Below are 57671 nucleotides of genomic sequence, written 5' to 3'. Positions count from 1 at the left end.
TGGAATTACTTTCTTCTATTCTGGGAGAATTTATGGGAGTCGGAGTTCTTGCTGTTATTATTCTGTTTCAGCAAGAAATCAGAAAATTCCTTCTGATCATAGGCCGAAGCACGGCATTTAATCGGGAATCTTTTCTGGAATTACTGGGAATAAAAAACAAAAAGGAAGTATTCAGCCTGAATGTTTCTGCAGTAGTTGAAGCAGCTAAAACACTAGGTGGCTCTAATACAGGAGCGCTAATTGTTTTTTCAAGAAATTCTGAACTTAAATTCTATGCTGAATCAGGTGATATGATGGATGCTATCATATCCAAGAGGATCCTGCTGTCTATTTTCAACAAATTTAGTCCTTTGCACGATGGTGCTGTAATAATTTACAATGGAAGAGTAAAAGCAGCAAGGTGTATTTTGCCTGTCACTGAGCAAACCCTTCCAGCTCAATTTGGATTGCGGCACCGGGCAGCAATTGGAATGAGTGAAAATACCGATACTCTTGTTTTGATAATCTCAGAAGAAACAGGTCAGTTATCACTCGCACGAGGTGGTAAAATTGATCATAACCTTTCACCACAGGAAATAAGAAAGAGAATCAATGAATATTACCACACAGTTGAACCTTCACTTGATCAGGTAATAACAAAACAAGCCGAAGAGGATAAAAAGAAGAAAAAGAAGAAAAAAACAAAGGAATCATTAGAAGAAACATCATAAAAAAAGCCTTCGCAAAAACGAAGGCTTTTATATTTTAAATTAGTTTATTATTTAATCACTTCCAGATCCTTACCAATCTTAATGAAGGCATTAATTGCTTTGTCCAAATGTTCTTTTTCATGAACAGCAGAAACTTGTACTCTTATCCTCGCCTGTCCTTTTGGCACAACAGGATAATAAAACCCTATCACATAAATACCTTCATCCAGAAGTCTTTCTGCCATTTTTTGAGCTAATGGCGCATCATATAACATTATTGGCACAATTGGATGCTCTCCAGGTTTAATATCAAACCCTGCCTCAGTCATCTTTTCCCTGAAATATTTAGTATTATCTTCCAGCTTATCTCTTAACTCTGTTGTTTCGGTAAGCAGATCAAATACAGCTATTGAAGCACCAACAATTGCAGGAGCCAAAGTATTACTGAATAAATAAGGTCTTGACTTTTGACGAAGCATTTCAATTATTTCCTTTCGACCGGAAGTAAATCCTCCTAAAGCACCACCTAATGCTTTACCAAGAGTTCCCGTTATAATATCTACACGCCCCATGCAATCAGTATATTCATGAACTCCACGACCCGTTTTACCCATGAATCCTGTCGAGTGGCATTCATCGGACATTACCATTGCATCGTATTTTTCTGCCAGATCACAGATCTTGTCAAGCTGAGCAATAGTTCCATCCATTGAAAAGACCCCATCGGTCACAATGATCTTATGTCTGGCCCCCTGTTCAACTGCAGATTTAAGCTGCTTTTCCAGATCATCCATGTCATTGTGCTGGTATCTAAAGCGCATTGCTTTACACAATCTGACACCATCAATTATTGAGGCATGATTTAATGCATCAGAGATGATAGCATCTTCCTTACCGAGAATTGGTTCAAAGACACCACCATTTGCATCAAAAGCTGCAGCATATAAGATTGTATCTTCAGTTCCTAGAAATTCAGAGATCTTTCTTTCCAGTTCTTTATGAATATCTTGTGTTCCGCAAATAAATCTTACAGATGACATTCCGTATCCATGACTATCAAGTGTATTATGGGCTGCTTCAAGAATTCTAGGATGCGATGACAATCCCAGGTAATTATTTGCGCAAAAATTAATAACTTCTTTCCCCTGGTCTGTTTTTATTTCCGCACCCTGGGGTGTTGTTATAACTCTTTCAGTTTTATACAAGCCTGAGTCTTTCAACTCCTGAATTTGTTGCTGTAATTCTTCTTTCAATGAATCAAACATCGTTATCGTCTTTATTTGGTCTTTTAATTTTGGGTTTCTTCATTATCGGTCTTGGCATTTTTTTGCTTTTGACCTTTCCTTCATCAGTTTTTATATCTCCAGCCTGATCACCACTTTTTTCAGTTTTCTTTTTCATTACAGGCTTAACCATTTTAGCTTTTTTAGGATTTACTTTCTCAGTAGTATCTTTTTCCTTCTCGTCTGCTTCATTCCTTTCCGCAACTTTCTTTGGCTTTATAACCGGCCTGGGCTTTTGAGTCGCTTTAGGCTGAGTAGGTTGTTCTGTGCCATCTTTCTGCTTAGACTTCATTACAGGCCTAGGTCTGACAGCTTTTGGCTTAACAGCTTTCACATCTGTTGTATCAACCGATTCATCAGATTTCTTCACTTTAGGTTTAATGATAGCTTTTTTACCAACAACTTTAGCTGCCTTTGAAGGTTTTGCCACAGGCTTTTTAGGCTTTTCCGGTTTTGGAATTTCTCCCTCATATGGATGAGCCCGCCTGATCTTATTTATAATAAAAAGTTTTTGTCTGACAAAGCTGTTTGGATGGACATACCCATAAAGGATCTCCCATGAATGAAATAAACTGGGGTCAGCTTTTTTCAAACTTTCAGGGTCTATTCGCTTTGTTTTAAGGAATGAACTGAAATCCATATCACAAATATAACCGACTAAATTCAAAAGCGTAACAAGATTGCTTTTTATCTGACACCAGATACTTCTACATTCTTTAAAACATTATTGGCAACCATTTAGTCTAATAAGTTGTATTAGTTTTAAAACAATTTTTTTATGCTTGAAACAAAAGTAATTGCTCCGTTTTTTAAGGAAACTGACGTTTTTGACAGGGAAATAAATATTGATGACTACAAAGGGAAAAAAACGCTGATCGCTTTTTTCAGACATGCTGGATGCCCATTTTGCAATCTCAGAGTTCATACATTAACAAAGTTGCATGAAGAAATTAATGATTCGGATTTTAAAATGATCTTTTTCTTCGAATCGAAAAGAAGTGTTATTGAAAGGAGTACTTTTCACCAGGGCGTTTCACCTATTCCAATTATTTCCGATCCTGAAAAGATCATTTATGGAAAATACGGTTTGGAGCCTTCAGGAAAAAATTCTGCCATCAGTCATATTACATCATTTGTTCAGACGGCATTTAAAGCGAAGATTAAAAATTTACCTATGGGCATGCCCACTGCAGGGGAATCTTTAAGCACAATGCCTGCTGAATTTCTCGTTGATAAAAACCTGACATTGCAGCATGTGCATTATTCTCAAAGATTGAATGATAGAATGAAACTGGATCATATACGAGATTTTATTTCAGGTAAATCTTAAAATGCGAATAGTGATTTTGCTTAATTGAGAAAAAGGAGAATTTCCCTTCATTATTTCAAGAGTCAAAAATTTAATAACAAGCAATATTTCAGTCATTGAATACAAAATCTTTAACATGAAGTTTTTTTAGCGACTCATTATTAATAATTTCGCAAAAAAAATTGCTTCAATGACTAAGATTTTGGTAATCGGATCCCTGGGACAACTTGGCACAGAACTAGTAATGGGATTGCAGGAAGAATACGGTAGAGATAATGTTATTGCATCTGATCTGAAACCGTCCTCTGAAGTGGATGGAGATTTTATCTATGAACAATTGGACGTGATGGACAAGGAAAGATTGATCAGTCTGGTTGAAAAATACAGAGTCAATCACATATATCATCTTGCTGCCATCTTAAGTGCCAAAGGTGAGAAAGATCCTCAATGGGCATGGGACTTGAATATGGGGAGCCTTTTTAATGTCCTTGATCTAGCCAAAAACATTGATCATGTTAACAGAATTTACTGGCCAAGCTCTATCGCAGTCTTTGGACCCGATACTCCTAAAGTAAACACCCCACAACTTACCGTTACCAATCCGACAACAGTCTATGGTATCAGTAAACTGGCTGGTGAACAGTGGTGTCAATATTATTTTGAGAAATATGGTGTGGATGTGAGAAGCATTAGATACCCTGGACTGATTGGTTATAAATCATTGCCCGGAGGTGGTACTACAGATTATGCAGTTGACATTTATTATAAAGCTCTGGCTGAGGAAAAATTCGAGTGTTTTCTCGATAAAGACAGTGCCTTACCTATGATGTATATGCCAGACGCTGTCAGGGCGACAATCGAACTTATGAAAGTGGAACCTTCAAGAGTGAAAGTCAGAAGCAGCTATAACCTTTCAGCAATTTCATTCACTCCTGAAAAAATATTTGAAAGCATTAAAAAGTTTAAACCGGATTTTGAAATTGAATACAAGCCCGATTTCAGACAGGAAATTGCTGAGAGCTGGCCAGACAGCATTGATGATTCTTGCGCAAGAAATGACTGGGGATGGAAACCTGAATATGATTTAGATGGAATGACAGAAGATATCCTGAAAAATCTGGAAATTTTACTCGATTCAAAAAAATAATCAGAACCTTATTAACAAACTAATCGTATATATAAGTACTTAAACAGTGCAAATAGTTGGTATTAGCCCTGACGAAGCATAGCTTGTCAGGGTTTCTTTTTTAAATGTGATTTAGTTTATTAAAAATAAAAAAAGGCACCCTTTTAAGGATGCCCCATTTTGCTTTAAAATTTTGATATTATAAATTATTTGGTCATCGCCATCAGCAAATCATGCTGAGTTATTATATGAACTTCATCATTATTATCTCTCACTAAAATGGCTTTATGTTCCTCATCAATTAAAGAAGAAAGAACATCCAAAGTATTATTAGCTGAAACAAACTGGAATGGATCATCCATAATCTCCGAAACTGGCTCTCCTTTTATATCAGGATTATCAATTAATTTTCGAAGAACTTTCGAGTCTGTCAGAGAACCTACAAATTCATCTCCATCAGTAACAGGAATTTGAGAAATCCCCTTTTCATTTAACAGGCTGACTGCATCAATAACTTTAGTATTTTTATCAAGAGTCACCAATTTGCCATTCGTTTCCTGCTTGCTTATAATATCTTCAGCTGTGGCATAACTTCGGGCTTCGATAAAACCATGATCTTTCATCCAGTCATCATTGTAAACCTTTCCGAGATAACGAGTACCATGGTCAGGTAATATCACGACCATCACATCATCCTCTTCAAGGTTATCTTTTGCCCAATCCAAAGCACCCTTCACTGCTGCACCACAAGACCAGCCAACAAATAACCCTTCCTCCCGGGCTAATCTCCTGGTCATTATTGCAGCATCTTTATCAGTTACTTTTACAAAGTGATCGATAAGACTGAAATCTACATTCTTAGGCAAAATATCTTCGCCGATACCTTCTGTCAGATAAGGATAAATCTCTTTTTCATCAAACTCACCTGTTTCTTTATATTTTTTAAAAACAGAACCATAGCTATCGATACCAACAGTTACTATATCGGAATTCTGTTCTTTCAAATATTTTGCTGTTCCACACATAGAACCTCCGGTTCCTACGCCTGCCGCATAGTGTGTGATTTTTCCATCTGTATCTCTCCAGATTTCAGGACCTGTAGTTTCATAATGGGCAACCGCATTTGATAAATTATCATACTGATTAGGGAAAAATGAATTTGGAATATCTTCATTCATTTTTCTTGCTACCGAGTAATATGATCTAGGATCATCCGGACCAACATTGGTAGGACAAACAATCACCTCAGCACCCATTGCCCTTAAAATATCTATCTTCTCTTTAGATTGTTTATCGGCCAGAGTAAAAATACATTTATAGCCTTTTGCAATTGCTCCCAGGGCTAATCCCATTCCTGTATTCCCTGATGTACATTCGATGATCGTTCCTCCGGGCTTTAAACGTCCGTCTTTTTCGGCATCTTCAATCATCTTTAATGCCATTCTATCCTTCATCGAATTACCAGGATTAAAGTACTCAACCTTAACAGCCACAGTACCTTTAACTCCTTCAGCAACTTTATTAAGTTTAATTAGCGGGGTATCCCCTATCGTGTCTATAATTGAATTGTAAATCATTGTCTTATGGATATTTGCGCAAAATTATATAATCCTGCAACAACCAGCACATTGATTGAAGCTTTTTACTAATTATACGTAAACCAGGTAATTTTTATCGTTAATATTAACTCTAATCCATCTCCGATAGCACTTCAGGAACAAATTCCTCCATTAAAGAAATCAACTTTTCCACATGTTTCTCATTCACATTAGTCTGACCGATTACCACACGTATCGCAAATTTATTTTTCAACCTGGTATGCGTCAGAAAAAATTGGCCAGAGTTGTTAATTTTTTGCATCAATAACCTGGAAGCATTATCAGCCTGCTCATCACTCCATCCTAATTTGATCACCCTGAAACAGATCAGGTTTGCAACTACAGGAGCTAATATTTCATAATGACCAACTCGGGCAATATAATTTTTAAACTTATCAGCCATTTTAATATGCCCTGAAATCATCTTCTTTATTCCAGCAAGACCAAAGCTTCTCAATACAAACCAAAGCTTTAATGCCCTGAACCTTCTCCCCAATTGAATTCCCCAGTCTCTGTAATTTTTAACCTGTTTATCAATATCTGTCTTAAGATATTCAGGCATAACAGAAAAAGTCTTTTGAAGTAATTCTGTATCCTTGACGAAATATGCAGAGCAATCAAAATTGACCATCATCCATTTGTGAGGATTAAAAACAAAACTATCTGCATTCTCAATCCCATCTATTAAATAGCGATACTCTTCTAATATCAGGGCTGTCCCTAAATAAGCTGCATCAACGTGGTGCCAGATATCGTAATCTTTAGCCAATTTCCCGATTGCATCTATGGGGTCACAAGCAGTCGAGCTAGTCGTGCCAAGAGCCGATACAATGCACAAAGGTTTATATCCAGACCTGAGATCTTCTTCGATGGCCTGCCTTAAAGCTTCAGGATCCATCGAAAAATCATCATTCACTGGCACCCTGACTAAATTATCCTCTCCTAGACCCGCTATTCTAACAGCTTTATCAATACTACTATGAACCTGGTCTGATGAATATACTCTGAATTTTTCCCTTCCTGTAAAACCACTTTTACTAACTCCAAAATGAGAGAATTTCTCTCTAGCTGTCAAAATCGCAACTAAGGTAGCTGTTGAAGCAGTATCCTGAATCACTCCAGTAAAAGAATCAGGTAAACCTATTGCTTTTCGTAACCATTCCATCATGCGGTCTTCTAATTCTTCAGCCGCCGGAGAGGTAAGCCAAATCATACATTGTGCGCCCATTCCCGCAGTAACCATTTCAGCTAAAATGGACGGAAAACTATTGTTTGCAGGAAAATACGCCATAAATCCTGGATGCTGCCAATGAGTCATGCCAGGAAGGATGTTTTCTTTAAAATCATTAAATATCTGATCAAAAGATTCAGGTTCTTCTGGATAATCGGAAGGAATTTTATCTTTTATTAACCCGGGAGTGATATCCGGTTTTACAGGCAGAGATTCTAAATCTTTGAAATAGTCAGCTATCCAATCGACCATTTCATATCCTCTTTTCCTAAATTCTTCAGGATCGTGCATGTTCGTATTATCTTAATTGAAAAGTTAATTTAATCATTAAACATTTAAGTGATAAGCAATACTGCAAAGAGAAAAAAATAATTAGAATAACTAATTTTAATATTAGAAAAATACCATTATATTAGTGTAATTGCATTTAAAATACTAATCCCAGATATGCCGTCAAATCAACAGAACCCAAAAATAAAAGCCTCCTCCTTGAGTGAAAGTTTTAGTGACGGAGACTTATACAGAGAAATAAACAAATCACAATATGATAATGCATTGCTTTTGGGTTTACCCGCGATGCTTCTTCATTACCCAAACATTCTAATGAATAAGGAAGTTGAGAATATTTTCGATAGTGGGACTGTTGAAAACTATAATCAATTTTGTGACTTTTTAGAAGACATTGACAGTATTGGATTTAGAAATCTCTATGGTGGAGAAATAGACGACAGCGACGAGATGACTGCATATGATTATAGCTGCTCTATAATGTATACTCTTTGGGCATATGATAATAAAATTATTGATGGAAGAGAAAATAAAATCCTTTCCTGTGATTATGGTTATAAGCTTAGGAAAAAATATAACGCCACTGAAAAATTTATAGAGGATTTTTGTCTGATCGCATTGATATCGGGCTATAGTAAAGAAACAGTCTCATCTCTTAAAAATAAATTATTGAACCCTACTAATGGAATGTTGAAAGATTTCAATTTGAAAAGAATAAAATTTACGCAAATACTATCTTAACAGATTATATATCCCACATTTAAAAGCTTTATCTATAATTAAATGTAAAAGCCGATGCTTCACATCGGCTTTTACATTTAATTGTTTTAGTATTATTTTAGTATCCCATCGGGCACTGGCATAACCTTACTATCCTTAAATGTAGATAAAATTACCATTGACTGAAGATTATCCACAACTTTAATTGCGGAGACCCTTTCCAGCATTAATTGTTGGTAAGCAGCTATATCCCCAGTGATAATCTTAAGAATAAAATCACCAGAACCTGTAATATGGTGACATTCGATTACTTCATCAATCTTGTTTATTTCTTCAATGAATATCTCTATGATATCCTTGTTATGCCCTGTCAAACTTACTAATACGAAAGTATTAACTCCCAACCCAATTTTAGAAGGATTGAGTTGAGCATGATAGGAATGAATAACCCCTGACTGTTCAAGTTTTTTAACACGCTCTAATGTAGGGGCTGGAGATAATCCTATTTCTTTAGATAATTGACTATTAGTAATCTTGGCATTTGCCTGAAGAATTTCGAGGATTTTTCGATCAATCTTGTCTAGCTTAACTGGAATACTCATTTAACTCTCTATTTATTACCAAATATTTGGCAAATATATAAATAATAAGGGAAGCAAACGAATTTATTTTTACTGAATTAATAAATAATAAAATAAAATTAGGCAAGCAAAAAGATGAGCAAGAACACCAACACCCTCAATAATCAGCATATCAACAAATTACTGTTTAATAAACTTTATGCTATTGGAGGTTCCCCTAAACCTGACATTAACAGGATATACACCCGGAGATAAATCGTCAGCCTTAAAAGGAATATTATTTAGCCCTTTATTTAACATGAATTCTTGTTCTAATAACTTACTTCCCTTCGAATCAAAAACTATAATGTGTGCTATGCCAGCCTCTGGAGAAGTTAACTGTAAATAAGAATCTGATTGAGAGGGATTCTTTGTAAAACCAATCTCACCTAACCCTTTATTAAAGGTTATGCAATTAGTATTATCATAGATATAGACATCTCTCTCTATTTCATCAAAACTTAATTCAGCACAAATATTCGTTATGGTTGATAGTTCAAAATCAAATGGGACTTTATAGTGAATGGTCCTATCAAATGGCATTCTTTTTTCTAAAGGGTAAGTAAAAACCTCCCCATTTGATAATTCTACCTTAACGCCAAGCTCATTTGCTGGAATATTACCATTATTTGTGATTTCGATTTCAAGAAATTTACCCACATCTTCTGTAATTAAATCAAGAGAATTGATTTTCAAATCAACCACCGGATTAACAGCTTTAATATTTAAAACAGAAGATGAAGAGCAGCTATCCTTTGAGAAACCAGTTAATTCTACTGTATAATCACCTCTGAACTCATACAAATAAGTTGGTTCAAATTTATTTGATAAAACTTTATTATCACCTTCCAGATCCCATAGAAAAGTTTCAGCAAATTTACTTTCATTGGTAAAATCAACCAGAAACGGAACACCTCCCTCAGTATTATTAACTGTAAAGCTAACTTCAGGAAGTTTATTAATATCAATTTCTTTTGATAGGGTATCAGTACAGCCATTAGTTGCGGTGACAACATGCTTCAAAGAATGAATTCCATCCCTGGAAAAAACCCAGGAGGCCTTCTCTCCTGACAAGGTTATATTATCATTGATAATCCATTCATACCCTACTGTATTACTGGTATTTGAATTAAATAATGTTTGCTCCCCTTCGCATGGATTTTCTACGCTAAATTGTGCAGTTGGAGATTGTTTTATTGAAAATACCCTAACTGTATCTTCAGAACAAAGGTTTTCAGCTATCACATTTAGTTTTACAGAATATTCACCAGTATTGGCAAAATATTTCTGAACATTCTTTCTTAGATACTCATTCCCATCAATAGTCCACAACCAATTCTTAATAGCTTGAGAGTTGTTTTGCTCATCATATAAAAAGCTCACATAATTATCTGAACATGCATTTTCGATAATAAAATCTACGGAGGGAGATTGATTAATTGTAATAGATTTAACTATACTCGATTCACAACCAAATTCAGACCTAACTTTTAATCTCACATCATAATTTCCTGCTGTTTCAAATTCTATTTCAGGATTTTGCAGGCTTGATTTTTCCTGACCATTGACAAACCATTGCCAGGAATTCAGTTGATCTCCGGTAATAGTAGACATATTCCTGAATTTAACAGGCATATTATCACATGCCAGAGAAGTTGAAAAATCAGGATTGGGAATATCGTAAATTTTTAAGGTATCAATTTTAGAGCTCTGGCAATTGCTATCATTTATCAGTGTCAAGGTCACCGGATAAGATCCGTTTTCTTCGTAAAATATTTCCGGACTAACAGCTGTAGATTGTGTTCCATTACCAAAATCCCATTGTCTGCTGATAATATTTGAACCTGTTGAGAGATCATTAAAAGAAACAAACGAATTTTCACAGGCTTCTTTAAAAGAAAAATCCGGGTTCGGCCCCGCTTTAACTTCAATTTGCTTTGAAATAGAATCGTAACATCCGGGAATATTTGTCTGTAATGAAATTGAATATGTTCCCGGCAAGTCTAGTCTCTCAGCGTAATCGATATTATTTGATACCAGACTTTCATTCAGGTACCAAGAATATGTGGCATAATCTTGAGCACCTTTTAAATCAGATTGATTTTCAAAATACAAATCAGTATTAGAGCAAACTACACTTTGTTCATTTGAAAAATCAGCTACCGGTTCCTGAAAAATCGAAATTGTGTCGAAAGCAATATTTCCACACCCAGTATTAGAATCTGTTACCTGGAGCATTACTGGATACGATCCATCAGAAACATACTGATGAGAAACCGTTTGTCCGGTAGCAGAGTTCCCGTCGCCAAATTGCCAGTACCAGGAATTGACAGATCCTTCAGAGGAAGCCGAAAGCTGTAATTCAGAATTCTCACAATAAACAGAATCGGTATCTAATGTAACTATTGGAGCCTTAGTATCGACCACTGTCACCTCTTTTGTCAGAGAAGATTTATTACCTAATGAATCAGTTACAGTTAATGTTACCGGATACGTACCGGGTTGGTTATATGATATTACTGGGTTTCTTTCAGTAGTTGAAGAAGGAGATTGAAAGCATTGGTTTTGGAATTGAAAGGAGTAGAAACCACGCGAGTACTGTACATTATCATTAGAAAACCCCATTAAATTCTCATTGATTCTTTCAATATCAAAAGAAAAAACATTTTCAGAAATCCGACCCAGATTTTTATAATCCAAAATTGCAGCTCCTATATTGGACCCAAAATCAAATCGATGAAAATCACCTCTAAATGATTGAATAAAGGCGTAATATTTCCCTTTGTTTTCTACTAACTTTACCTGAGCAGGATCTGTAATCCCATAATTATTAAGTTCGTAAGCGTTTTGGAAAGAAAGCTCATTACCCAGATCTATTAGTTTAATACTTGATTCATTCCTACTAGAAACAATTGCGAAATAATTATCACAATCTTTTATAAGATCAAGACCATTTATTTTAGAGATTCCATCAACCAGAAATGATGAAATAATCGGAATATTTGAAGTGCTACTCCCAAAATTAAGAATATATATCTTAGGTTCTCTATAGGAAGATATCAAGCCAATATAATTACCATTTATATTTTTAAAAACTACTTCCTCAGTATTAACTTCAAGACCTTGCAAATTAAGAGTGTCTACTTTAACATATGAAAGATTAGATAAGTCTTCTCCAAGGTGAATTAAAAAAGGGTATTTATTATTGAGATTAGCCATTAGCACTTTCCATTTACCATTATCCTTAACGGCTTCAAAATCCATTGGATAGGAAAATGTTCCAGCAGGAGCCTGTAATGATTGAATATTTGAGATTCCGGTTAATTCACTATTTATATCAGAAATCTGAAAAAGATCATCCCTTTTTGTTCGTCTTATTGTTAACGCACGAGGTGTATCATCATTTATAATATCAACATAAGGTGCATTTCTATACGCATAACTGCTAGACATATTAACTATTTCACCAGGGGCACTATCCAGAGGATTGGAACAAAAGTTCCAATTATTAAAAGTATTTTGTGAAAGGGATGGAGCTAATATTATATTACTTCCGGAACAGATTTCATCAGGCAAAGCAAAATCCACATCCTGACACTGAGCTAAAATTTTCACTAAACCCAACGAATAAATTATTCCCAATATCAATATTTTACTTACAGCATTCATATTTCAAACAATGACGGAGCATTTTTTAAGGATCTATAGTTAATACCTTTCGCTCTAATCATTGATCTATCTAATTTCTTTAATTCAATTACTTTTTTTATATCTACTTTCTCTAAATCTTGAAAAACAATTCCTAAATCGTTTTCTTCAATAACGAGAGAATCATCTGAAATCCCTTCTGGAATTATTACAGGAAGACCACAACTAAGATATTCCCCTGTTTTTATAGGTGAAGAATATCTTCTAGAAGGTATAGGTCTAATTCCACAAAAGGCTATATCTGAAGCTGATAAATAATCCGGAACATTATCCTTTTTCACAAATCCAGTATGCATTCTGTTATCTGGAATCCTAAATTCATTTCTTAAATTATTTATTGAGGATTCTGATTCATTAGTCATCAACAATAGATAAAAATTTTCATCCATTAAAAGACATCTACTAAAGAATTTAAATATTTCCTCTTTCATATACATACCTCCAAGCTTGCCCAGGTAAACGATAACAATATCATTTTCGACAATTCCTAATTTTTCACGGATGATCTCCCTTGCCTTACTATTAAAATTATAAAAATCAGTATCAATGCACGAGGGTATAACTTGTATAGGGGTTTTAATATAATGACGAAGAATTTCCTTATAATTCTCAGTTCCGGTTATCAGTTTATCCGCTCCCTTCCCTACAACCTTCTCCATCCGTTTATTCAGTTTATATTCCCAGCTTTTTTTTGACCAGACACCTGCGTCGAGCATATAATCAGCATGGGGTTCAAAAGTATGGATTACATGTTTTGTAAATGATAATTTCGATATGTAGTGACCAACAATACAACCAGGGAAGCCTTCACTGTATACTATCGAACAATTATATTTATAAATGAGGTATAAAGAATATAAGAGCCCAATTGTAAAATCATAAATCTTTTTAAATAACTTAAACCTCCCACTATGCCATGCTTTAGCTTTCCAGGTAATATTATTTTGAGATAAAAACTTTTCAATTTCTATCTTTTCATTATTCTTGATTTCCCATTCTTTTTGCTCCCAGGTGAGAAGAATGAAATTATAATTATCGGATTCTTTTAATAAGTAAGGCAGTACTGCACTTTGAAAGACAGGATCTTTATAACTATAGTAAGCAAAAACAAAAATAGTTTTTAGGGGATTCATTTAATCACTACAGAAAAAGCATTTAAAAGCTGTAATTTACGCAAATAAGCTAAAAACATTGCTCTACGATATCGGTAATTATAGATTTTAAGATCTTCAGGGGAAACTTCCGGCCAATTTTTAATCTCATTATAAACAAAACGATAACCATGCTCAAGCCCCTCTAAATTTGACATGGCAGACTTTGGAGAAGTTCGGTAAAAGAATATTTTTTCATCCGTAAAATCGTATAACCCTCCATTTTTTGATAATTCCATAAAAAATAATAAATCTTCGCTATGTGTGAGTTCCGAATTAAACTCATATGTATGATTAGGATCTCGTTTTATCAACCAGGTTTGCCCAAAAAAACAACTGCCAGTTAACTGAACCAATTCTTTAAATGGATTCCCTCTAAAACTAGGATTAAATTGATCTATTTCATTTAAGTTCAAATCCGTCTTAATCCCTACTCCATCAACAAAAGCCAGATCAGGATTCTCTTTAAAGATCTTCAACCGAGACGCAAGGCTGTTTGGTGTAAATACATCATCCGCATCTAAAAAACAAAAATAATCACCAGACATTACCTTTAAACCAACATTTCTTGCAGAGGCAACACCTCTATTACTTTGTTCAAAATATTTAATTCTTGGATCAATAAAAGACAAAGCAATTTCTTTAGACCTATCTGTAGATCCATCATTAACAAGAATAAGCTCCCAATTATCATATTCCTGATTAAGGACTGATTGAATTGATTCTAAAAGAAATTTTTCTGAGTTATAAAAAGGGGTGATTATTGAAACAAGCATTATTTCAAATTCCAGAATTTAATAAGATCTTGACCAACTAATTTTGATAAATCATCAACATCTTTATATAATAATGGCTTAATTTTAGATAAAGTTTCTTCAGATATAATTTCAGATTTATAATCAGTCCTATAAAGAAGCAAATCATTTAAAAACGACTTATTTATAAAATCCCTTAACTCATCCGGAAAAGTTTTTTTATAAAATTTTTTAATGACTTCGGGAAAAAACCGTCGAACATCTACCTTCCTCGAATCTAAGGAAGATTCATTAGATTTAAAATTAAACATTAATTCATCCTTTAATTCTGACACACCAAGAAAACGAAAAATACTATTTAAAGTATCTAACCTATTATTTACTAAATCTTCAAATAAAACAATTTCAATTTGATCTTGGGGAAAATACTCAAGGTATTTCGAAATCTGAAAAAAATACATGCTAGTCATTAAGTAATGATTATTTTCTTCAAGTAAAAAATTGTTTAGCCCATTTCTTGGTTCTTTCCCATGCTTCTGTTGTTCTCTATAATGAGATAAAATCCTTTTAATCGGGTTTCTTACTAAATAAACAATCTTTACTTTTGGTATTTCTCTCTTTAATAACTGGGGTATATTTTGATATTTTGATAAATGAAGTTTTGTGTAGTTTTGGGGTGTTACTCCAACAATTTTTTTATCAGAAATAAAGTGTGAATAATCATAAGGTTTTTCATCGAGAAAGTGAATTTCCTTAGGTGAAGAAGTAAAAACTTCTGGGTGAAAACCTAAATAATTATGTAAACTGGTCGTCCCCGCCTTCATAGCGCCTACTATCAAAAAATCCGGCTTTCGCATTTTTACTTTAATTTTTGTTTATATAACTTTCAACCTCCAAAATCTTTTGACTATAAGAGTTATTTAATGCAAACCGCCTTCTTTCCTCACTTAATTCATTAGAATTATAATAATCCAGATTAGCAATTAAATTATCAAATGAGCTGATAAACTCTTCATCTTTCCTGCTCATAAGAATCAAATCAGAATTGGAAATATTTTCATATTCATTCATCCATTTCGAAAACACGATTTTTCCACTACCCAAATATTGCATTACTTTATGTGGATTGGATACTTGATTGAAAAAGTTATGATTATCATAACACAGCAATAAAATATCTACCCCCAAAAAATAGGAATTAAGTTCTTCAGGAGGAATCAAACCTAAAAAATGAAAATTGCTGTTACTTAGAATCCTGTTATGCATATTTATAGTATCCCATTTACCAGCTACCAAAAATTCAATTTCCGGATATTTTTCTACCAATTCATTAAATAAACTCCAATGAATATAAGGGATATCTAGATTTCCTACATATAAACATCTGATTTTCGAATCATTTTCAAAGACATGCTCATTTTCATTATCTGAATAAGCATATCCGTGATTTATTTTAAATGAATTTTGGTTAAATTCTAATTGTTTCCTAAGAATTGCCTCACTTGTAGAGAAGCAAACATGAGCTGTTTTAGAAGCTTTCCCAAAATTAAAATCCATATTCAGATCTACAATATGAGATATCTTAAGAAGATAATCTGGAAGACTATCAAAATCAAAAAATACTGAATTATCAAAGGACCATATCACATCAAACTTAACTCCACAAAGTTTTTCTAATTTCGCATATACAGTCTTTATATTTTTTTTAATTAAAGGTTTTGGGAAATACTTAAGGCCCCTTAAGAAACCTGTATAATTAACTTCATACAAACTATCAAATCGAGTAATTACCTTTTCATTTTTATTACCAGGTGGATTTAAGAAGAATACTTTATTTTTCCTTTTTGAAAGCTCGATTGCATAGTGATGTTTAGAAACAAATAAGTGAGACCATGGTTCAGGGGATATAAGTAAAATATTTTTATTGTATAAATGCATTATAACTTCACTAACCTTGATATTTTAAAAGCAAAAAAATAAATTTCTAAAATTTAAATTATTCCTCTCACAACATTTTATAACTGAACCTGATCCACCCCTTATATAAATTCTTTAATTAGTACAGGAAATCTTAGTATAGCATAACCTAGTATTATTGCCTTCACAATCTTTCTGAAAAAACCTTTCAAATAAAAATAGTATATAAAACTTTCAGAATACCGTATCAAAACTACTTTCTTAACTCGGAACGATACGAATTTACTATTCTTTAGGACTGTTCTAAAAAGTATTTTATTAAATCTTGCCTTTCTAATGAATTTCGTTTTATCATCACCTGCAATTATTCTATTGTTATCATGAACATATCTAATGGCTACAATTCTATCAAACTGCCCATTTTTAAATTTATGCTTTATTGCCAATTTAATAATAAATTCAGAATCCTGTGAAACCCTTAGTGATTCATTAAAAAGCGTCTCAGAATTAATAACCTCTTTTTTTATTGTTAATCCATTAAGATGAATCCACCCTTTTCCACCTAAAATTAGCGACTCTAAAACTTTTGAAGTATCACTTTCTAGCAACATAGTATTCCCACTGTTTAACGCAGGATTATTCGCAGCTTTTATTCTTTCCAGATGTTTAATTTTAGCCGTAGAATTTTGATAATCAGCCCCAACTGCTTCAAAAACAACTTTCACTTCTTTAGTTTGAAATATTTTCTGTGTATCAAAAAATCTCTCAGGTAAATAATAGTCATCTGCATCTAAGAAAGCTATATATTCATTTGTTGCATTTAATAGCCCTAAATTTCGACTAGCTCCTGCACCTTTATTAACTCCATCTTTATGACGAAATAACTTTATTTTATCGTATTTACTCGCCAGCATTTGACATATAACCAGAGAGTCATCTGTAGAATCATCTTCTACCAAAATAATCTCATCTACTTCTGGTTGAATTAAAACTGACTCAACAGCTCTAGTTAAATATAAACTAGCATTAAATACAGGGATAATAACAGAGACTTTCAAAACAACAATTCAATTCTTCCTTTCTTAATGTGAAATATTTATCGCATTACTAATGATAATATATCTTTATACGTATTCTTTTTAGATTCAACTGAAAATTTATCCTTCACAATTATTTCTCCATTTTCACCTACTTCAGTTCTCAGAAACCCATCTTCAATTAATTTAGAAATTTTCTCTACCCATTCATCTTCATCTCCAGCTAAGAATCCATTCACTCCATCTTCAATAATATCTGCATTGACACCAACCGGAGACATAATTGTTGGAATACCAAGGGCCATATATTGAAGTCCCTTCAAAGCACACTTTCCTTTGGTCCATTCGTCATCCGGTAAAGGCATGATTCCAATATCTATTTTTGATAACTCTTCAACTTCTGTTTCTTTTACCCACGGTTCTCCTTTTACTCCCAGCCTCTCATTTGAAAAAGTGGGATCTCCGATTACTTTAAACTCAACCTTATCACCGTACTTTTCTTTGATTCTAACCAATGCTGGGATAATTGTTTCAAAATGTATAATCGTTGAAAAGGAACCACTCCATCCAATACATACTTTACCTGTCTCCTTTTTCATAATTCTTTGATATTCCTGAGTGTCTATGGTTGTTGGAATGATCTTAACTTTAGAATTAAATTGACGAGCGTAATTGGCAAGATAATTATTACCCGCAATCACCAGATCTGCTGCTTTTATGATATCCTTTGTTTTATTCGGGTTTTTGAGAAAATAAAACATCTTATTGGCACTTTTAATATCACCAGCCTGATGTTTCCAGATCGCATCATCAAAATCAAAGATCAATTTTGATCTTTTCGAAAAGCGTCTTTCAAAAAATGATGTACCCAGCATTATTGCCTCTCGCTGAACAAAAACAATATCATACCTGGTAAAGTATGCAAGCCTGATTAACTTCAAAATTGATTTTAATACAATCCTGGCTTTACCTAAGACCGCTCCATCAGAGTAAAATATTTTATCATCTTTTTGATTCAACAAATACTCTTGTTTACAATCAAATCCTTCTCCTTTTAAAAAATCTAAATATTGTTCAAATCTAAACCTTTGAGAAGGTGAACGATCAGGCCTGTGAATTCCAATAAAAAGAACTTTTGGCTTTCCCATAAATCAATCCTCTAACCACACTTTGGGAAGGTTTTCTAATATTTCTATATTCTCAAATTTTGGAGTTTTTCTCACCCCATTCATTTTAACCCATTCTGCCATGTTTGTAAGTCCGGTTTCGAGGTCAGTTATTGTGTCCGGTGTGATTCCAAAAACCTTTCGGGCTTTAGAGTGATCAGCATAGGCATGAATAACCTCATTTCTGGCTTCTAGATTCCTTACCTCACCTTCAATTCCCATAACTTTCATTACGGTTTCAGCTAATTCTTTTACGCTATAATCAGTATCACCTCCGATATTGAATACCTCATTATATGCTTCGGGAATATTTACACTTTTAGCAATATATGGAGCAACGTCATCAATGTAGCTGAAAGCCCTTGTTTGACTTCCATCACCAAATACCGTCAGTGGATTGCCTTTCATTAACTGGTTCATGAATATTCCGATTACATTTCTATAACGGTCTCCTATATTCTGTAACGAACCATAGACATTATGTGGCCTGAATACTATATAGTCAAGACCAAACATTTCATGTGCTGATTTGAGATCCAATTCGATTGCATACTTAGCAACACCATAAGGATCTTCAGGCATAGGAGTAGCTGTTTCGATCATTGGAACCACCTGAGTGCCATATACAGCAATAGATGAGGTGAATACAAAGCACTTGATCTTATGTTTCACGGAAGCATTTATTAGGTTAATGCTCCCCATTAAATTATTATTATAATTGAATTTTCTAATGAAATGGCTTAATCCTTCCGCTGCATAAGCTGCCAAATGATACACATAATCAAAATTATGTTTCTCGAATAGATCATTTATTAGATTATCATCACATATTGATCCTTCAATGAATAGCGCTTTTTTATTTACATTTTCGATAAATCCACCACTAAGATCATCAAGGACCACTACCTCATGCCCCAATTGTAATAAACTATCTACAACATGTGCACCGATAAACCCAGCACCACCAGTTACTAATGATTTAGCCATTAAAAAATTTGTTTTTGTATTTTTCTAAAAAAACAAATTTAAGTGTTGTGTACCAATCTCCCGTAATATTTCGACAGATAAATAAAACATAACTATAAATTCTTGATAAATTTCTTTTTTAACTGAAAGATAATTGCTTCTCAAACTTCCTTTCTTCCTGGTAATACCAGATTATTAACAATCCCAGCACATAAAATGGAAGCAAAGGAATACGATATCTTGACAGGGTACCAAAATTGAAGGTAGATATCCCTGTAGCGAAAGCAAAAGCGAATGAAAAGGCCAGACAAAATATCACCTCGGGTCGTTTTAAATTAATAATCATCTCCCTAATACCAGCTCTGGTAAATATATAAAGTGTGAAAAGTAACATTCCCAGACTCTCTATCATTGAAAGAACCATTAAAGGATTTCTTACCTCCCAAGGATATGGTCGAAATAAAGCAACATTTATAGCCTGTGGTGCTAATTTAATCATACTTTGCCATGTCCCATCCAGTTCCCCCAATTCATAAGTTGACCCAGCCCCTTTCCCTGTCCAATAGGCAATATCATAAGCTTGCACCTGGACTGTCTCTGCAATATTATCCAAACTATATTTTCTATTTTGCTCTCCTACTATACGCATCGCATAAAATGTGCCCACAATTAATATTACACCTAAAAAAGGGAGTGCTAATGCCTTAAGAATTGGATCCTTAATTACTGAAATGTTTTTAGTAGTCCACCATAGCAATAAGCATGGCACGGCAATCAAAAATATATAGATCTTTACATAAAACAAGGTATATGCTGATAATCCAGCTAACAAAATCAACCATATACTCCGTTTTCCTTGAATAAAGAATTCAATAAAGAAATAGACAAGCCAGCTAAGAGCAGCTAAAGTAATCGTATCTTTTAATATCCCAGACCCCCAAAACACGATTGATGGAATAAATAAAACTGCATAGGCAATATAGCGACGTATGGCAGGAAATAAACGCGAAAAGGCTCTATACATCATCCAATGACTTAAAAAAGCCACAAAAGCAAAGCAAAAAGCAGTTCCAACATAACTACCAAAGGTAATTGTATCAAATAATGCAGCTGTTCTCACAACAAAATAGGATGCAGGATCATTGAACGTCCAGATATTTCTCGCATATTCGAAAGATTTAGCCATATACTCACCTGGATGAGCCATCAATTGCCACCAGATTTCCAGATCATCGAAAAGTGATGACCAGATTATTCGGCTACCATGCCTATGAAAGGTAAGTGTATCACCTCCTCCGTAATAAAAATCATATAGTAACCCTAGTGCCAGGGCTCCAAATAGTCTGAGTAAAAGTGCAGGAAAAAAGTATTTTCGATCTTCTTTTTGGGTCACAGAAGGCCTGATCATCCATGCAATTGCAATGATTATGATCAAAAACAACGGACCGATCAAAAGATCTTTAAATTGCATTAGCTAACTTTTTTGACTGGCGCTCCAATATATACACCAGACTCTGTGATATTTTTGTGCACATAACTTGAGGCCCCAACGACTGTATCTTTAATAATCTCTACACATTGGGCAGTTCTTGCTCCACTTCCCAAAAAAGAACCATCCCCTAAAATTGCCTCTCCATTTAAAAATGCTCCAGTAGATATATGACAATGAGAACCTGTGAAAGCATCATGTTCAACTACTGAATTTGTATTGATTATATTGTTAATCCCTATTTTTGCTGCAGCATTAACTATAGCCCCGTGCATGATAACAGACCCCTCACCTACTGTAGCGTGCTTGCTCACATGTGCAATCGGAGAAATTATTACAGGTAGATTTGCCCCAAATCTTTTTAATTCTTTGTAAAACTTAATTCTGATTTTAGCGGAATGAATCTGCCCGATTGTAATCAAAAAATTATCATACTTTCTGGCTAAATCCGGTATATCTGTATCTTTTGCTGATATTTTGTAATCTAAAATTTGATTACCTAACTTTTCTTCTACATCAAGTATTTCGGCAATCTCATACTTTCCCTGGCTCTCAATCACATCAATGACAGAACGGCAATGCCCTCCCCCACCGATCAAAACAATTTTTTCCATATGGGAAATTAAAAAATTCCTAAAAATTTACCTTCTTTTTTCTCTTTTCTTCTTTCCTTCAGATATTTTCTTGCAGCTTTATTAGCCGGGTGTTTTCGATCAGAATTATCTTTAATTGCTTCAACATATTCTTCAGCAACCTCATGATCACCTTCTTCATCAGCTATTCGAAGTAAGTTTAACAGACTATACAAATGGTAACCAGACTCCTCCATTTCTCCAACTTCTCCAAAATCTATCGCCCTGCGATAATAATATTTAGCTTTTTCATTTTCTCTTTTTGCCTTATAATGCTCACCTAGAAAAAAAGCTGCATATTTCCCGGCCCATGGACCATAACCAAATTCATTGGCATCAATCCTGGTCATGATCGTATCACAAACGGGTACCATTTGTGTCCAGCGTCCGGAATTATATAGAAGTCTGGCATAATACATCATGAAAACTGAATTCTGTGGATATGTATCCATTAAAAGCTTTGCAACCAAAAGAGCCTCACTCTTATTTTTCTTTTCTGAATTAAGGATTTTTACCAGAAAGTGCTGTGCTTCAGTCCTTGTATAAAAGGCATTATTAGCTACTTCCCTAAGCTGCTTAATACCCAGTTCTTTATCTCCCTTTTTAAAAAATAATAAAATGGGTTTTAGCGCTGGATAATTATCTGGTATCCACACTGAATAATAATTATAGAGTGCATGACCAAATAGGAATTCAGGACTGAGATTCGTGTATTCTTCAGAGTCTTCAAGATATTTCAATGCTTTTTTACCTGCAGAAGCAGCCCTTATCCATTCTTCTCTTTCACTTAGAAGCCTGCCTTTAAATCCATAAGCAGCCGCCAAAAAGAATGATGCCTCGATCTTGTTAGGTGGCTTTTTATAAAGAAATTCTGCTAGATATATTGCCGAATCCATGTAGGCATGAAACCTTTCATCTCGACTTTTATCCTGCATGTTTGGCAATATTTTCCACCATTCTGACAAACCTCTCAAAAAATAGCCAAGTGGATGCCATGGATATTCTTGTTGCAACCAGCCAAATTGCAAATCTGCTCTTTCAAATCTGAAATTATAAAGATTATTTACTGCATCAGTAGATTCGATCTGAACTTTAGGATTTTCCAGCAATATAAAAATTGAATCCTCAGTCTGTGCACTACCATTAAAAAAAACAGCAAAACTTATAAAAATTAAATATAGTATTTTTCTATCCATCCTTGTTATAACGTTCAAAAGTCAATTTATTTCCTGCTTTATGAACCCGGAAAGCAGAAAATACTCTTGGTTTACTACCTACAAAATGTATTAATTGTTTCAATCACATAATTAACTTCTTCTTGACTGAGTTCTGAATGAATTGGAATTGAAACTATATTATTTACTAACCAATTACTATTTGTTAAATCATTTTCTTTCTTAACATATCTTCTGAAAGCAGGTTGATTATTGAGTGCAACCGGGTAATGAATCTGAGTTTGGACACCCTTACTTTTTAAATATTCACGGAACTCATCCCTTTTTTGATTTTTAAATGTCAATACAAATTGATGAAAGGTATGATAACTCTGTGGATGTTCAAATGGCAGACTGAAATTCCCATTCGGATTCAATTCTACAAAATACCTCCTTGCATTCGATCTGCGTATTTCTATTAAATCGTTCAAATGCTTTAGCTTAATATCTAAAATAGCAGCCTGTAAATTATCTAACCTGGAATTTGTCCCTGGCAATACATGAAAATCTTTTTCTATTTGCCCATGATCACCAATCATTCTGATCTGACGGGCAAGTTTTTCATCATTCGTCATGCAAGCACCCGAATCACCTAAAGCACCAAGGTTTTTAGTTGGATAAAATGAAAAAGCAGAAACTTCACCATATCCTCCTGCAGGAATAGCTTTGCCTGTATCAGGATCTTCCCACTTACTGCCTATTGCCTGGGCTGCATCTTCCAGTATCCATAATTTATGCTCATCTTTCAGGTCAGCCAGATCATTCAAAGGAATGGCCTGCCCATATAAATGAACTGTTATGATTCCAACAGTCTTTTTATTTATCAGAGGAAGGATCGATTCTCTAGTCAGGGAAAATGTCTCAGGATCAACATCTGCAAACACAGGTCTCCCCCCGCACAACAGTACTGCCTCAACAGCAGACACATGACCATTTGCTGGAATTATCACTTGATCACCACGTCTGACTTTTAATGCTTTTAATGCTAAAATCAGAGCTCCGGTACCTGAGCCACAGCCAATACAATGCTCTACACCCTGAAATTTTGAGATATTTTCCTCAAACTTATTAACAAACGAGCCCTGGATAAACATGGATTCATCCATGATATCATCCAGGGCAGTATGGATATCATTCCTTAATGAGGCATGTTGCCTTTTCAGGTCGACCATATCGACCCTCATGCTCATACTTCCTCAGTATTTTCGCCGTGTTTATCGTACTTTTTACCCATCAGGAATGCTTTTATATAATCATTAATATCTCCATCAAGTACATTTTGTACGTCTGTCCGTTCAACGCCTGTTCTGGCATCCTTTATCAATTTATAAGGATGGAGAACATAGTTTCTGATCTGGCTACCAAAATCGATTGCCATTTTCGAACTTTCTACCTCTTCTTTAGCCTTATTACGCTTTTCTATCTCGATTTGATATAGTCTGGAGCGAAGCATATTCATTGCTTTCTCCTTATTTTGCAACTGGCTTCTTTCCTGCTGACATTCTACAACCACTCCGGAAGGGGCGTGTCTTAATCGCACAGCAGTTTCTACCTTGTTTACATTCTGACCTCCTTTACCACCTGCACGGAATGTTTCCCAGGTAATATCAGAAGGATTGATGTCAATACTAATAGAATCATCAACCAATGGATAAACATAAACTGAAGCAAATGAAGTATGTCTTCTTCCTCCGCTATCAAAAGGGGATATTCTTACTAGTCTGTGAACTCCTGTTTCTGCTTTGAGATAACCATAGGCGAACTCCCCCGTAAATTCAAGAGTCGCTGACTTAAGACCAGCAGTATCACCAGGCTGATAGTTTACTTCCCTTACCTTAAAGCCGTTCTTCTCCCCCCACATAACATACATCCTCATCAGAATGTCTGCCCAATCCTGGCTTTCGGTTCCACCAGCTCCCGGATTGATCTCCATCATGGCACTTAACTGATCTTCCTCATTTGAAAGCATTCTCTTAAACTCAAGCTCTTCCAGAGCATCTTCAAGCTTCTGATAACTTTCATTTACTTCTTCTTCTGAGGCTTCGTCCATAGTATAAAATTCATGAAGTGTTTCCACATCACCATACATTGTATCTATACTATCAAATGCCTTGGTCCATTGTCTGAGGGACCTCATTTTTTTCATTACTTTCTCCGCCTCTTCCGGATCATTCCAGAAATCGGGTTGGGCGGAAAGATCTTCCATTTCTTTGATTTCGTCTACTTTCTTATCGTAGTCAAAGATACCCCCTCAAGGCCTCTACTCTGGCCTTTACACTCTTAAGCTGATCTGAAGTCATATATATTAATAAAAAATTATTCGATTATTTTATCTGATGCAAAGTTATGAACAATTTGGCTAATCCTGAAAAAGGTAGTTATTTAGATCCATTTGATACATCCTGAAAACTGTCAATATTTATGAGATTCATATCCCATCTTTTATCAAGCCTGTATTTTCTTCTTCGCAGAAGTTTATATATAAGACCGGTTCCAACCATGGCTCCTCCTACAATAAAAATTCCGCTACTAGGCTCAAATTCAGCATTATTAACTATCCTAATATTTACGAAATCTATTGCTACCAGGATTGCGCCTCCAGCTATTAAATATCCTGATAACCTATCCATATAATTAGTTTCATTTTTATAAACGACCTGAACCTCCTCGGGTTTTAATGTTTCGTAAGTCAATTGAAAAGTAGAATCAGTCACACTTACTAATTGATCCCTGTATACGGTTTCATCACCATATAATTTATATATAAAGGGATCTCCAACATTGATTACTTTTCTCTTTGAACCAGATTTATTACTAATTCTGATAAACTGTTGGCCAAAGGTTATCGAAAACGAAAAAATCAAAATGAATAAAATCAGTGTGGATCTCATAGAAGAGAATTTATCTTAGTGATTATTTTTTTTATAAATATAGCGGTAAATACCTTTGTCAATTTTAAGGTAATTAACTTATTATTCACAAAAAAATCACGACCACTGGCCGTGATTTTCATTAAAAAACTTTAAAAATCTTTATAATTTATAATTCCAGCCAAACTTATCCTCTGCTTGACCATATTTTATCATATCAAGTTCTCTAAGAAATTTGTTTGACCATTCTCTTTCACTGATCGGAGGCAATTCATAATTTGCTCCTTCATATCCGATCTTTTTTATATGAGCAATAGTTGCTGCTGTACCTGTTCCGAAAGCTTCCTGAATTCTACCTTCCTGAGCTGCTTTCACCACTTCTTCTACAGAAATCTTTCTCTCTTCAACCTTAACCCCCCAATCTCTTGCTAACTTAAGGACACTATCTCTTGTGATACCTGGTAAAACCGAGTCTCCCGGATGCGGAGTGATCAATGTATCATCGATTCTAAACATGATATTCATTGTTCCAGACTCTTCAATATACTTATGCTCTTTTCCATCGGTCCAGATCAATTGCTGATATCCTTCCTCAGCAGCCAACTTTGCAGGATACAAAGATGCTGCATAGTTACCCGCAGTTTTTGCATATCCAACTCCTCCTTTTGCAGCCCTGGTAAAATGTGTTTCAATTTTTACACTTACAGGTTCAGCGTAATATGATCCTACCGGACACGTGATGATTATAAATTTATAATTATCAGAAGGACGGATACCAATAAAATCATCAGTACCAAAAACAAATGGACGAATATATAACGATTTGCCTACCTCATTGGGAATCCAGTCATTATCGATCTCGAGCAAGGCTCTCATTCCTTGTTCATATAATTCCTTAGGAACTTCAGGAATACACATTCTTTCAGCTGATTTATTTAATCTTTCGAAATTTGCGAAAGGTCTGAAAACTAAAGTTTCTCCTGACTCTGATTTATAAGCTTTCAATCCTTCGAAAATAGATTGTGCGTAATGCAAGGTGGTTGTTGCCGGATCAAGTTCTAAAGGACCGTAAGGTAAGATTTCAAAGTTTTGCCACTTACCATCTTTGTAGTCGGCCATAAACATATGGTCTGTGTAAATTCGACCAAATGGGATATTATCAAAATCAACTCCCGGAAGTTTTGACTCCTTTATCTTTGTTACTTTAATATCAATAGTTTCGGTCATGACGGGTTATTTCGGGTTCAATATTGAAGATTATTATCTTCACTTAAAATATGTGCAAAAATATCAATTTTAAATCTTGAAACCCAATGATTATCAATAATAAAAAGGAGACTTCTATTGTTCTGTCAAAATTAAATATTGACGAATTTGATTTTTTATCTTAATGACAAAATAAAATTTCAAAGCCCTGTTTATTAGAAAGAGATTTATTTTTCGGGAACCCAGGGTGTTTCTGTCGCATTTAATTCTTTGGAATTCATTCTGGACAGAACGAAAAGATAATCGGAAAGGCGATTTAGATAATGGATAACCTTTTTATCGAGAGCCTGATGTTCATTAAGAAGCACTACAGCTCTTTCAGCTCTACGGCAAACAGTTCTGGCAATGTGAACATAACTGACTGATTGATTGCCTCCGGGAAGGACAAAGTTTTTCAATGGAGGCAGATTTTCATCCATAGTATCCATTTCAGCTTCCAGATCTTTTATATCCTGTTCGTTGATCTTCGGAATAGCTACTTTTGATTTTTCAGGATCTGAGGCAAGATATGAACCTAAGGTAAATAACCTGTCTTGAATTCTAATAAGGAAATCATTACGTTTTTCGTTCACCTTTTGATCTCTTACCATACCAATCCAGGATAGTAATTCATCTACGGTACCATATGCTTCAATTCTGATGTGAGATTTAGGTAATCGGGTACCTCCAAGAATACCAGTGGTGCCATCATCACCGGTTTTAGTATAAACTTTCATAGTCAAGCTTCAATTTTACCAGTACGAATATCGGTATTTACTTCGTCAGATTCAATCAATCCGTCGCGAAGCCTGACTATTCTGTGAGCATAGTGAGCTATATCATCTTCGTGAGTTACCATAATTATGGTATTACCCTGATCATGTAATTTTTGGAAAAGATCCATAATCTCGTAAGAAGTCTTAGTATCAAGGTTACCGGTAGGTTCATCAGCCAGGATAATACTTGGATCGTTAACAAGAGCTCTTGCAACAGCAACCCGTTGCCTCTGTCCTCCTGATAATTCATTTGGTTTGTGATCAGCTCTATCCCCTAATCCGACGCTTTTGAGAACATTCATAGCTTTTTCCAGCCTGTCTGCTTTTCGCATTCCAGCATAGATTAATGGAAGAGCTACATTTTCGAGAGCAGTTGCCCTTGGTAATAAGTTGAAAGTCTGAAAAACGAATCCAATTTCCTTATTTCTGATTAAAGCCAGTTCATTATCTGACAAACTGGATACATCATGATTATTGAGAACGTATGATCCGGCTGTTGGGGTATCCAGGCATCCTACGATATTCATCAAGGTTGATTTACCTGAACCGGAAGGTCCCATAAAGGCGACATACTCTCCTTTATCTATTGAAATAGTGATGCTTTTAAGGGCCTCCACTGTTTGGGTACCCATTTTATATATCTTGGAAATGTTACTAGTCTCTATGACCTTGCTCATGATCTTGAATTATTTAGCAATATAAATTAACCAACAATGAATCATTTTCTGAATCATTAATTTATAAGCGGAAAGAAATAATGACAATCGGATTATTCCCAGTCTGTTGATGGTTGTTGAAGCAGGTCTTCAATCATCAATTCTAAGTTTTCAACCGAATCCGCAGGAATACTACTTCTAATATCGCTAAATGTTTTCCTGGCATAATCTTCAAGACCAGCCTTTGCACTACTGATCACATAAGCGATTCTCAGTGATTCATTCTGTGATTGATTATTATAAGCGTTTGCTAAAACATTATTTGCCTTTAGAATCTCATCTCGAGAGGTTAATTCTTCTGCTATAATTAAGATCAAAGGTGTTTCATATAGCAAATCCAAAGCCATCGATTCAAGATCATCTGAAGAGAGTTCTTTATAACTACTGAAAAACTGACTATAAATCTTTTCTCTGACAGATTCTGGTTGATCTACAGGGCCATTTATCCCCAGAATCATTCCAGTAACAGGATCTACTTGAGGTTCAATGTCATTTGTAAATGATTTTGCCCTATCACTCCGGCCCTTTGAAGCTTCAAATTTACTCAGCTCAACTCTTACTTCCGATGAAAGCGTATCAACTCCCATCAGTTCGTTTGCCTTCGTATATGGGTTTTCTATTAATAGTTCTTTCAATATAACCACCTGATCCTGAACACTTAAAATGCTCAAATCCATTAATAGAGGTTCATGCTCCTTTAAATAATCCGGTGGCACTGAACCTGAGTTGATTGCATCTGTGTAAATATCTCTAGCTGTCGAAAGATTCCCACTTTCAAGCAAAGCAATTATTCCTACCCAGGCACTCCCTTCAAATCCACTTTCTTCAGCCCTGAAGAAATATTCCGCAGCAAGATCAGGATGATACATATCAGCCATCAGCATACCTTGTAAAAATCTGTAATAACTTCCGGTGCTACTCCCTGCAAGTCCGCCGAGTTCATAAATTGATGCTGTAAAATTTCCCTTTACATAATTCCTGAAAATACTTAACTGCTCTACGCTACCTAAGAATTCAGCATTTTGAATTTGAAATCGGTATCGCTCCAATTCTTCGATAGAATCTTTAAGATTCATGATCTGATTTACCACTCCGTTGTTCAAAAGGATAAATGAAGGCTTATCCAAAACAGAATCTGAACGTGTGAAATTAAAATCAGACAATTCTTCTTTCTGGAAATTTTTTAGTGCAATCAGATTTCCCCTGTAAAGATCTGACTGATCCTCTGGAGATATGGCATTATTCAGAGAATCTGTATCGTCTCCAACTTTTAACAGACTTTCAATCGCCATAATATTGGCTATTGCTTTTTCTTCAAACCCTAAGTCATAGGCTTTTTCAAAACTCCAGACTGCTGAATCATATATTTTGACATTAGAATATGCAGCTCCTCTTGCTATCCAATATTCCGGGTCATCACTATAATATTGTTCCACTTCATTGATATTGAACAATGCTTCAAATTCTCTTCCTTCTTCTCTGAGTAATCGTATAGAATTTAACTGTGCCCTGAGATCCGGAGATAACTTTACTGCCTCAGCATAAAATACCTGCTCTCGAACCTTTTCTCCTCTTAATCTCATCAAAGAGGCCATGGCCATATTTGCATGAATATTTCTATTCGCAATAAAACGTGACCTTCTAAAATAGACTTCTGCCTGTTGCCTCTGATCCAGGTAATAATAATAATCTCCGATTAAGCTCTGATGTGATGCTTTTCCATATTTAGTGACAAGCTGACCAGTAATAAAATACAGACCAAGCCCAATAACTGTCCCAAATACAAATACACTCACATAAGGAATAATTTTTGGGCGATACAGGTTATCGCCTATTCTTATTCCTTGTTTAAGAAACTGATTAAAGTTGATTATTACATATATGAAAAAACTAAATAGCAGACCAAGATGTAAAAATATTATCAAATCATTGATCGAATACAATAGTGTATCTATTGCTGTAGCTGCCTGAAAACCAATCAATCCTAGACTTACCAGTCCAAAACCCAGATATAAGAATTTACCATCAACATTCCAGTCGATAATAAACTCACCCTCTTTAAGCTTCAGTTTCCAGGACAACCATCCTCCGAGGTAAGCACCGATAAACAATATAATAGCCGGAGCTAGTACAAGGTCTATATTCAGGTCTTCATGAAAACCAAGATACAATAATATCAGGTTACCAGATAGTAATAGAAAAGCGAAAATAAACTGTAAATAGGTAGGATTTGAGCGGGTATTACCTCCAATATAATATGCTACTAATGTTAATAGATCATGTGCAGTGAATAAAACAGTTACACCAAAAATTATCAGACTCCCATGAACCAAATTCGCTGATAACAACATTAATGGTCTATCCAGTTCACTAAAATTGATCACTATTAAAGCAAAAAACAGGATAGTGAGCAGATTTATTATCCACCTTCTGCCAAATTTGGTCTGTTTGGATCTGAATTTAAAGAATAGCGTCGGACCTAAAAGCAGAATAATAGTAAAAACTACCGGAATCTTATCCAACCTGCCAAAAAGCAGAAGTGAATCGATATCAGACCAAATAAGAATAAGCATCACCAGGGATATGCCTAAATAAAAATAATATTTATGCAAAGCAGGTAATGCACTTAAAATTACCGAAAGCCCTAAAAAGAAAATTATTAAATGATAAAAGAAAGGATCTTCCTGTATCGTCATCAGACCCGCACCATAAGAAATAATTCCGACAAAATTTTCGGCTAAAATATTAAACTGACTTGTTACCAGAGAAAATGAAAATAATGGCTGAGTAACTTTTTGAAGACTGTATAATTCATTCCAAGGGAAAATATTTTCACCATGATTGAAGTAAGCCACTAAACACCAGGTTCCAGCGCCTAAAAATGCCAGAAATAAAACATATTGAAGAATTTTACCTGTGGTGCTTTTCTTATTAGCTAAAAAATTATTGTTCATTATTCTACTACTTTTGGAACAATGAAAAAGTCATCGTCATGTTCTGGAGCATTTTTTAATGCTTCTTTATGAGATATGGTAAGTTTAGCTTCGTCTTCTCTCCATCTGTTAACTTCACCAGAGATATTGATCAATGGTTCAACTCCTTCAGTATCCAATTCATTGAGTTTTTCTACCCAATCAAGGATTTCTGAAAGCTCACTGATCATACTCTCTTCCTGAGATTCATTTAACTCGAGCCTGGCAAGATGAGCAATTTTTCTTACGGTTTCTTTATTGATCTTCATGCATTAACAGTTTCAGTAACGGAATCATGAGCCGGAAAATGACTATTTAATTCGTTTTGGATAATATTATAAACCCGATTTTTTAAAATTGGAATATCCTTTTCGTTCATTTCATGGGTTTCAATTGGCTCATGAACAATGATTTTTTGCTTGTGCCAAGAAAACAAAAATTCATTATCTGGTAAAACTAACCAATTATAAGGAAGTGTAACAGGCACAATTGCAACATTTTGCTCTATAGCCAACCTGAAAGCACCATCTTTGAAAGGCGCCATGACTGGTGGGTTTTTCGCTCTTATTCCACCCTCCGGAAAAATCGCGAGACTTTTTCCTTCTTTGATTTTTTCAAGGCCTTTTCTGTAAGCAGCATACTTATCTTTCGCTCTGCTTCTGTCTACAGTTATATGAAGCTTTTTAAACATATATCCAAAAAGAGGAACCCTTGCTATTGATGCTTTCCCCATAAAGATGAAATTATTAAACAACCAGGTCATTATGGCTATATCCATATAACTAAAGTGATTAGCTACGAAAATCACCTGCTTCCTGGATGAAAATTTCTGTTTCTTAATAACGTGAACCGGCATACCTACAGCAGTAAACCAGATTCGGGCCCAGACATGATTGACAAAATGTAAGTTCTTCTGGAGTGGCCTAATAAAAATTAATAAAAGAAAAAAAGGATATAAAAAGAGAAATACAATTACGAATGTAATTGCTCCATAGATCGTATAAATAAGCTTAAAAAACTTTTTCATTCTAAAAATGCTTATTTAGCAGAATTCTTTTTCCAGTATCTTTTTAAACCAGCTACAGACATCCAACTTGGATTTGCGGCTTCATATTGTTCCAGCATTCCTATCGTTGCCCCGTTTTGTTTTAAATGACGATGCATTTTCTTTTGAAATTCCGGAATTATCTTTTCATCAGACTCACCATTTTCTACATATGGTTTTATCCATTTTGCTATTTCGTGCAAGCTTTCCTGAAGTTGGTCTAAGTGGGACTTAACATTTTCCTTTCCTGACACCTCACCAAAATGAGTTAAAAAAAGGCGTTCAGGATCAGCTTCCCTGAGTACTTCGATAGACTTATCCCAGGCTTCGACATTTATATCAGGCGGTGGACATGGTGCTACTACCGGCCCGTTATTGATCTTAACACCACCGACATCTCCGGTAAAAATGCTATCGTTTACCTGCCATGCTATGTGATGAGAGGCGTGACCGGGAGTATGAAGAGCCTTAAAATCTACTCCACCTATTGAAATAGTATCATTATCTCCCACTTCTTTAATCTGATTTTCAGGAATGGATTTCATCTTTCCCCATAAGGTATCCATGCTATCACCATAAATTCTACCTGCACTTTCCATAAGCTTATCCGGGTTAGCAAGATGCTTTGATCCTTTAGGATGGACATGAATATCCGCTCCTCCGATAGCGAGTTTCCAGGCAGCCCCCGCATGATCGAGGTGAATATGAGTGAGCAGTACATTACTGACATCCTTTATCTCAAGCCCCCGAAGTTTTAAAGCTCTACGCAAAAACCTGTATGTTGAGTGAGGTCCTGTTTCTATTAGTACAGGTCCGTTATCGGTTTCGACTGCAAATGCAGCAATCGACTCTCTTATATTTTGAAAATTCAGATCTAATATATGTATCATATCAAAATATGATTTGTTCTATTTTATCAAAAGAAATTCTTCCTGACGACCGTCTATGTAAGTCACTTTCTCACCATCAAAATATGCATCTTCTTCAAGCATTATCCTGATTTCCTTACCCCATGGTTCAATATTTACTGCATGGTTTAATTCAATACTATAGGCTGTTCTCGGATATAAAGGATAATCCCCTGGTCCAGGCACACCACCTTGCGCATCCCACATTCCTATTGTCGGACCCGCAGCATGACCATGATATCCAATCGGATGTGTATAGATGGTAGCTTTAATCCCCTGTTTATCTGCCTCAGATAAAGCAGTAGCTAATATATCATTTCCGCTTCTTGCCAAAAGAAATTGATTAGTCAGGATATCCTGAAGTTGATTTCCGGTCTTTAAAGCTTCTACTAAATATTCAGGAGCAGATTTTTCACCTTCTTTAAGAACGTAAGCATGCTGTTGTGTATCCGTATTTAAACGCAAGTAGGTAATACCAAAATCTACATGTAGAAGATCGCCGGGCATAATAACTCTGTCTCCGGGACTATCTGAAAAGCTTCGTAAATGATCGAAATTTTCAGAATCAGAACGCTGAACACTGACCGTTGGATGAAACCATGCTTTTAAGCCCAGTTCATTCACTCTTTGCCTGAAAAACCAGACTACATCATCTGTAGTGGTTTCTCCGGGAGTGATAACTTTATTTGAAAACCCTTCTGCAATTATCTTGTGAGCGATATTGCAAATGTCTTTATAAAGGGCCATTTCTTCATTGGTCCGTGTTTCCAGCCAACCTACTGCAAGACCTTCTGCCGAGACGATCTTACTATCATAATTTCGAGGCAGGGCTTTTAGCAAGGCATCATATTCAGTTTTAGGCATTCCATCTGCAAGAGCAAAATCTTTTGAGATATTAATGCCTATTTTATTTGGCTTATGACGCTCTACTAACTTCCTCAATGCCATCCATTGATCGGGTTCTTCTTCTTTATCCCAGGCTTTTTTAAATACCTCACCAACATTATATCTGGCTATAGCATAAGTATTCAGACTATCACCATTATAAGAAATCACCAAAATTGTTCTTCTCCTTGCTGACATCCACTCAGCCGGAAGCATTGTTTCAAGAACTGGATCTTCATTATATTCTCTACTTATCAATATCCACATATCGATACCTGTCCGATCCATCAACTCAGGCAAAACCCTGTTGATTCGAATCTGTAAAAGGGAGTCAATTACCTTAGCCCTCTCTTCCATCGACATGATTTCATAATCTTCTTCTTCCTGGCTGGCATTCTCTTCCTTTTCTTCCTGGTTACAAGCAGAAAAAAACAATAAAGTGCACAGAAGAAATAATAAGTTGTATTTACTCATGATAAAAAATATCTTAATTCATAAAGATGCATTATTTTTCTCAAATGTCGAAAAATGAAGGTTATGATTCGACCCTGTAACTACTTCTTTTCACCATTGCATTGGTATACCATTCAAAACGAATCAAAGAAAGAACGCCTGCAATTGTCAACCCAATCAATAGCCCATACCAGATTCCTTCGGCTCCATAACCAAGCTTAAACCCGAATAACCAACTCACAGGTAAACCGAAAATCCAATAAGCCAACATCGTAATGATCGTTGGGATTTTGACATCGGTAAGTCCACGAAGTGCACCAAGGCAAACAACCTGCAATCCATCTGATAGTTGAAAAACAGCAGCAATAATTATCAGGTTTGAAGCCAAAGATATTACTTCCGGATCATCGATGAATAACGTTGGCAGCCATTGACTGGCCAAAGCGAAAAAAAGGCCACAAACCCCCATAAAAACCAGTCCCATTGCAAATAAAGTATGGGCAGCTTTCTTTAAGGTTGGAAAATCTTTTTTTCCAAATTGGTTTCCCACTCTGATCGTTGCCGCTGCTGAGAGTCCGGAGGCCATCATATAGGAAACAGAAGCAAGTGAAATTGCCACCTGGTGCGCAGCTTGCTCGACTTTTCCCAACCACCCCATCATGATCACAGCCAAGGCAAAAGCCCCCACCTCAAATGTATATTGTATACCACCGGGCAGGCCTACTCTTAATATTTCTTTAATCGTTTCAAGTTTAATTCTTGCTTTTACAGCAAAACGCCGGTGTATATTAAATCGCTTGTTTTTCGCTACGAAAACCCAGATTGCCAGCATCATCACTACACGCGAAATAAGGGTACTGTAACCTGCCCCAAGAAGTCCCATTGCAGGCAGTCCAAGTTTACCGAATATGAATATGTAATTAAGAATGATATTCAACACATTCGATAATAAAATAATAACCATTGCTTCGCGGGTAAAAGCAAGACCTTCGACAAATTGTCTTAATATCTGGAATAACATTAATGGAATCAGTGAAAACCCGATCACTGCCAGATAAGGTTTAGCAATAGTAACAACCTCAGGAGGTTGATTAAAATAAGGTAACGCTGGAAAAACAGCAAAAATGAGCAAGCATAATAATAGTCCCCCGGCAATACCTACTACCATTCCGTTGTAAAGGAGTCCTCCAAGTCGCTTGAAATTCTTTTCACCATCTGCTGCAGCAACGAAAGGGGTAACACCAATTGATAACCCTATACCGAAAGTCATGGCCAGGCTGAATATACTTCCTGCCAGTGCAGACCCTGCCAGGGGAGTTTTCCCCAGATGTCCGACCATGGCACTATCAGCCACATTTACCATTATATGACCTAACTGACTGATCATCACAGGCACAGCCAGTTTGAAATTTATTTTAAAATGCTCGAAATAATTCATTTAACTTTCTCAGACCTTGAGAATTCTGGATGCTTTCAAAATACCTGCAACTGAAATGGCATCGGTAATTTTCCCTTCCATTACCCATTCAACAGCCTCTTTAAGAGGCATTTTCTTCACCTTAAGTACTTCAGTATCTTCAGGTTCCGGGTCTTCTTGAGTCAACCCAGTAGCCAGATAAACAAAACCTTCCTCATCTGTAACTGAATTGCTCGTGTGAATTCTCATAATATTATTCCACTCCGAAGCAACAAGGCCAGTTTCTTCTTTTAATTCTCTTTTGGCAGATTCAAGATGATCAAGCTCATTAGGTCCTCCACCCATAGGGATCTCCCAGCAATATTCATCTAATGTATACCTGTATTGTCCGACGAGCCAGGTATTTCCTTCTTCGTCTACTGGTATTATCCCTAAGGCTTTATTTTTAAAACTTACCTTTCCATAAATCCCTTTGGATCCGTTTGGAGTTAAAACATTGTATTCCACCACTTTTATCCAGGGATTTTCATAAACTTCCCGGCCATCCAGGGTCTTCCACGGGTTGTACATTTCATCCATAGCACAAATCTAACATCTTTTAAGTATGCCCGCCTTATTATGAATATTAAATAATTTCATCACACACTATTTAATTTTTAGACTACTCTAAAAATATTTTTACTATCTTTGAGTAAAGTTTTAGATTAACCTTATGTATAGACTAATAATTACTTTATTCTTTTCAATATCAATATATTTTTGTCATGGGCAGGAGTATTCAGTTAAAGGAGTAATTACAGATGGAAGAACTCCAATACCCGGGGCAGTAGTAAAAACTGAATCAGGTACCGGCACTGTCACAGATGAGAATGGAGTGTTTGAACTAACAGGATTACCGGGTAAAAACCAAAAACTGCAAATCAGTTGCCTTGGATTCAAAACAAAAACAGTTGAGGCATCAGTGAATAAAAGCCTGAAGATCGAGTTACAGGAAAATATTCTCGGATTAAATGAAGTAACCGTAACTGGCACTATGATGCCCAATGCTCGAAAGAATTCAACAGTAAAGGTCGAAGTTATTTCTTCCAGACAAATGAATAACTTTATTCCTTCCGGAGGTTCATCACTAATGGAATCTTTTAAAATGATCAATGGAGTAAATGAGGTTGTTGCGTGCGGAGTTTGTTATACAAATTCTGTAAGCATTAATGGTCTGCCTGGCGCATATACCGCTATTTTGATCAATGGAACGCCTCTTTTTGGTAATCTGGCCAGTGTTTACGGTCTTAACAGCATCCCCTCCTCAGTAATTGAGCGTCTGGAAGTAGTCAGAGGCCCTGCTTCAACTCTGTATGGTTCAGAAGCTATGGCCGGGGTTATCAATGTGATCACAAAGGATGAATACCATATGCCAAAAGCTTCTTTCGATCTGATGGGTACTAGTTTTGGCGAACTCTATGGAAATGCTGTATACAGCACTGAAATTGGCGAAACAAATGGTGTTATTGCAATAAATGGCGGTTATAAAAGAGCTTTCAAAGATAAAAACGAAGATCAATTTAATGATATGATCGATTTTGAAAGAGTATCCATGTATACTAATTGGAATATAGCTCAAAAGAATGGCAATAATTTTAAATTAGGTGCCCAGGTATATTATGAAGACAGAAGAAATGGCACTGAATCATATTTAAAAAATAATGCATACAGAGATATAAGAGGGAATGACTCAATCTACGGAGAAAGCATCTATACCAAAAGGATGATGATTTTTGGGGAATACGAGTTGCCAGGAATTAAAAATTTAAATGTTACTTTTTCAATGAGCAATCATGAGCAAAACTCCTATTATGGAAGTGACCTCTATGAAGCCAGTCAGAAAACCGGATTTATTACAGTTAGCAAAACTTTCAGTATAAAAAATCATACGGTACTTTCCGGCGCGACATTCAGATTAAATCATTATGATGATAACACAGTTGCAACTGAAGAAACTATAAATTCCGGCCAGATTATAAATAATCCATCTGCTCAATATATTCCTGGGATATTTGTTGAGGATAATTGGGAAATAAATGATTCATGGAGCCTTCTCAGTGGTTTGAGACTTGATTACTACAATGCTCATGGATTGATACCTTCGCCACGATTGCATATCAAGAAAAAATTCTCTCCGGTTACCTCCTCGTCGTTGAGTTTTGGCACTGGGTTCAGAATTGTAAACTTATTTACAGAAGATCATGCTTTTGTCTCCGGTCAGAGGGATATTATTATCGAGGAAGATCTCAAACCTGAACAATCGTATAACATTGCCTGGAACCTTAATCATATCTACACATTTAACAATAATCAGGGAATGCTCGATCTGGATGTATTTTATACGCGATTTTCAAATCGTATCACACCGGACTATGATACCCCGGGGCAAATTATATATGCTAATACACAAGGACATTTTATATCAAGGGGTATAAATATTTCAAATGTAATAGACTTTCAAAATGGGATCACCATCAACCAGGGAATGAACCTCCAGGAAGTTTATGAGCAAACTGATGAAGGGTATCAATCTATCGAATTCGCACCAAAATGGACTGCCTTAACTTCGATTGCATACGAAATACCTAAAACAGGATGGTCGATGGGTTTAAATATGAGACTGAACGGACCAGTAAGGATGCCACTCACCTATGATCTTTCTGCTAATAATGAAGAAATTGCCAGACCACGTTGGACACCCACCTATTTTGTCGCTGACCTTAAGGTCGAAAAGACATTTAAGCACGGGTTTTCTGCTTACACCGGCATTAATAATGTATTTGACTACATCCAGGAATATTCTCCGTTATCAGGAACAGAAGATCCAGATTCACCTATTGGTTTCGCAGATAACTTCGATACTGCTTATAACTACGGGCCTGTTGCCGGAAGAAATTTTTTCCTGGGAATAAAATGGGAATTACCTCACAAGGATTCACATTCTCACTAAAATGCTATAGCTTTGCAATGTGTTAAAGTCATTTTTTTCAGATACTTATCAATTTGAAGCGGGGTGCGATGAAGCAGGACGAGGATGCCTTGCAGGTCCGGTAGTTGCCGGAGCGGTGATCCTGCCTAAAGATTTTGAACACGATATACTTACCGATAGCAAAGCGCTAAATAAAACAACCCGGGAATCATTAGTTAATGACATTAAAGAGGTTGCCATTAGTTGGGCTATCGCTGTGGTTGAGCCTGAAGAAATCGACCGGATAAATATTTTAAAAGCTTCATTTCTGGCCATGCATAAAGCCGTTGATCAATTAAAAACCAGGCCTGACTTGTTATTGATCGATGGGAATCGCTTCACCCCTTACCCGGAGATCAGTCACGAATGCATTATTAAAGGAGATTCAAAATATTTTTCAATAGCTGCCGCGTCGATACTTGCTAAAACCCATCGGGATATGTTGATGGAAAGGTATGCCGAAGAACATCCTTATTATGGCTGGGAAAGAAACTATGGCTATCCTACCCGACAGCACAGAGATGGGATACGCACCTATGGAATTTCGCCACTACACCGGAAAAGCTTTCAATTACTACCCAGGCAATTAGATTTATTTAAAGAAAAATGATTGCTCAAACACCTGAACCACCTTATTACGCAGTGATTTTCACGTCAATAAGAACCTCTATTGATCAAGGTTATGAAGAAATGGCAAAAAGAATGGTGGAGCTTGCCTGCCAGCAACCTGGATTTTTAGGTGTTGAATCAGCCAGAGAAGAAATAGGGATAACAGTTTCTTATTGGAAAGATCTGGAGTCAATTAAAAATTGGAAACACAATTCCGAACATTCCTTTGCTAGAAAGAAAGGCAGAAAAGACTGGTACAAATCATTTAGAATACGAATAGCAAAGGTAGAAAAAGATTACGGTATGTAAATAAGGCCGCCCCTGTTCGAGGCGGCCATAAAACCAATAGTTATTCCTTCAATATTTTCAACACCGTTACTTCTCCATCATAATCAGTAAGCTTCAGGAAGTAGGTACCACGATAAAGTCCTCCAAACCTGAAAGGTAATTCAGCATAACCATCGGAATTCAAAATGATCTCAGTTGATCCATAAGAATTAAATTGAGAATCATAAAGTTCGGCTGTCCATAATCCATCTTTATTGTTATTAAGTTTTAAATTGACAACATCCTGAGGTGGATTCGGATAAGCAAGTACCGACATGTTCATAGCTGCCATTGTCTCACTAGAAGGAGTACATATACCATACACTTCTATTTCATTGATGTTAAAACCCCATGGTCCAGACCTGGTGAAAGACCACAATCTGATCGCATCGGTAGAGACTGAACCATCGAAATCCATTTGATCATTGTCTCCATTGGCATTCAAATCTTTATAGAATACTCGCCAGATACCATCGGCATCCCGGTATTGTAATTCATACCAGGTAGCAAAATTAACTCCCCAATCGATGTTGATCTCATGAATATCATAAGTTGAACCTAACTCAACATACCACCATTGGTTATCGGCAGATTTTGATCTCCAGTCTGACTTCAAATTCCCATCATTAGCCATTTCAGCTACAAAAATGAGCGCTTCTTCACTGGAAGCAACAGAAGGTTTATTTAATGACAGGCTACCTACCAGTGAAACACTGCAATCATTACTAACAACTGATCCGAATACCGACTGAGTCATTCCATCTGCTGTCAGTATCACCTCATATTCACCGTCCATCAATCCGGAAAGCAAACCTGTTTCAGAGTCAATATTCACATTTCCGATAGCACTCCAGGATACATTCGAAGGAATGTATTCACGTCCAAACTGATCTTTTGCTGTAAACTCATAAAGAATTTCCTCTCCCGGAGATAGTGAATAATAATGTGGTGAAACATCAATTGTAGTAAGAATTGGATCTCCTTCTCCACAACTGCCAAACAATTCGAATTCATAAATTGAATAGCCAAAAACAGTCGCCGGACTATTGAGTTTTAATCTGACAAACCGAGCATTTACCGGAGTCAGATTAAGCTCAGTAAGCTGGTCTGTATTGTTTATTTTAGAATACCAGGTACTCCATTGTTCTGATTCATTAGACCGAACAAGAATATCAAATGAAGAAGCGAAATTATAATCCCACAATATTCTCACACTATCAAGCATATTTACTTTACCCAGATCAACCTCATAGTATTGATCCGGATCAAAAGTTGAATGCCATTTTGTATATGGTAAACCATCTGCTGCTTTATTTGCAATCTGCCATTCGGATGCAAAAGAACTTGCCGAAACACTGCCAGTCATCGTTTGATTTGTTTTTGAATAGATATCACATTGCCTTTTTATAACTTCAAAATCAAAACCAATATCTACTGTTTCGGGTTGATAACTGTTGTAATTAACCTTTAGTAGTTTGCTATAATCACCCAAATGTAATCTTCCGGCATCCACAGTAAGGTTTAAAGATTTAGATTCACCTGGCATAAGATGAAGTGACTTAATTTCAGAACGAACAACAGGCATTTTTGGTTTGCCATTAATAATTTCCACATTATCGATCTTCGCTAAAACAGAATTTCCTTCATCCTCACTATTTGAAAAACTGAAATAGAAAATAGGATCCCGATAAGCAATCTCAGTATCCATTAATTTACCATTGTAAAATATTTTATTCTCCTTAGTAAATTTATTGTACGTAAGCACAAAGTGCTTGTAGCCAGTATCATTATTAAAACTAAAGATCTCTTCATTCCCTTCAACTAAGCCATTATTATTAAATCTTAGAATTTTCGATGGAATTCTTCGTGTATGATTATGGGTAGAAAAATTCCAGTTATTAATTATTGAATCCGTATTAATGAACATTGAAAAACTAGAAACAGAGTCTTCTGGAAATTCAACCGTTGGATAAGTAGCCGACCTGATATTTGCCCCACCTGATGTTGCTCTCATCACCAAATGGTTTTCAGGAGAATAGGCATCATAATCCTCTATTGTAACGAGTGAATTTGCATTTATTTCATACCTTGGTTTTATATCTCCAGGTTCGAGATCATCAAAATTCTCAGACAATATTTCTTCCTGAAAGAATAATTCCTCATTAGATGGTAAGGTATAATCAAATGTAATCAAAACAGGACTTTCTCCTGAATTGTAAAAATTCACGTCAACCTCTTTAGTATTTCCTTGTTCTACATCGAGCTCAAACTGGTCTCGATCTACCATTAACTTTCCAGGAGATAGTATCTTAGTATTAATCTCAAAGATTTCACTAACTCCTGATTTAGATTCTGATAAATTAATTTCTGAATTATAAATTCCATCAGGTGTTCCTTTAGAATCTACTAAAATAGGGAAACTCACTTTCTCACCTATTGGTAATACTTTGGAGGCAGGGCTTTGTAAAACCACGCTGTTTTCCTCCGTCAACTCAATATTATCCAACCATACAGAAGTTAGATAATCAATTCGAAATGCTGAAAACCTCAAATAAACGATATCCCCTGCTGATGCGTATTCACTTAGAGAAATATCTATGTCAGCACAATCCACATAGTCACTCCAGTCATCCCATACCAATAATTCATTCCAGCTTTGTTTATTATCAGTTGAGACACTAACTGAAAATCTGCCGAATGCCATCAGATTCAAAAAAGAAACACCGAATTTTAGATGCGTATTATCAGAATTAATCTTTATTCCTGGAGAAATCAGGTCAGCACTTCCTCCACCATCACCCCCATCCATACCTATGTAATTACCAATTACACATTCTTTTGAATCTGCTAATCGATGATAAGATCCTGGATTTAATGACCAATTAATACTCTTGAAAAAATAAAGGGTGGGAATTTCCTTCCAACCTTCCAACAAATACGAATTTTCAAAATCCTCTAAATATATCCTTGATTCTTTCTTTTCGAATGGATAATCTTCCAGGTCTTTTATTCCCGTTGTAAACACCAGGTCTTCTCCTCCCGTATTTATAACCTCTATATTAATTAAGGTGTCAGATTCGAAAAACACTTTTGGCTGGGCATTAATTAAATTGGTTTCAAATTTGGGTATCCCAATTATCGACAATAGTAAAGAATGAACGGTGGTAGCTCCTGTATAATCGATAAATATATCCTTGTAGTACTGCCCGAAATCCGATCCTTTTTTCTCTAGAATAATTTCTATTATATCAGATGAACCTGGAGATAAGTTACCTGAAGCAAGGTTATTGAGCAGGTAACTTTCATCTATACTCCTGTATCTCTTATTATATATTTCAATATCATCTATATATATCTCACAATTCCCATCACAATTATCCAGTGCAAGAATAAAAAGGCCATCGAGATACTTAGGGAAAGTTAGTTCAGGTGAAAAATCCTCAGTGGAAAACTCATATACCAGTTCATCATTCAGAAAAATTTTATATTGATTTCCAAACTCATTATTCTGAACACCAACTTTAAAGTACTCGTTGGTGATAAGATCGAAGTCAAGATCTATTATTTCACCTTCATAAACCTGAAACTGCACCTTATTTTCCCTGGTGTTGAATAATAATTTGCCTAGCTCAGGGAGAGAACTTCCTCTTAAAATGACTGCCCATGTGGTTCCCTCAGAAATATTTAATCTCACTTCCGCAGAATAAATCTCTCCTTCTGGAAAATCAATAGGCGTCTCTATTCCTAATCCCACTCCAGAGTCAATCGCTCCATATAATGCTTTCTTTCCTGAATAAGGCTTATCTTCAGTTATTTTCCAATCGCCATAAATCGGATTGGCCCATTCCTCAATATATTCGGACTCTCCTTTATTTACTTCAAAACCAGTAGCTTTTAAAAACTGGCTTGTTGTATCAATTTCATTAAAGCTCATTCCCGGACCCATCGAAATTGAATAATTAGCGGGGAATTCACCAATATTTTTAAGTTCAAACTGCAAGACCCCTTGATTGTTATCCAGGATCTCAACGTAAGAAGCTAATGGCTCTACAACTAATTGAGGCCCTAACACCCGGACGTTAAAAAACAAGGTATCCACATTATCAACAGGCTCATTCGTTTCAAACCTTATGCCATAAGAATATATATCCCTGGGTAAATTCCTTGCATCAACTTTCATTCTAATCTGATCAGTGGAATTTGAAGGAGTTTCCCCTGCAATATTGACTAAGGTAATTATTGGATTGTCTCCTTCATTAAGCTCAACTAAAGACAACTTGTATTTTAATAATTCACTTCCGGTATTTTTAAAATCAAGTCGGAATTCATCGATTGTATGATTGCTTAAAACTATATCATCATAACTTTCTTGAAATTGAAGAATTGGCGCTGAAAGGATCTCTCCGGAAATATTAATTTCTTTAACCGGAACCTTAGAGTCATTTGAATAAATCTGTATTGTTTCGGATATATCCTTTGGATATGATGTTGCAACCTTTAACTTAATAGCTGTTCTGTCAAAAGATAATAAAGGTGAAGTAGTAAAATCTATACTTTCAAAAATACCCTCTGCAACTACGACCTTATTAATTGAAAGGTTTTGAAGACCGGAATTTCCAATGTAAATATCTATTTCTTTTGATTCACCCTGATATATTGATCCAAATTCAACATCATTATTTAAAATTTTAATCGAGGGGCCGTAATTTACAGATGACTTCATAGCATTGGCGGCATTAAGTCTTCCCCAGCCAAAATCTCCTATGTAATTTGGGTTCTGCTCATCAATATTATCCGCAGATTGTAAAAGCATTGATTTAACTTTTTCAGGAGTAAACCCTGGTTTACCATAGGCTGACAATATTAACGCAGCAGTACCTGAAACGTGAGGACATGACATTGAAGTACCAGATAAATACCGATACCATCCTGAAGTGTATGTACTAAGAATATATGATCCCGGAGCAGCAATATCTACCCAGTCACCATAATTGGAAAACCAGGATTTCCTGTCATACCGGTCAGTTGAAGCAACAGCAATAACCTGATCAAGGTAACTGGGGAAAATACGCAGGTCATAATTATCATTCGAAGCAGAGAAAAACACAATACCTCCTGCCATCGGACCAACCTGGTTTCCGTATTCATCCTTTCCAGCCTCTTGTATAAAGTAGTTTATAGCTTCTTCATATGAACGAAGGTAAATGTTAGGAGAAATGAAGGACCAGGAATTCTGGCTGATGACGGCTCCGTTATCAGCCGCATAAACAAAACTTTCCTGAAACCCTCCTGTACCATTCGGACTAAAAGCCGCACAAGACATCAGTTTCACACCGGGGAGCTCCCTTGATCCTCCTGCTATACCTGCCACCCCAATTCCATTATTTGTCGCTGCGCCAATTGTTCCTCCTACGTGAGTACCATGATAATTTGGCGTGTAATCTCCTTTTCGTTCTCCAAAACCATATCCATGATAATCATCGATATATCCATTTCCATCATCATCGATGCCATTTCCAGGGATTTCATCTTCATTAACCCACATGTTGGCAGCAAGATCCGGATGGTCACTTTGAATTCCACCATCGATAACAGCAACTATTACTTCAGGTTTACCTGTATTTTGTTTCCAGGCTTTTAAAACTTCAATATCCCCTCCATTATCAATGGTAGGGTTTTCCAAAGAATATTGCAGGTAGAAATACGGGTCATTGGTTCCAAATGGTAAGGAACCTGAGGCATCTTCTTCAAAAGCTAATTCTTCTGGTTCAGAATATGAGGGCATAACCAGTGGTTCGGCATGTTCCACGAATTCAAATTCATGAAAATCAGCAACCGCTTCTTCAACCGGTATACTTTCATCAATTTTCAGAACAAACCAACGGTGCAAGCCATATTTTCTATGCTTATTTTCGAATTTTTCATTATACGGAAAAAGCCTCCGTACAGCAGTACAATTGTTTTTTTGTGCAACAGAATCAAATTCTGAATCCCCAATCTGAAAAGTAGATTGGCTGGATTGATTTGCTAATTCATTGAGTTGAATAGCCTTCTCTTCCGATACTTTCACAGTGACAAAACCACTTACACAATGGTCTTGTGCCTGGGAAACAGAAGGCAATAGAAATACCAGGAGCAAAAGAAATAATTTCGCTCCAGTTTTTAGGGTGAGAGTAAAAGTTTTCACGACTTAAGGGATTTAGAAATCCAAATTTTATCGAGGTATCATTCTTTCACTAACTTAACAGTAGTTGAATATCCTTCTGAATCCACAAGTTTTAGTATATATACTCCCTGGATCAGAGTATTAACATTAACTGGTAATTCAGTCGAATTGGCATTTAAATTAATATTACCATTGTAAAACATATTATACTGGCTGTCATATAACTGAGCATTATATGCGCCCTCAAAATTTTCTCCAACCTTTATTTTCAAAGATCCGTTCACCGGGTTCGGATAGGCTATCAAACCAAACACTTCAGAAGTAGCCATACCCATTTGTCCGGGAGTACAAACTCCATATACTTCAATTTCATTGATGTTAAAACCCCAGGGTCCTGACCTGGTAAAAGACCACAACCTGATCGCATCAGTAGAAACCGAACCATCAAAATCCATTTGATCATACCCTCCGTTTCCACTCAGATCTTTATAGAATACTCTCCATATTCCATCAGCATCACGATATTGAAGTTCATACCAGGTGGCAAAATTCACTCCCCAGTCGATATTGATTTCATGGATATCGTAGGTAGCTCCTAATTCAACATACCACCACTGGTTATCGGCATATTTAGATCGCCAATCGGTGGTAATATTTCCATCATTAGCCTTTTCAGCGTTAAAAGCATCCCCTTCCTCACTTGAGGCTACAGAAAATTTATTTAAAGCCAAGCTACCAACCAAAGAAACTTCACAGTCATTATTAACTACCGTGCCAATAGCCGAAGTGGTAATATCATCAGCAACTAAATTAACTTCGTATTCTCCTTCTGCTAATCCAGTTAATATTCCTGTTTCCCGATCAAAATCAACTAAACCTGTGGCACTCCAGGAAACTGAAGATGGAATGTAATTCCTTCCATATTGATCTTTGGCTATAAAATTATATTTCACTTTTTCTCCTTGTGAAATAGTATAATATTCTGGGATAATCTCTAAGGAGGATAACCTCGGTTCTTCTTCTAAACATCCTCCGAACAGTTCGAATTCGAATATGGAATAACCAAACAATGTCACCGGAGTCTTTAATTCCAGCCTTACATATCTGGCAGTAACTTGAGATAATTTTAATTCTGTCAGTTGTGAATTGTTATTTAAAGTAGAGGTCCAAAGTATCCATTCATCAGATAATGAAGACCTCACCAGAATATCAAAAGCAGAAGCATAATTATAATCCCATAAAATTCTTACGCTATCAATCATATTGACATTTCCAAGGTCAACTTCAAGATATTGCTCGGTATTAAAGTCTGAACTCCATCGCGATGTTATTAACCGATCAGCAGCTTTTTGAGGATTTTGAAATGGTAATGAAGAAGAACTTGCGCTAAAAATCCCAAGTAAAGATTGATTAACCTTAGAATTTAGAATACATTTCCGTTCGACTACATTTATATCGAAAGTGAATTCATTATTAATAATTGAATTTGAAACATAATTAGAGTTTAGCGTTTCATGATATTCTCCAAGTTTCAATCTACCAGCATCAACAATAAATTTTAATTCTGCAGTTTGCCCCGGTCCGAGAATGAATTCCGGATCACCAGATCTGACAATTGGCATTACACTTTTACCATTAATCACATCGATATCATCTATTTTTAAATTAGAATCATAATCTTGTCCATTGGATTTAAAGGTAAAACCAGTTGTTGGAGGGTTACTGATTAATGTACTGTTTAACAACTCTCCATCAAGAAAAATTTTATGTTCTTTTGTCAGGTTATTATGACTTATAACCAAATGTTTATACACACTATCCGCATTATATTTACCTAAATAGGTTTCTTTTCCGCCATCTCTCACATACATATCTTCATACTGAAATAATAATCTCAAAGACCTGTACTGATCTAAAAAAGAACTTCCTCTCCATTCCCAAAACGTAGTGCTTGCTGAATCCATTTTCAAAAACATTGATACACTGGTGACAGAATCTATCGGATCAATTATTTCGGGATATTTTTCAGTCATAATTCTTGAAAATGCAGTTCTTGGTTCCATTACAAGATGAGAAGCTCCCGAATAAGGTGAATAATCATCAATAAAGACCTGATCATTTGTGCCTAAACCCATATACTGCTTCAAGCCTCCTAAAGGAAAATCCTCAAAATCAGCCGCATAAATATATTCAGTATCGGTAATTTTTTGACTGTCTGGAAGGTTATAATCAAAATTTAAAGTCAAAGGACTTTCTCCACTATTATTAATTGTTAAGCCTATTTCTTTATACTTTGCCTGTTCGATGACAACATCAAAATGATCTTTTTCAAACTCCAAAACAGGTGGTCCTAAGACATTTACCTTCAAATCAAAATAGGTTGTTAAAGTATCATACCCTTTTGCTTTTACCGCCGATTTAATTTGATACAATCCATCTTTAACACCTCTAGAATCTAACTTAATCTCAACTTCTTTTTCAGTACCTACTGGTAATAAAAAACCTCCTTCATTTGAAGCAAGACTACTTTCGTACTCGAATACTTCAATATCTGCTAAATAACCTCCACTAGCATATTCTATACCGTAGGCATGCCAACGTAATTTAAACGATTTGCTATTTCCTTTGATAAAAGGTTCAAGATCTACTTCTACTCGTTCACATTCATGTACTTCTCTATAATCATCCCATCTCAATACATTTATCCATGACACCCCACCATCGAAAGAAATATCGAGATCCAGGATATTTTTCCCCAATCCACTATCATGAGTAATTAAATATGAAACTTTAACTTTCGATGATCCTGTAGTAATTTCAGGTGAGATTAATTCTGTATCCAATCCAAATCCATCCCCTGTACGAGGAACGTCCTGATCGTCATAAATTATCCCAGATATACTGTAACATGAAAGATTTTGAGGTCTAAGCTGAGGATAATACCCAAAACCAGCCCATTTAATTCCTGACCCTGTATTGTCTTTAATCTCCCAAATATACGGTATAGTATATAAATCAAAATCTTCCTTAAGAACAGTAGATTTTTTAATATTCATTTCTGGAAACTGATCTTTAAAATTTAGGTCAAACCATAGATCCTGTTCACCATTATTATTAATATTAAAAGTGACCAAGGTATCACTATTAAAATATACATTTTGGTCGATCGAAGCTTTGTCAATTTCAAATCCTATTTCTCCTATGATATTTACCTTTAACAAATGGGCTACTGATTCCTGAGCATTATCTTTAACGATAAGATCTCTATGGAAAATCCCTGTAGTAGAATTATTCGAATTAATTTCAAAATTGACTTTTTTAATTTCATTTGGACCAATTTTTTCATTAAAAGCACTTGTAATGAATGAATAATCAGCTGAACGATAGGATCCTTTCATTTGCTCATAATTGTCAATATCAACATAACCTCCACCCCCTTCTAAACTTAACAAACGAATATTTGTAGCTCCTGCGATTGCTCCTTCAAATTGCAAAACCATCTTTCCGTTGATATACAATTGATCCATGGATCCCTGATAATTGGTTACTGCTAACTCAAAATATTCTCCAGGGGTAAAGGCATTCTTGAGATCAACTTCTGTTAATTCATAACTCGGCCCATTAACATATTCCACATATATATCCCCTGTAGATGGATTTACGAATAAGAAGGCCTCAATAAAACTAGGCTCTCCAATATCAATTCTCCATTCCTTATCTCCAGCAATCCGAAAATTTGATTTAATATAAGATGGATTATTATATAGTTCATAAATTTCAATTTCATCTGGTAGGAAGAAAATATCAATTTCATCACTGCCATATACTCTATAATGATAATCACCTTCAAAAGGTGAATCAGTTAATATTTCACCTTCCCCCCATTCATTAAATATTTCAAGATCTTTATTATTATATTCAAAACCAGTAGCATAATAAACAATTGAATCTTTGAAAACACTTCCTCCAGGTTGATGAAGAAATTTTAAATCCCCTCCGACTTCTCCAATATTCTTAACGCTAAAACTATGGGTTATTGATTCTCCTTTGTTCAAAGTAACTTCTGAAAATTCTTCAATTAGCACCAACTCCGGACCTAACACTTTCACATCAAAAAACAAGGTATCGACATTATCTACAGGTTCATTCGTTTCAAACCTGACACCATAAGAATACGTGCCCCTGGGTACTCCCCGGGCATCAATTTTCATTCGAACCTGGTCTTCTGAATTGACAGGTGTTTCCCCAGTAATATTAACAATCGTATTGATCGGATATCCATCTCCCTGAGGGCCGACAAGAGATAAACGGTATGTTAATTTTTCATTGCCAGTGTTTTTAAAGTCAAATCGAAATTCATCGATTGTGTTGTTATCAATGATTACATCTTCATAAGAGTCATTCAGAGTAAGAATCGGTGCGGGAAGAACATTTCCGGAAACCAATAATTCCTTAATCGGTTCATTTTCATCATTGGAATAGATTAATAGCTTTTCAGAAAAAGGGCCAGCAGCTTTTGGAATGAATTCAAAACTTATTTCTGTTCTATAAAAAGAGCGAAGTGGTAACCTTGTAAACTTAAAATCCCTGAAACTACCCGATTCAGATTCTACCTTTGATATAGATAGGTTTTCAAGTCCAAGATTGCCAATATTAATAACCACATTTTTTGACTGACCAAAATAAATATCACTTATAACTAATTCTTCATATGGAAATTTTAATAAAGGGCCTCTTGCGACACTAGATTTAAATCCTTTTTGAGCATTTAGTCTCCCCCATCCCAGTGCACCTATGAAATCAGGATTAGTTGCATCAATATTATCTGTGGAAGAATACATTAATGATTTCACTTTTTCAGGTGTAAATCCTGGCTTGCCAAATGCAGAAACCATTAAAGCGGCAACTCCGGAAACATGGGGGCATGACATGGATGTTCCGGAAGCATAGGCATATCTATTTCCAATATAAGTACTAGCTATCCATACCCCCGGAGCGGAAATATCTACCCAATCTCCATAATTTGAAAAGTTGGCTCGTTTATCCTCATCATCAGTTGCTGCTACTGCAACAACCTGATCAAGATATGAGGGAAAAGTCCGTTCTTTGCTATTTCTATTGCCCGCTGAAAACATTACCAATCCACCAGCCATTGGTCCAACCTGATTACCAAATTCATCTTTACCGGCTTCATTAATGAAATAATTAATAGCTACTTCATAAGAAGGAATATATATATTGGGAGTTCTGAAACTCCATGAATTTTGTGCAATCACTGCTCCGTTATCAGCAGCATAAATGAAACTTTCCTGCCAACCTCCATTCCCTTTTGGACTAAAGACTGCACAGGACATTAACTGAACGCCGGGCTTATTTCCTGATCCACCCGCAAGCCCCGCCACACCGATTCCATTATTGGTTGTTGCTCCAACAGTTCCTCCTACATGTGTCCCATGGCCATCTGGTGTATAATTTCCATTTCTTTCACCAAAACCATAGCCGTTATAATCATCGATGTAACCATTGTTATCATCATCAATTCCGTTGTTAGGAATTTCATCCTCATTAATCCACAGGTTTTGTTTTAAGTCTTCGTGAGTTTGCTCAATTCCACCATCGATCACCGCAACTATTACTGCCTTATTTCCTGTATTTTGTTTCCAGGCAGGTAAAACATTGACATCGCCACCAGAAGCTAGTATAGTATTTTCAAAAGAATACTGAAGATAAAATAAAGGATCATTTGATCCTGATACTAATGTACCTGCATCAGAGTAATCTATCACTGATTCAAAAGGTTCCTCATTATCAGGAACCATTACCGGTTCTGCAACTTCAACATATTCAAGCTTTTCATAACTTTTGATCACCTCTTCAATGGAGGCTCCTTCATCTATTCTCAGTGTAAACCACTGATGGAGACCATATTTTCTGTGCTTTTGATCAAACTTCGGATTATACGGGAATAATCGTGTTATTTTCTGACAAGAATAGGCTTGTGATAAATTATCCAGTTCGGCGTCACCTGTCATCGTAACGTTACCGGATGTGTGATTCAATTGTTCATTGAGTTGCAGCGCAACTTCTTCTGAAACTTTTATGGTAACGAATCCCTGCTTACAGTGATCCTGACCGATTATATTAAAACTGATAAATAGAATGGTAATTAGCTGGAATAGCTCTTTCATTCCAGCCCAGGTGGTAGATTTTTTCATGATGGTTAATAAATGGGACTTAAATACTTAACTAATTTTTAAATAATAACATTCCTTTACAGGCATAATAGCTGCAGATATCCCGCAGACATAACCTTAGTAAATGAAACCAACCGGAAATAAAGATTCATTGAAGTTAAGCTCTACGGTAACTATTCATAATCTCTAATAAAGTTACAAACTAATTGTGATAATCTTATTTTTAATTGTATTTTTTTATTAAAAATTAGATGTAAAACATAAAAAACCGCCTGTTACCACATCAGGCGGTTAGCTTCTCAGCCATCATGAAAATTAAACCTATACCACACCACAGTTTAATTAAGTTTATAACCGGAGGTTAATATTTTTGTTTTGAAAAAAAGTAAATTTTTAAAATATTTTTTTGAAGAAGAGAAAAAAATCAATCGGCGGTACCTTAGAAAAAGGTACCTATATTCAGAAAAACAACTGTGTTGAATGGGATCAATCCGAATATTCGCCGATATGAATATTTATTTTTAAGAGTGAAAATATTTTTTTCGCGATTATGATGATCTTGTTTCTCGAGATGGAGAATAATAATATCACTAAAGTCTATATTTTATTTATCAAAACCAAAAATTGAACTTTATTAAATTGTTAATAAAGGAAATCAATATTACTTAATCTTAAAATCGCTAAAATAGAATTCAGCTTTTTTCCTACCTTTGTGGCGATTTTCAATAAACATAAACGACATGGAGCTCAAAAAAATTGCATTAAATGATGTTCATGAAAAGCTAGGCGCTAAAATGATGCCTTTTGCAGGTTATAATATGCCTGTAAGATACTCTTCAGACATCGAAGAACATAAAACAGTTCGTGAAGGTGTGGGTGTATTTGATGTATCTCACATGGGTGAATTTTGGGTAGAAGGACCGAAAGCCATTGAGTTGATCCAAAAGGTCACATCTAATGATGCTTCTAAACTGGTTGACGGACAAGCTCAATATAGCTGTCTGCCAAACGAAAAAGGGGGAATCGTTGATGACCTGATCGTTTACAGGTTCAATGAAGAAAAATACCTCCTTGTTGTTAATGCCAGCAATATCGAAAAAGATTTTGAACATATAAGCAAGTATAATGAGGCAATAGGTGCTGAACTAAAAGATGTTTCAGACGACTATTCTTTATTTGCAGTACAGGGACCTAAAGCGACTGAAGTCCTTCAGAAACTTACTGAAGTAGATCTTTCGGCTATTAAGTTTTATCATTTCACAGTTGGTAGCATTGGCGGAGCGAATGATGTAATCATCTCAGCAACAGGATATACAGGTTCTGGAGGATTTGAATTATACGTTAAAAATGATCTTGCTCTTCCGTTATGGGATGCAATTTTTAAAGCAGGAGAAGAAGCTGATATTAAACCGATCGGGCTTGGAGCCAGAGATACCTTAAGACTGGAAAAAGGCTATTGTCTGTACGGTAACGATATTGATGAGACCACCTCTCCTCTTGAGGCAGGACTGGGTTGGATCACCAAATTCACCAAAGATTTCGTTAACTCTGAAAATCTTAAGAAGCAAAAAGAAGAAGGCGTTGACAGAAAGCTGGTAGGCTTTATTTTAGAAGAAAAAGGGATTCCGAGAAAAGATTACCCGATCGAAGATGCTGACGGAAACCAGATTGGGATGGTCACTTCAGGATCACAATCTCCTATGTTGGAGAAAGGTATCGGTCTTGGTTATGTGAAGAAAGAATTTGCCAGCCCTGGGACTGAAATATATATCGCTATTAGAAAAAGAAAGCTTAAAGCGAAAGTAGAAAAATTGCCGCTTTATAAAGGATAATTTATGAGTAAAACGATCGATGTATGCCTTTCTCCGGACTTACTTCATTTACATTCTATTGAAGATAAATTGGTAGTCGTAGTAGATATTCTAAGAGCCACCTCCTGTATGACTGCTGGAATTGCTAATGGAGTTGAGAGCATTACTCCAAAGGCAAGTCTTGAAGAATGCCGGGAATTAAAAGCAAAAGGCTATACAATTGCTGGCGAACGCAATGGTGAAAAGGTTGAAGACTTTGACCTGGGCAACTCACCATTTGGTTATATGGATGATGAATTAAAAGGCAAAAAAATAGCTGTGACTACCACCAACGGTACCGTAGCTATAAATAAGAGTCGAAATGCAAAAGAAGTGATTATCGGATCGTTCCTTAACCTGAGTGCCGTTGCCGAATATTGTAAAAAAAGTCAGTATAATTTACTGGTTTTATGTGCAGGATGGAAAGGAAAAGTCAATATGGAAGATTCTCTTTTCGCCGGAGCACTCGTTGAAGCTTTGGCTGATACTCACGAAAGTGCCTGTGACCCGCCATTAATGACTGCTAAAATGTATGAAGCGGCTAAAGATGATCTGTTAGGTTTTGTTGAGAAATCATCACATGTAAACAGGCTGAAACGAATCGGAATTGGAAAAGATATCGAATTCTGTTTGACGATCGATAAATACTCTGAAATTCCAGTACTGAAAGGCGAAAAATTGATTAAATTATAGTACGAAAGATAATTAACTCAGATTTAATGATCGCCGGGTAGCATTTTTGCTATCCGGTTTTTTTATTTTTAATCCTTTTTAAAAAAAATTTAAAACACGCTTCGATCAGGAAGCGTGTTTTTGGTTAAAACGTGTCTATCAATTTAACCTAATCTAAATCTGCTACCGCTTCTTTCTTTGCATTATTAAGCATTAGCATGTCTTGTGCTACCACCTCAGTTATGAACTTCTTATTACCTTTCTCGTCTTCGTAAGATCGATGGATAAGCTTTCCGTCAATAACTATCTCCTTTCCTTTGGTTAAATATTTACCGGCGATCTCTCCCAGCTTTCCCCAAAGAACAATGCGGTGCCATTGTGTATCGTTTATTCTCTCTCCTTTATTATTGAGGTAACTTTCCGTGGTAGCAAGACTTAATGTTGTCATCTTGTTGCCAGAATTAAACTCTTTAGTTTCCGGATCAGCACCTAAATTCCCGATTAATTGCACTCTGTTTCTTAGTGAATTCATAATAATAATAAATGTTTTGGTTGAACATGTATTGTCGTTTGACAGTGATACAAAGGAAGGAGGAAAGTTTGAAAATAAGAAAATACAAACAGCTACTAAACGGTTACTTCCGTTTACTAACGTTTACTAACGGATAATCTTCTTTTAAAAGCTCATATTATACTTAATCCTTTAGCAAGTTTTAGTTACATTATTACTAACTTCATAGCAACAATTAAGATTGGAACTCCAAAAACAAATTAACCGGTATCATGGATTTAAAATTGGAACTATTAGAACGAAGTGAAAACAAATGCGAACTCTGTGAAGGGAGTAATCCGGAGCACATCTATTTAGTTCCACCAGATAACGAGGAAAGCATTGATAAATCGATCATTTTATGTAACAGTTGCTTTAAACACATTGATGATCCAGCCTCGGGAACCATTAACCACTGGCGCAGCCTCGGAAATACTATGTGGAGTCCGACACCAGCAGTGCAGGTTGTTGCCTGGAGGACCTTAAATAAACTCAAATCTGAAAACTGGGCCGTAGACCTATTAAATACGATTTACCTGGATGAGCCAACGATGGCCTGGGCAAAAGATTCCGGAAATGAAGAAGAGCAAAATGAAGTCATTCACAAAGACAGCAACGGAGCCACGCTGGAAGCAGGTGATACGGTAATCTTAACCAAAGACCTGAATGTAAGCGGTGCCGGATTCACTGCTAAACGCGGTACAGCAGTAAGAAATATTTTACTGGTAGATAATAATCCTGATCAGATCGAAGGCAAAGTAAATGGCCAGCAAATAGTGATCCTGACGAAGTTTGTGAAAAAATCAACTAAATAATTATCTGTTAACCAACCTCTTTTTACCTGAAAACCATAATCTCCTATGTTGGGAATACTAGTTATTTTGTTAATCTCATGGATCTTACTTTACGTTTTTCAACGGAAGTCTATTTTAGCATTAGGAGTATTACCTGTTCATAAAAGACTGTTACAATTTCTTATCGGATTCTGCATCACAGCTATCCTTTGTCTTGGAGTCGAGTTGGCCAAAATACCATTATACAATCTTGGGTTTAATCTGAACCAATCATATGATCTTAATATGCTGGCTGGTATGTTATTGTGGGATATGAAATCTGTAGTTACTGAAGAATTACTATTCAGAGGGGCTCTTTTAATTATACTCATTAAAAAACTTGGGAAGCAAAAAGGCCTTCTCATATCAGCATTAGCCTTTGGTATCTATCACTGGTTTTCATACGGTATTTTTGGCAATGTAGTCCCGATGATTATCGTCTTGATCGGTACGGGATTAATGGGATATGCATGGGCATTGTCATTTGCTAAAACCCAGACTATCTTAATGCCTATCGGACTTCACCTGGGATGGAATTTCACTTTTAACACCATTTTCTCTAATGGTCCGTTAGGAGAAGGTGTTTTCCTTTCAGATGGCGGTGCTCCAATCAGCGACTGGTATTCATTAGTCGGTCTGATCGGTGTTCCGATTGTTGTTTTCCTGATAGTTAAGTATTTGTTTCCTACCGAAAAGGATAAAAATGAACCATCAGAGGTTTTAGCAACAGCTACAAATTAATTTCCATTTAAGCGAAAGAGAATGGCTACTTATGCAATCGGAGATATTCACGGCACCCTGAAGCCATTAACGACCATTTTCGACCAGGGAATCATCGAAAAGGATGATCTCGTGGTCTTCCTCGGAGATTATATCGACAGGGGACCGGACAGCAAAGGAGTGATCGACTGGCTGATTGACCAAAACAAAGAATTCAATTTCAAATTCCTCCTGGGCAATCATGAAATAATGATGCTCAATGCGATGGAGGGTCCCAAAATATTAAATGAATGGCTCATTGCCGGTGGTGAAAGTACCTTAGAATCATACGACATCAAAAATTACCAGAAATGGGTCGAGGAAGTCGATAATTCCCATTGGAAATTCCTCGAGTCCTGCCTGCACTATTATGAAAAGGAAAAATTCATCTTTGTTCATGCTGGCTTAGAACCGGGAAAGAAACCTGAAGAACAGAATGACTTTCATCTTTTCTGGAAGAAATACGAAGAACCTGAAAAATACGACTCCTCAAAAAAAGTGATTTGCGGACACACCTC

At 35.8% G+C, this 57671-nt stretch carries 44 protein-coding genes (2 of these 44 cut by a window edge); 12 read left to right on the top strand and 32 right to left on the bottom strand.

Going from position 1 to position 57671, the window contains the following annotated elements; all coding sequences use genetic code 11:
- Positions 1-710, top strand: the 3' portion of a protein-coding gene (gene cdaA / locus OO013_RS06005; protein ID WP_266055790.1) for a diadenylate cyclase CdaA. It extends 181 nt beyond the left edge of the window; only the last 710 of its 891 coding nucleotides appear in the window; its start codon lies beyond the left edge, outside the window; the stop codon is at positions 708-710.
- A gap of 47 nt (positions 711-757) precedes the next feature.
- Here cdaA and kbl read toward each other — a convergent pair whose 3' ends face one another.
- Both kbl and OO013_RS05995 read right to left on the bottom strand, forming a co-directional pair.
- Positions 758-1954 (bottom strand): glycine C-acetyltransferase, encoded by a 1197-nt coding sequence (kbl, locus tag OO013_RS06000; protein WP_266055788.1) that lies wholly within the window; start codon positions 1952-1954, stop codon positions 758-760.
- Complete coding sequence (locus tag OO013_RS05995) at positions 1947-2612, bottom strand: hypothetical protein (protein ID WP_266055787.1); 666 nt, start codon at positions 2610-2612, stop codon at positions 1947-1949. Before OO013_RS05995 ends, kbl begins: the two co-directional genes overlap by 8 nt.
- A gap of 138 nt (positions 2613-2750) precedes the next feature.
- On the opposite strand from OO013_RS05995, the gene OO013_RS05990 reads away from it, so the two are divergent.
- Together OO013_RS05990 and OO013_RS05985 are read left to right on the top strand one after the other, a co-directional pair.
- Positions 2751-3302, top strand: coding sequence for a redoxin domain-containing protein (locus OO013_RS05990; protein WP_266055786.1), 552 nt, complete (start codon positions 2751-2753; stop codon positions 3300-3302).
- Between the two features lie 169 nt (positions 3303-3471).
- Positions 3472-4428, top strand: a complete 957-nt coding sequence (locus OO013_RS05985) for an NAD-dependent epimerase/dehydratase family protein (protein WP_266055785.1) — start codon at positions 3472-3474, stop codon at positions 4426-4428.
- Positions 4429-4613: 185 nt separating this feature from the next.
- Here OO013_RS05985 and OO013_RS05980 read toward each other — a convergent pair whose 3' ends face one another.
- Together OO013_RS05980 and OO013_RS05975 are read right to left on the bottom strand one after the other, a co-directional pair.
- The gene (locus OO013_RS05980; protein ID WP_266055784.1) at positions 4614-5984 is read right to left on the bottom strand and encodes a cystathionine beta-synthase; all 1371 of its coding nucleotides are present in this window, start codon (positions 5982-5984) and stop codon (positions 4614-4616) included.
- A 112-nt stretch (positions 5985-6096) separates the two neighbouring features.
- Positions 6097-7527 carry a pyridoxal phosphate-dependent decarboxylase family protein gene (locus OO013_RS05975; RefSeq protein WP_266055783.1) on the bottom strand — a complete coding sequence of 477 codons (1431 nt, stop codon included), beginning with the start codon at positions 7525-7527 and terminating at the stop codon, positions 6097-6099.
- A gap of 198 nt (positions 7528-7725) precedes the next feature.
- Here OO013_RS05975 and OO013_RS05970 point away from each other — a divergent pair, with 198 nt between their 5' ends.
- Positions 7726-8265, top strand: coding sequence for a hypothetical protein (locus OO013_RS05970; RefSeq protein WP_266055782.1), 540 nt, complete (start codon positions 7726-7728; stop codon positions 8263-8265).
- 92 nt (positions 8266-8357) lie between these two features.
- Here OO013_RS05970 and OO013_RS05965 read toward each other — a convergent pair whose 3' ends face one another.
- From OO013_RS05965 to OO013_RS05845, 25 genes are all read right to left on the bottom strand, one after another.
- Positions 8358-8846 (bottom strand): Lrp/AsnC family transcriptional regulator, encoded by a 489-nt coding sequence (locus OO013_RS05965; RefSeq protein ID WP_137092073.1) that lies wholly within the window; start codon positions 8844-8846, stop codon positions 8358-8360.
- Between the two features lie 159 nt (positions 8847-9005).
- A complete protein-coding gene (locus OO013_RS05960; protein ID WP_266055781.1) occupies positions 9006-12479 on the bottom strand; it encodes a PKD domain-containing protein in 3474 nt (1157 codons plus the stop codon).
- A 50-nt stretch (positions 12480-12529) separates the two neighbouring features.
- Positions 12530-13705: a glycosyltransferase gene (locus OO013_RS05955; protein ID WP_266055780.1), complete on the bottom strand. Its 1176-nt coding sequence runs from the start codon at positions 13703-13705 to the stop codon at positions 12530-12532.
- Entirely contained in the window at positions 13702-14499 is a 798-nt protein-coding gene (locus OO013_RS05950) for a glycosyltransferase family 2 protein (RefSeq protein WP_266055779.1), read from the bottom strand. The genes OO013_RS05955 and OO013_RS05950 overlap by 4 nt, the downstream gene beginning before the upstream one ends.
- Complete coding sequence (locus OO013_RS05945; RefSeq protein ID WP_266055778.1) at positions 14499-15317, bottom strand: sulfotransferase family protein; 819 nt, start codon at positions 15315-15317, stop codon at positions 14499-14501. The genes OO013_RS05950 and OO013_RS05945 overlap by 1 nt, the downstream gene beginning before the upstream one ends.
- A 25-nt stretch (positions 15318-15342) precedes the next feature.
- Complete coding sequence (locus OO013_RS05940) at positions 15343-16416, bottom strand: glycosyltransferase family protein (RefSeq protein ID WP_266055777.1); 1074 nt, start codon at positions 16414-16416, stop codon at positions 15343-15345.
- A 101-nt stretch (positions 16417-16517) separates the two neighbouring features.
- The gene (locus OO013_RS05935) at positions 16518-17453 is read right to left on the bottom strand and encodes a glycosyltransferase family 2 protein (protein WP_266055776.1); all 936 of its coding nucleotides are present in this window, start codon (positions 17451-17453) and stop codon (positions 16518-16520) included.
- 38 nt (positions 17454-17491) lie between these two features.
- Positions 17492-18580, bottom strand: coding sequence for a glycosyltransferase (locus OO013_RS05930; RefSeq protein WP_266055775.1), 1089 nt, complete (start codon positions 18578-18580; stop codon positions 17492-17494).
- 3 nt (positions 18581-18583) lie between these two features.
- On the bottom strand, positions 18584-19585 hold the full coding sequence (locus OO013_RS05925) for an NAD-dependent epimerase/dehydratase family protein (protein WP_266055774.1): 1002 nt from the start codon (positions 19583-19585) through the stop codon (positions 18584-18586).
- Between the two features lie 118 nt (positions 19586-19703).
- Entirely contained in the window at positions 19704-21035 is a 1332-nt protein-coding gene (locus OO013_RS05920) for a hypothetical protein (protein WP_266055773.1), read from the bottom strand.
- Entirely contained in the window at positions 21035-21667 is a 633-nt protein-coding gene (locus tag OO013_RS05915; protein ID WP_266055772.1) for a NeuD/PglB/VioB family sugar acetyltransferase, read from the bottom strand. The genes OO013_RS05920 and OO013_RS05915 overlap by 1 nt, the downstream gene beginning before the upstream one ends.
- Before the next feature lie 8 nt (positions 21668-21675).
- Entirely contained in the window at positions 21676-22881 is a 1206-nt protein-coding gene (locus OO013_RS05910) for a tetratricopeptide repeat protein (RefSeq protein WP_266055771.1), read from the bottom strand.
- Positions 22882-22955: 74 nt separating this feature from the next.
- Positions 22956-24089 (bottom strand): DegT/DnrJ/EryC1/StrS family aminotransferase, encoded by a 1134-nt coding sequence (locus tag OO013_RS05905; protein ID WP_266055770.1) that lies wholly within the window; start codon positions 24087-24089, stop codon positions 22956-22958.
- Positions 24086-25199 (bottom strand): peptide chain release factor 2 gene (prfB, locus tag OO013_RS05900; RefSeq protein WP_266055769.1). Its coding sequence is split into 2 segments (ribosomal slippage): positions 24086-25147 and positions 25149-25199, totalling 1113 coding nucleotides; the frame shifts between segments, so codons are not numbered across the junction. The genes OO013_RS05905 and prfB overlap by 4 nt, the downstream gene beginning before the upstream one ends.
- 78 nt (positions 25200-25277) lie before the next feature.
- Positions 25278-25790 carry a hypothetical protein gene (locus tag OO013_RS05895; RefSeq protein WP_266055768.1) on the bottom strand — a complete coding sequence of 171 codons (513 nt, stop codon included), beginning with the start codon at positions 25788-25790 and terminating at the stop codon, positions 25278-25280.
- Between the two features lie 141 nt (positions 25791-25931).
- A complete protein-coding gene (locus OO013_RS05890; RefSeq protein ID WP_266055767.1) occupies positions 25932-26996 on the bottom strand; it encodes a branched-chain amino acid aminotransferase in 1065 nt (354 codons plus the stop codon).
- Positions 26997-27202: 206 nt separating this feature from the next.
- Positions 27203-27751 (bottom strand): cob(I)yrinic acid a,c-diamide adenosyltransferase, encoded by a 549-nt coding sequence (locus tag OO013_RS05885; protein ID WP_266055766.1) that lies wholly within the window; start codon positions 27749-27751, stop codon positions 27203-27205.
- 2 nt (positions 27752-27753) lie between these two features.
- Positions 27754-28467 carry an ABC transporter ATP-binding protein gene (locus tag OO013_RS05880; protein WP_266055765.1) on the bottom strand — a complete coding sequence of 238 codons (714 nt, stop codon included), beginning with the start codon at positions 28465-28467 and terminating at the stop codon, positions 27754-27756.
- A gap of 92 nt (positions 28468-28559) precedes the next feature.
- Positions 28560-31460 (bottom strand): tetratricopeptide repeat protein, encoded by a 2901-nt coding sequence (locus OO013_RS05875; protein WP_266055764.1) that lies wholly within the window; start codon positions 31458-31460, stop codon positions 28560-28562.
- A complete protein-coding gene (gene gatC / locus OO013_RS05870; protein ID WP_266055763.1) occupies positions 31460-31747 on the bottom strand; it encodes an Asp-tRNA(Asn)/Glu-tRNA(Gln) amidotransferase subunit GatC in 288 nt (95 codons plus the stop codon). Before gatC ends, OO013_RS05875 begins: the two co-directional genes overlap by 1 nt.
- Complete coding sequence (locus OO013_RS05865; RefSeq protein WP_266055762.1) at positions 31744-32505, bottom strand: lysophospholipid acyltransferase family protein; 762 nt, start codon at positions 32503-32505, stop codon at positions 31744-31746. Before OO013_RS05865 ends, gatC begins: the two co-directional genes overlap by 4 nt.
- 11 nt (positions 32506-32516) lie before the next feature.
- The gene (locus OO013_RS05860; RefSeq protein ID WP_266055761.1) at positions 32517-33413 is read right to left on the bottom strand and encodes an MBL fold metallo-hydrolase; all 897 of its coding nucleotides are present in this window, start codon (positions 33411-33413) and stop codon (positions 32517-32519) included.
- A gap of 18 nt (positions 33414-33431) precedes the next feature.
- Positions 33432-34790, bottom strand: a complete 1359-nt coding sequence (locus tag OO013_RS05855) for a M24 family metallopeptidase (RefSeq protein ID WP_266055760.1) — start codon at positions 34788-34790, stop codon at positions 33432-33434.
- Positions 34791-34851: 61 nt separating this feature from the next.
- The gene (locus tag OO013_RS05850; RefSeq protein WP_266055759.1) at positions 34852-36207 is read right to left on the bottom strand and encodes an MATE family efflux transporter; all 1356 of its coding nucleotides are present in this window, start codon (positions 36205-36207) and stop codon (positions 34852-34854) included.
- 9 nt (positions 36208-36216) lie between these two features.
- On the bottom strand, positions 36217-36756 hold the full coding sequence (locus OO013_RS05845) for an NUDIX domain-containing protein (protein WP_439651824.1): 540 nt from the start codon (positions 36754-36756) through the stop codon (positions 36217-36219).
- Between the two features lie 142 nt (positions 36757-36898).
- Here OO013_RS05845 and OO013_RS05840 point away from each other — a divergent pair, with 142 nt between their 5' ends.
- Genes OO013_RS05840 through OO013_RS05830 form a run of 3 tightly spaced genes read left to right on the top strand, consistent with a single transcriptional unit; the run spans position 36899 to position 40111 of the window.
- Positions 36899-39175, top strand: coding sequence for a TonB-dependent receptor (locus tag OO013_RS05840; RefSeq protein ID WP_266055757.1), 2277 nt, complete (start codon positions 36899-36901; stop codon positions 39173-39175).
- A 19-nt stretch (positions 39176-39194) separates the two neighbouring features.
- Positions 39195-39803: a ribonuclease HII gene (gene rnhB / locus OO013_RS05835; RefSeq protein ID WP_266055756.1), complete on the top strand. Its 609-nt coding sequence runs from the start codon at positions 39195-39197 to the stop codon at positions 39801-39803.
- Positions 39800-40111, top strand: a complete 312-nt coding sequence (locus tag OO013_RS05830) for an antibiotic biosynthesis monooxygenase family protein (RefSeq protein WP_266055755.1) — start codon at positions 39800-39802, stop codon at positions 40109-40111. Before rnhB ends, OO013_RS05830 begins: the two co-directional genes overlap by 4 nt.
- A 40-nt stretch (positions 40112-40151) precedes the next feature.
- Here the strand turns inward: OO013_RS05830 and OO013_RS05825 are convergent, their stop codons facing one another.
- Together OO013_RS05825 and OO013_RS05820 are read right to left on the bottom strand one after the other, a co-directional pair.
- Positions 40152-46316: a S8 family serine peptidase gene (locus tag OO013_RS05825; RefSeq protein WP_266055753.1), complete on the bottom strand. Its 6165-nt coding sequence runs from the start codon at positions 46314-46316 to the stop codon at positions 40152-40154.
- A 38-nt stretch (positions 46317-46354) separates the two neighbouring features.
- Complete coding sequence (locus OO013_RS05820; RefSeq protein WP_266055752.1) at positions 46355-52510, bottom strand: S8 family serine peptidase; 6156 nt, start codon at positions 52508-52510, stop codon at positions 46355-46357.
- A 719-nt stretch (positions 52511-53229) separates the two neighbouring features.
- On the opposite strand from OO013_RS05820, the gene gcvT reads away from it, so the two are divergent.
- Positions 53230-54321 (top strand): glycine cleavage system aminomethyltransferase GcvT, encoded by a 1092-nt coding sequence (gcvT, locus tag OO013_RS05815; protein WP_266055751.1) that lies wholly within the window; start codon positions 53230-53232, stop codon positions 54319-54321.
- Between the two features lie 3 nt (positions 54322-54324).
- Positions 54325-55032, top strand: a complete 708-nt coding sequence (locus OO013_RS05810) for a 2-phosphosulfolactate phosphatase (RefSeq protein WP_266055750.1) — start codon at positions 54325-54327, stop codon at positions 55030-55032.
- 148 nt (positions 55033-55180) lie between these two features.
- Here OO013_RS05810 and OO013_RS05805 read toward each other — a convergent pair whose 3' ends face one another.
- Entirely contained in the window at positions 55181-55543 is a 363-nt protein-coding gene (locus OO013_RS05805) for a single-stranded DNA-binding protein (RefSeq protein ID WP_266055749.1), read from the bottom strand.
- Between the two features lie 251 nt (positions 55544-55794).
- Here OO013_RS05805 and OO013_RS05800 point away from each other — a divergent pair, with 251 nt between their 5' ends.
- The 3 genes in view from OO013_RS05800 to OO013_RS05790 are tightly spaced (at most 45 nt apart) and all read left to right on the top strand, a layout consistent with a single transcriptional unit that may run on beyond the window.
- Positions 55795-56376 (top strand): PhnA domain-containing protein, encoded by a 582-nt coding sequence (locus tag OO013_RS05800; protein ID WP_266055748.1) that lies wholly within the window; start codon positions 55795-55797, stop codon positions 56374-56376.
- A 45-nt stretch (positions 56377-56421) separates the two neighbouring features.
- Positions 56422-57135: a CPBP family intramembrane glutamic endopeptidase gene (locus tag OO013_RS05795; RefSeq protein WP_266055746.1), complete on the top strand. Its 714-nt coding sequence runs from the start codon at positions 56422-56424 to the stop codon at positions 57133-57135.
- Positions 57136-57156: 21 nt separating this feature from the next.
- A protein-coding gene (locus OO013_RS05790) for a metallophosphoesterase family protein (protein ID WP_266055745.1) crosses the window boundary here: on the top strand, positions 57157-57671 show its 5' portion. It continues 151 nt past the right edge of the window; the window shows 515 of its 666 coding nt (coding positions 1-515); its start codon is at positions 57157-57159; its stop codon lies beyond the right edge, outside the window.

Origin of the sequence: Mangrovivirga halotolerans, from assembly GCF_026241165.1 — a bacterium.
Lineage (GTDB): Bacteria > Bacteroidota > Bacteroidia > Cytophagales > Cyclobacteriaceae > Mangrovivirga > Mangrovivirga halotolerans.
The sequence above is the reverse complement of the archived record's forward strand: the minus strand, read 5'-3'. Positions and strand labels throughout refer to the sequence as shown.

Excerpts from the sequence above, each read along its gene's own strand:
- OO013_RS05890 (WP_266055767.1), bottom strand. The coding sequence starts at position 26,996 with ATGACCGAAACTATTGATATTAAAGTAACAAAGATAAAGGAGTCAAAA.
- kbl (WP_266055788.1), bottom strand. The coding sequence starts at position 1,954 with ATGTTTGATTCATTGAAAGAAGAATTACAGCAACAAATTCAGGAGTTG.
- OO013_RS05920 (WP_266055773.1), bottom strand. The coding sequence starts at position 21,035 with ATGCAATTTAAAGATCTTTTGATCGGTCCGTTGTTTTTGATCATAATC.
- OO013_RS05990 (WP_266055786.1), top strand. The coding sequence starts at position 2,751 with ATGCTTGAAACAAAAGTAATTGCTCCGTTTTTTAAGGAAACTGACGTT.
- OO013_RS05845 (WP_439651824.1), bottom strand. The coding sequence starts at position 36,756 with ATGTACAACCCGTGGAAGACCCTGGATGGCCGGGAAGTTTATGAAAAT.
- OO013_RS05840 (WP_266055757.1), top strand. The coding sequence starts at position 36,899 with ATGTATAGACTAATAATTACTTTATTCTTTTCAATATCAATATATTTT.
- OO013_RS05860 (WP_266055761.1), bottom strand. The coding sequence starts at position 33,413 with ATGATACATATATTAGATCTGAATTTTCAAAATATAAGAGAGTCGATT.
- OO013_RS05975 (WP_266055783.1), bottom strand. The coding sequence starts at position 7,527 with ATGCACGATCCTGAAGAATTTAGGAAAAGAGGATATGAAATGGTCGAT.
- OO013_RS05905 (WP_266055770.1), bottom strand. The coding sequence starts at position 24,089 with ATGAGCATGAGGGTCGATATGGTCGACCTGAAAAGGCAACATGCCTCA.
- gcvT (WP_266055751.1), top strand. The coding sequence starts at position 53,230 with ATGGAGCTCAAAAAAATTGCATTAAATGATGTTCATGAAAAGCTAGGC.
- gatC (WP_266055763.1), bottom strand. The coding sequence starts at position 31,747 with ATGAAGATCAATAAAGAAACCGTAAGAAAAATTGCTCATCTTGCCAGG.
- OO013_RS05850 (WP_266055759.1), bottom strand. The coding sequence starts at position 36,207 with ATGAATTATTTCGAGCATTTTAAAATAAATTTCAAACTGGCTGTGCCT.
- OO013_RS05980 (WP_266055784.1), bottom strand. The coding sequence starts at position 5,984 with ATGATTTACAATTCAATTATAGACACGATAGGGGATACCCCGCTAATT.
- OO013_RS05950 (WP_266055779.1), bottom strand. The coding sequence starts at position 14,499 with ATGCTTGTTTCAATAATCACCCCTTTTTATAACTCAGAAAAATTTCTT.
- OO013_RS05955 (WP_266055780.1), bottom strand. The coding sequence starts at position 13,705 with ATGAATCCCCTAAAAACTATTTTTGTTTTTGCTTACTATAGTTATAAA.
- OO013_RS05810 (WP_266055750.1), top strand. The coding sequence starts at position 54,325 with ATGAGTAAAACGATCGATGTATGCCTTTCTCCGGACTTACTTCATTTA.
- OO013_RS05965 (WP_137092073.1), bottom strand. The coding sequence starts at position 8,846 with ATGAGTATTCCAGTTAAGCTAGACAAGATTGATCGAAAAATCCTCGAA.
- OO013_RS05915 (WP_266055772.1), bottom strand. The coding sequence starts at position 21,667 with ATGGAAAAAATTGTTTTGATCGGTGGGGGAGGGCATTGCCGTTCTGTC.
- OO013_RS05995 (WP_266055787.1), bottom strand. The coding sequence starts at position 2,612 with ATGGATTTCAGTTCATTCCTTAAAACAAAGCGAATAGACCCTGAAAGT.
- OO013_RS05830 (WP_266055755.1), top strand. The coding sequence starts at position 39,800 with ATGATTGCTCAAACACCTGAACCACCTTATTACGCAGTGATTTTCACG.
- OO013_RS05865 (WP_266055762.1), bottom strand. The coding sequence starts at position 32,505 with ATGAAAAAGTTTTTTAAGCTTATTTATACGATCTATGGAGCAATTACA.
- OO013_RS05930 (WP_266055775.1), bottom strand. The coding sequence starts at position 18,580 with ATGGGAAAGCCAAAAGTTCTTTTTATTGGAATTCACAGGCCTGATCGT.
- OO013_RS05805 (WP_266055749.1), bottom strand. The coding sequence starts at position 55,543 with ATGAATTCACTAAGAAACAGAGTGCAATTAATCGGGAATTTAGGTGCT.
- OO013_RS05820 (WP_266055752.1), bottom strand. The coding sequence starts at position 52,510 with ATGAAAAAATCTACCACCTGGGCTGGAATGAAAGAGCTATTCCAGCTA.
- OO013_RS05875 (WP_266055764.1), bottom strand. The coding sequence starts at position 31,460 with ATGAACAATAATTTTTTAGCTAATAAGAAAAGCACCACAGGTAAAATT.
- OO013_RS05855 (WP_266055760.1), bottom strand. The coding sequence starts at position 34,790 with ATGAGTAAATACAACTTATTATTTCTTCTGTGCACTTTATTGTTTTTT.
- OO013_RS05925 (WP_266055774.1), bottom strand. The coding sequence starts at position 19,585 with ATGGCTAAATCATTAGTAACTGGTGGTGCTGGGTTTATCGGTGCACAT.
- OO013_RS05885 (WP_266055766.1), bottom strand. The coding sequence starts at position 27,751 with ATGAAAGTTTATACTAAAACCGGTGATGATGGCACCACTGGTATTCTT.
- OO013_RS05895 (WP_266055768.1), bottom strand. The coding sequence starts at position 25,790 with ATGAGATCCACACTGATTTTATTCATTTTGATTTTTTCGTTTTCGATA.
- OO013_RS05795 (WP_266055746.1), top strand. The coding sequence starts at position 56,422 with ATGTTGGGAATACTAGTTATTTTGTTAATCTCATGGATCTTACTTTAC.
- OO013_RS05985 (WP_266055785.1), top strand. The coding sequence starts at position 3,472 with ATGACTAAGATTTTGGTAATCGGATCCCTGGGACAACTTGGCACAGAA.
- OO013_RS05910 (WP_266055771.1), bottom strand. The coding sequence starts at position 22,881 with ATGGATAGAAAAATACTATATTTAATTTTTATAAGTTTTGCTGTTTTT.
- OO013_RS05800 (WP_266055748.1), top strand. The coding sequence starts at position 55,795 with ATGGATTTAAAATTGGAACTATTAGAACGAAGTGAAAACAAATGCGAA.
- OO013_RS05940 (WP_266055777.1), bottom strand. The coding sequence starts at position 16,416 with ATGCATTTATACAATAAAAATATTTTACTTATATCCCCTGAACCATGG.
- OO013_RS05880 (WP_266055765.1), bottom strand. The coding sequence starts at position 28,467 with ATGAGCAAGGTCATAGAGACTAGTAACATTTCCAAGATATATAAAATG.